Below are 57,671 nucleotides of genomic sequence, written 5' to 3' on the forward strand. Positions count from 1 at the left end.
AACAATTGTGGGAGCGGGCTTGCTCGCGAAGAGGGCGTGTCAGCCGACATTCATGTAGCTGACACACCGCTTTCGCGAGCAAGCCCGCTCCCACAGGGAATGTGCCTGGCTCCGACCCAGGTAACGGCGCAAGGCGTTGTAGCCGTTTATGACGTAACACCGAGTGTCGTTAAACACCCGCCGTTAAACATGTGTAAGGGGGAAATGGATGGCGGAGCGTGCTCGCTCCTGCAAAGCGGATTGGCCCATGCCCCTCAAAGGGACATGGGCCAGTTTCAGCGGGGGATGGATCAGAACTGCGGGGTGTATTTCACGCTGAACATCACGTTGCGTGGATCGCCGTAGTTGTTATTGCCGTTAAGCTGGTTGTAGGCCGCCGCGAAGTAGGTCTTGTCAAACAGGTTGTTGGCGTTCATTGCCAGCTCGATTTCCGAGGTGAGCTGGTAACCGACGCGGGCATTCCACACGGTGTAACCCGGAACGTTGACGGTGTGGTCGAAACCGACCGTGTGGGTCTGTGCGGTAAAGCCCAGGCCAGTGCTCACACGGCTCCAGTCGCCAGGCATCTGATAGTTGCCCCACACGCGCAGCATGTGCTTAGGCGTCCACCAGCTGAAGATTTTGCCTTCGTTGTCCGGGTCGTCGAGGTACTTGGTGGTGTTGTAGGTGTAGCCGGCAAACAGTTGCAGATTGTCGGTCACTTCGCCGCTGATTTCAGCGTCCAGACCCTGGCTGCGCACTTTGCCCGAGGCCGTCGAGCAGTACCAACCGTCGCAGGTTTGCGGACCTGCCGTATTGAGCACGGCACGGTTTTCCTGGTCGTAACGGAACAGGGCCACGGATGTATTGATCCGGCCATCCATCAACTCGCCCTTGAGACCGATTTCGTAGTTAGTGCCGATGATCGGTTTAAGGACCGAACCGGCAGTATCGCGTTCGGTTTGCGGGGTGAAGACGTCGGCGTAACTGGCGTAGACCGACCATTCACGGCTCAGGTCATAAATGATCCCGGCGTAAGGCGTGACTTCACCAGTTTCGGTGGCGGTGCTGTTGGTATCGTCGGTAATGCTGGTCGGGGTCTCGATCTGAGATTTGTAGCTGTAGTCGTACCAGCTGACCCGCGAGCCGAGCACCAGGGTCAGGTCGTCAACAGGCTTGACCCGCCAGTTGCCGTACAGGCCTTTCTGGCGGATGTCGTATTTGCTCGGGAAGCCACGACCACCGGGGGTATTGACCAAACCGTCGTAGCTGATTTCCGGACGGTCGTGATTAATGTCGAAGATGTTGTCAGAGCTGGCGTTGAAGGTCCGGGCGTATTTGTCGTCCGAGGTGTATTTGGAATAGTTGCCGCCCAGCATGACTTCCTGCTGCATGGACAAGGCTTCGAACTTGCCGGTGACGTTCATGTCCAGCGCGACTTTGGTGGAGTCCAGGTCGGTTACGAAGTCAGCGTACTGGATACCGGTGCCATCGGGGCGGATGCCGGAGCCGGTGGTTTGCGTCCGCTGGTTCTTCGCCTTGTTGGTTTCGGTCATGTGCACGGCGCCGACCTTGAAGGCCCAGTCGTCGTTGAAACGGTGTTCCAGATCGGTGTAGATCGTGGTGACATCGATGTCCGAGTGGTTCCACTTCGCCCCGGTGTAGGTGCTGCGCGACAGGTCGATCGGTTTACCGTCGGAGTAACGCGGGAAGCCACGGACGTTTGCACGCGACTGGCCGTCGGACTGGCTGACCGCCACGCCCACGGTGGTGGCTTCGCTCAGGTCGAAGTCCAGTGCGCCGTACAGCGAGGTGGTTTTGTACCATTCGGAATCGACGAAGGTGTGGGTGTCGTCCTGGTCGGCCACGAAGCGGCCACGGATCGTGCCGTTCTGGTTCAGCGGTCCGCCGGCGTCCAGTTGCAGACCGTAGTGGTCCCACGAGCCGGCCTTGCCGGTCAGGGTCACGGTCGGTACAGCCTGACCGCGTTTGCGCACCAGGTTGACCGAGCCGCCCGGGCTGCCGGTACCTTGCAGCAAGCCCGACGCACCGCGCAGCACTTCCATGCGGTCGAAGAAAATCAGGTCCTGCGTGGCCCAGTTGCCGATCGCGTAAGTGTTACGCGGGATCGGCACACCGTCGTACTGCCAGTCATCGATCTGGAAGCCGCGCGAAGACAGGATCAAGCCCCGGCCCACGCCTTGGGCGCCGACCAGGCCGGTGGTCTTGTTGGCCGCGTCCTTGAGATCGACGATGTCCTGGTCGTCCATTTGCTTGCGGGTCATCACCGTGACCGACTGCGGAATTTCCTTGAGGGTGTGGGTGCCCTTGCCGATGGTTACGACATTCGAGGTGTAGGATTTCGAACCTTCGGTGGTCGCGCTGACCTGTTGCGCATTGATGGTGGTGGCGCCCAGTTCCAGACCTTCGGTCGAACTGCCGCGCACCAGCATCAGCGTGTTGCCTTCAAAGCTGTAATGCACGCCCGTGCCTTTGAGCAACTGGGCAATCGCCGCTTCGCTGCTCAACTTGCCGCTGACGCGCGTACTGCGCAGGCCGGCCATGTCATCGGCGTTGTAGATCACCTGTTGATTGGTCTGCGTGCCAAACGCCTGCAGCGCCTGAGGCAACGGCTGGGCCGGAATGTTGAGGGTAAAGTCTTCGGCGACGACCTGCGCGCTGAGCGGCAGCAGGCACGCCATGCCCAGACTGGCCAGCGAGCGACGCGAGCGCAGGGTTCGGGCGATGACCAACGCCTTGAACAGAGGTTTCAACTCATGAATTGCTGACATCGTGCTCTCTATTATTAGTCGAAATGGATAGGACCCATGGGCAACCGAGTGCCCTGCCGCTGCCTGGACCTGTGAACCGCTTGCGACACCGCAAGTCGATGACCGGCCCCTCCCCGGGCTCGATCGTGTGTCCGGGCAGCGGTAAATAAGGTGTACAGCTGGGAAAAACTGAACCCTGTGGCTACCCTGCCCGGCTCGATTTGTCTGCTTACGTAAGTAAGACGTAGCACCGGGCAAAAACCGGAATGAGTTTATTTATCATTCGCGCAAAAATTGAAAAAAAAGGCCTATGCGTTGGGCATCGGCCATTTTTGCGATCCTGCTCACCCTTGAAGGCACTGAAAATCCCCTTGTGGGAGCGGGCTTGCTCGCGAAGGCGGTCTTCCAGTCACATCGTTATTGGATGCCGATCGTTCCCACGCTCTGCGTGGGAATGCATCCCGTGACGCTCTGCGTCACATTCAGAGGCGGAACGCGGAGCGTCCCTTGCGGCATTCCCACGCAGAGCGTGGGAACGATCAATGCGGCGCCGTCTTCGCGAGCAAGCTTCGCTCCCACAGGGTTACGCCGGGCTCAACCGTTTTGCGCAGCCTTGGCGTTTTGCAGTTGCCGGGCTTTTTCGGTGAGGGCGGCTTTTTCTTCGGGGCTCATGTTGTCCAGACGCAACCGCGCCTGGGCGATTTTCTCCAGTTGACCGGGGCTGCTTTCCCGGGCGCGCAATGCCGCCGCCAGACCAGCCACGGTCGGATGGTCAAACACCACGCCCGGCTGGATTTCGCACTGCAACAGCTTGCGAATGCCGGCCACCAGTTTGATCACCAGCAAGGAATGGCCCCCGGCGGCGAAAAAGTCCCGGTCGATGCCCAGACGCTCAACCCCCAACAATTGCGCCATGCGCGTTACCAGCAATTGCTCAAGCGCATCGCGAGGTTGCAGGCCTTCATCGTCCGCCGAGGTGGACGCCAGTTGCTGCAACGCCTTGCGATCAACCTTGCCGTTGGCCAAGCGCGGGAAGCTCTCGATCAACTGCACATGCTGCGGCAGCATCACGCTCGGCAAACGCAGCGCCAGTTCATCGCGTACGGCCTCCAGCAACGTAGCCGAAGGTGCGTCATGCGGGACGATGAAAGCGAGCATCCCGTCCTGCGCGGACTGACCCGGCAACACCAATGCCTGCGCGACTTGCGGCAAGCGCAGCAACTCGGCTTCGATCTCGGCCAGTTCAATACGGAAACCGCGCACCTTGATCTGCTGATCGCGCCGACCGTGCAACGCAATCGCCAGATCCGGGCGATAGCGCGCCAGATCGCCGGTGCGGTACAGGCGCTGCTGTGGATTGAACGGGCTCTGAATGAACACGTCCGAATCGGCCTCGACATTCACATAGCCACGGCACAACTGCGCGCCACCGAGGTACACCTCGCCCAGCACACCGACCGGCGCCAGTTGCAGGTTATCGTCGAGGACAAACACCTGATTGTTGCCCAACACCTGGGACAGCACGCCGGCGTCCGGCACAGCAGTATCCAATCGCAGCGGATGCACCAGCACACCGACTGTGGCTTCGGTCGGGCCGTAGTGATTGAACACCCGGCAATCGCTGCGCAAACCGGCGATCCGTTGCACCAGTGCCGGAGCAATCGGCTCACCACCCAGAACCAGCGTGCGCGGCAATTGCGCGCGTTCGCTGTCGAGCAGCGCAGCCAGATGCGACGGCACAATCTTCAGGCAATCGATGGCCTGCCGTTGCAGGAAATCGGCAAACAAATTGCCGTCCTGCATCTGTTCATCGCTGGCCACATGCAGTGCCGCACCGTTGAACAACGCACCGAACAGCGCGGTGTTGCCCAGGTCCGCCGCCACCGTGGAGGTGAAGCCGAACTGCCGGCACTGCTCCAGCCCCAGGGCCTGGCGGACGTGAGCGGTGTAGTTGAGCAACTGTTGATGCTCGATCACCACGCCTTTTGGCACGCCGGTGGAACCGGAGGTGAACAGCACGTAGGCTGCCTGATCGCCCTGAGTGTCAAACGTGATCGCCGACGTGACCGCCGGAGCCGATCGCAGCACGCGATCCACGGTCGCCAGGGGCAACGGATGATCGTGCCATTGCGCGATGTGTGCAGCGTCGACCAGCAGCAGCGCGGCACCGGCCTGTTCCAGCATCAAGGCCTGACGGGCCTGCGGCCATTGCGGGTCCAGCGGCAGGTACGCCGCGCCGATGCGCCACGCCGCGAGCATCGCAACCACCAACTCCGCCGAACGCGGCAAAGCCAGCGCGACGATTGCACCCGGTGCCAGGCCCTGGGCTTTCAATGCCTGGGCCAGCGCTTCAACGTTCACCTGCAACTGCGCATAACTCAGGCGTTGATCGCCGTCAGTCAGGGCGATGGCGTCCGGTGTGGTCCGGGCAAAATCGGCAATCCGCTGCGGCAGGAATCGAGCATCGGCCAACGCCTGCACGGGCGGGTTGATCGACAGCAGACGCTGCTGTTCAGCGGCACCCAACACGCTCAGTTGTCCGAGTTCGGCGTGGGCATTGGCGACAATGTTTTCCAGCAATACCCGCAACTGTGCCAGTAACCCTTCAATCGCCTGAGCCGAGTAGCGGGACGCGTCGTAATGCAAGTGCAAGGCGTGGGCACTGTCCGCCTCGTCCGTTTCCAGTTCAAGCATCAATTCAAACAGCGCTTCGCGTACGGTCGAACGGGGCGCCCATTGCAAACCACCGGATGTCGCGGCCTGCGTGGCTCGGCGAGCGACAAAACCATACGCCGGACGAGCCGCCGTCGGTACCAGTTCCGGCGACCAGTATTCCTGCCACGTACGATGCTCATCCAGACGCGCCGCCAGTTCCGCCACCCACGTGCTGAACGCTGCATTCGCGGTCAGCGACAGGTTCAGCGGCAGGGTTTTCTCGAACACCCCTACGGCATCGCTGAAGTATTCGTAATCTTCGCGGCTGTCATGCCGCACACCGACCAGCACCTGTTCATGGCCACTGAGCCGACCCAGCAACACCCACCACGCCGCTTGCAGCACCACGCTTGGCGATTGCTCCAACGTTCCGACGACCTGCTGCAAACCACTGCGCAGATCAGGTTCGAAGGTCAGCGATTCCGTCGCCGATGAAGCAGCAGAACCCGGATTGCGATACGCCAACCACGGCGTACTCAGATCAGGGTCCGCACCTTGCAAATGGTCCTGCCAGTAAACACGCGCACCCGCCGCGTCTTCGTCGAGCACCACTTCACTGCGCCAGTCCAGGTACTGGGTGAATTCACCGGTCTCTTCATCGTCCGCCGCCGTGTCTTGCCCATAGGCCTGCACCAACTGCTGATACAACAACCGCACGCCATTTTCATCGAGGCTGTGTCGGGCCAGGCCCAACACCAGTTTCCATTGAGCATCGGCCAGGCGATACAGCACCGCTTGCGCGCCCTCGGACTCACCGACGACAAAAGAACGTTCCGCCCATTCGGCAAGCTGCGCCTGAATCCCCGCCGGGGTTTCGACCCGCGCCTGCACGGTCAGCGGGAAGCGCTCGGCGCCCCCGACAAACTGACGCAAACCATGGAAACCCGGCGCCTTGCCCAGCCGCGCCACCAGCATCGGCTGCTGCGCGAGCACGCTGTCCAGTGCGCTTTGCAGCCGCTGCGAATCGAGTACGCCGTTGATCTCGACCTCCAGGAAACGCAGCGCATCACCGCAGGCCGGGGCCTTGGGCAACTGTTCCAGCAAGCGTTGCTGTTCAGGCGTCAAGGCGAAACCCAGGTCCTGCTGGTCCATCGATACCTCGTTCATGCTCCGGTTTCCTCGGTGTTCATTACGCGCTCAAGGGCGCTGCGGTCGAACATGTCGCCCATGGCCACGACAATCTTGCGCGGGCCTTCGAACGGATCACGGGCGTGGGCCACCAGCATGTTGTCGAGCAGGATGGCGTCGCCTTTTTGCCAGTCGAAACGCACCGCGCACTCTTCGTACAAGTCACCGATGCGCTGCATCGCTTCGTCTTCGATCGACGTGCCGTCGCCGTAGAACACGTGGCGCGGCATGCGATCGAGGCCGAACATCGACAGCAGGTCTTCACGCACATCCGGCTCCAGCCAGTAGATGTGGTGCAGTTGCACCTGGTTGAAGAACGATTTGGCGCCGGTCACCGGGTGCGTGATGATCGCCGGGCCCGGGGTACGGGTTTGCAGTTCATTGTTGTCGAGCCAGCGCCATTCGATGCCGCCGGCCCGGCAACGGGCCTCGACTTCGGCACGGTCTTCAGTCTTGAAGAAGTGCTGCCAGGACACGTCGAGGTTGTCGGTGAAAGTGCGCACGTAAAGCAGGCCCTTCTCCTCGAACTTGTCCCGCAGGTCCGCCGGCAGTTTTTCGTACATCAAGCGGCAATCCACCACTGGAGTCGCTCCACCGACGGGCGCGGCTTGCTCGCAATAGAACATCTGCTTGCGCGGCCAGCGGTCCTGATGGGAGCTCTCGTTGTGGAACAAAATCATCTTGCGCTCCGGGTACGGCGTGGAGCGGTAGGTGTTCTTGCCGCCCTCTTTCTTCGGCAAGTCGCCGTACTGGCCGTAAAGCCCCGGCTGGATTGCTTCGGCAAACGCCTCGAAACCCTGGATGCCATCCAGTTCGAAACCACGGAACAGAATGCCGGCATGGGTCGCCAGCTTGGCTTCGATCAGCGGCCGGTTGTTATTGATCCACTCGATCAAGTCCAGGTGTGGCTCGTTCGGCTCCAGCAGCAGCGGGAACGGCTGCGGCGCGGCGATCAGCGATTCGCGGATCGGTGCAGGCCGGGCCTTGGCTGCCGGGGCGGCACCGCGCTTGAGGAACTTGCCGAGTTTGTCGGCCTTGGGTCCGGGGACGGCAGGCTTGGCGGCCACCGCTAAATTGTCGACTGGCATGCTGATAGCTCCCAATTGAATGTCCTGATCAGCGACGATCTGTTCCAACAGGGCTATCCAGGCCTTGACCAGGTGCTGAATGCGCTCGTGTCCGAACAAGGTTGTGGCGAATTGCCAATTACCCAGCAATTGCCCTTCTTCATCGTCAACGAACAACGCCATGTCGAATTTAGAATGGGTCTCCAGCGCCGGCAGCGATTCCACGCTCAAACCACCCATGGACTGGGTGCGTCCCGGCAGGTTATTCATCACGAACAACACCTGCACCAACGGGTTCATGCCCTTGTGGCGCGGCACGTCCGAGGCGTCGACGATCATGTCGAACGGCAGGTCCTGATGCTCCATGGCGCTCAGCAGGTTTTCCTGGGTCTGGGCCAGGAATCCGGCGAACGGCGTGGCGCCATCGAACTGCGAACGCAACGGCAGGACGTTGACGAAGAAGCCGATCAAGCGCTCCAGTTCCGGTTGTTCACGCCCGGCCACGTCGGCACCGACCAGCACATCCGCAGCGCCACTGACCTGGTGCAACAACACCTGGAACGACGCCAGTAAAGTGCTGTACAGCGTGACGCCCGCGTCCATCGACACCTTGCGCAACGCCGCGCTGAGCGACGGGGTGAGCTGGAACTGCACCGCGTCGCCCTCGTAGGACGGCGTCAAGCCACGCGGGTTATCCGCTGGCAATTTCAGTTGCCCGTTGTAGCCGGCCAGCCGGGTTTTCCAGTACTCGGCCTGACGCGCGAGCACGCCTTGCTGTTCCAGTTCCTGTTGCCACAGCGCGAAGTCGGAATACTGCACATCCAGCGGCGGCAGCGGGTTCAGGTCACCGGCCTTGGTGCGCTCGTAAATCTGCACCAGTTCGTTGACCAGCAAGCCCATCGACCAACCGTCGGAAATGATGTGGTGCATCGCATACAGCATCACGTGCTCGGTCGGCCCCAGGTGCAGGATCCTCCCGCGCAACAGCGGCGCGTGCTCCATATCAATCGGCGTGCGCGCGTTTTCCAGGGCCGCTTGCGCGACCAGTTCTTCCTGGGCGCTGCGGGACAGGCCGGACAAATCGATCACCGGGAAATCCACGTCGACCTGCTCGGCGATCACCGCAATCGGATCGCCTTCATCGTCCTGGGTGTACGCGGTGCGCAGCACTTCGTGACGGCGCACCACCTCGGCGAAACTGCCGATCAGCCTTTCCACCGACAACTCGCCGCGCAAACGCAGGGCCATCGGCATGCCATAAGCGGCAGTGCCGCCGGACAGTTGCTCGGCGATCCACAACCGGCGCTGCACCAGCGACAACGGTGCGCTGTGCCGGATGCCGTTGGCCTTGAGCACCACACCGTGGCCGCTAGGTTCCGGTGTGCCTTGCTGCTGCGCGATCCACGCCGCCAGGTCCTTGAGTCGCGGATGGCTGAACAGATCACGCAGGCTCAGGGTGCACGCGGTGAGTTTGCGCAGGCGCGAGACGGCTTGCGTCGCGAGCAGGGAATGCCCGCCCAGTTCGAAGAAGTGATCGTCGCGGCCGACTTGATCCAGTTCCAGCACGTCCTGCCAGACCGAGGCGATCTGCTGTTCTAGCTCGCCTTGCGGCGCAACAAAGTCCAACGCCACCAGACTCGCATCGATGCCCGGCAAGGCCTTGCGATTGATCTTGCCATTCGGGCTCAGGGGCAAGCCTTCAAGGAACAGCACGTGGGCCGGCACCATGTAATCCGGCAGGCTCGCTTTCAAGCGTGCCTTGATGTCATCGCGCAACGCCGCCAGCGTGGACGCATCGCCGCTGATGTGCGCCGGATCGTCGAACACCACGTACGCCACCAATTGCTGACCGATGGCGCCCGGTTGCGCGACCACCAAGGCCTGACGCACTGCTGGCACCTGTAACAGATGGCTTTCGATTTCACCGAGTTCGATGCGGAAACCGCGAATCTTCACTTGATGATCCAGACGCCCGACGTACTCGATCACACCGTCGGCGCGATAACGCGCAAGGTCGCCGGTGCGGTACACGCGGCCACCGCCGACTGGATCGAACGGATCAGGAATGAAGCGCTCGGCGGTCAGTTCCGGGCGCTGGAAGTAGCCGCGCGCCAGCAGCTCACCGCCGATCACCAGTTCACCGACCACGCCGACCGGCGCCGGTTGACCCTGGGTGTCGAGCACATGAATCCCCCGACCGCCCAACGCCCGGCCAATCGGCATGCTCACCGGCAACGGGAGGCGGCCGGAGACGTAGTCACTGCAATCGAGCACCGTGGCGCTGACCGTGGCTTCGGTCGGGCCATAGGTGTTCAGCAGGCGCACATGGCCGAGGCCGGCCTGGCCCCACGTGGCAACGCCTTCCGGTGGCATGGCTTCGCCACCGACGATCATCTGGCGCAGCACGCCATAGTCGCGGTGACCCGCCGCCGCGAGGTCCTTGGCCAACATGTTCCAGTAGGCGGTGGTCAGGTCGCTGACGCTGAACTGTTTGTCGAGCAATTCGCGATACCAGGTTTCGCTGTCCCAAATGTCCTGACCGCGCAGCACCACCGAGGCACCGCAAATCAAAGCTGGGTAAAGCTGCTCGACAAAGGCATCGAAGTTGAACGTGGCGAATTGCAGTGAACGGTCCTGCGGCGTGAGGCCGAGGACGTCGAGAGCGACCTGGGTGTGACGGGTCAGCGCCGATTGAGTGATGCCGACGCCTTTCGGGCGCCCGGTGGAGCCCGAGGTGAACATCACATACGCGAGGTTTTGCGGGCCGCTGCGCTCGGGCAGGTTGTCGGTCTGAGTCGGATAATCCAGTTGATCCAGACTCAGGACGCTCACGCCCGCCGAGGTTGGCAACGTCGCCGCGAGGTGGCTTTGGGTCAACAGCACGCGCAGACCGCTGTCCTCGATCATCGCGCCCAGACGCTCGGCCGGGTATTCAGGGTCCAGCGGCACATACGCGCCACCGGCCTTGAGCACCGCCAACAGGCTGATGATCATCTGGGTCGAACGCTCGACCGCAATCCCCACCAGCACTTCCGGGCCGACGCCGTGTTGCAGCAGCACGCGGGCCAATTGGTTGGCCTGGGCATTCAGTTGCGTATAGCTCAGGCGTTGCTCGTCGAAAATCAGCGCCAAGGCGTCCGGCGTGCGTTCGGCTTGCAGCTCAAACAAGCGCTGCACGCCCACACCATCGGCCGGCAGCGCCAGCGGCTCGCGCACCGCGTTCGGGACCAGGGCCAGATCGCCCACGGCACTGGCGGCAGGTGCCTCGACCATCTGCAACAGCAGGTGCGCGAGGTGCCCGGCGAGTTGCTCGATCGCCGCCTCATCGAACTGTTGACGGTCGAAACTTAGCTGGAACGACAGCTCGGCGCCGAGGTTGACCGCCAGGGTCAGCGGGTAGTTGGTTTGCTCGAAGTTGCCCACTTCACCGAAGCGCAGGTCTTGCGGCGCGCCCCGTTGCAGGGCTTCGGAGATCGGGTAGTTCTCGAACACCAGAATGTTGTCGAACAGGGCTTCACCGCCCTGCCCGGCCCAACGCTGGATGTCGAACAGCGCGGTGTGTTCCTGCTCACGCAACGCCAGGTTCTGCGCCTGCACCTGTTGCAACCATTGCGCCAGCGGCTGTTCGGCCCGTGGGCTGGCGACCACCGGCAACGTGTTGATGAACAGACCGATCTGCTGCTCGACCCCTGCCAGTTGCGCCGGCCGCCCGGACACCGTGGCGCCGAAGCTGACCGTGTCCAGCCCGGTGTAGCGCTGCAACAGCAGCAGCCAGGCGGCTTGCACCATGGTGTTGAGGGTGACTTTCTGTTCCCGGGCAAAGGCATTCAGCCCGGCAGTCTGCGTCAGGTCCAGGGTCAGGAAGTGTTCGCCCTGGGCGGTGTTGGCGGCTTCGCTGCCGGTCCACACCAGCGCTTTGGCCAAGCGGGTTGGCTCATCGAATCCGGCTAATTGGCCTTTCCAGAAACCTTCGGTGACCTGCGCGTCCTGCTGGGTCAGCCATTCGATGTAATCGCGATAACGCCCCGCCGTGTTCGCCGGCACCTGGCCGCTGTAGCGTTGCAGCACTTCGCCGAGCAGCTGCGAATTGCTCCAGCCGTCCATCAGGATGTGATGGCTGGTGTAGATCAGGTGATAACGCGCGGTGTCGAGACGCACCACGGTCAGGTTCAGCAACGGTGCGCTCGCAAGGTCGAAGCCCTGCTGGCGCTGTGCAGCCGCCAGTTCGCTGAGCGCCAGGGCCACATCGCTGTGGGCGCGCCAGTCGTGCAAGGTGAACGGCACGGCCAGTTGTTTGTGAATCACCTGCAACGGACGTTTGAACTCACCGTCCCAGACAAAACTGCTGCGCAGCACATCGTGGGCGTCCACTGCCGCTTGCCAGGCCTCGCGGAAACGCTCGACATCCAGGCCTTCGACATCCACGCACATCTGGTTGATGTAGTCGCCGGCCTGTTGCTCGTAGAGGGTGTGGAACAACATGCCCTGCTGCATCGGCGACAACGGATAGATGTCGGCGATTTGCTGCGGCGCGACGGGCACGCTGTCGAGTTGCGCCTGGGTCAGGCCGGCCAACGGGAAGTCCGAAGGCGTCAGGCCCTGCACGCCCGGGGTTACGCAATGGGCGATCAGCGCCGCCAATTCTTCGGCGTACTCCTCGGCCAGGCGTTCAATGGTGGCGGTGTCGAAACGCTCACGGCTGAAACTCCAGCCAACGCTCAACTCGCCGCCATACACCTGACCGTTGAGGGTCAGCCAGTTGCCCATCGGCGCTTCAAGGCTTTGATCCAGACCGGCGTTGTCTTGCGCCGGGGTGAACAGCGCCGCGTCGTCGCCCTCAAAACTGCCGTCGAACTGGCCGAGGTAGTTGAAGGTGATGCGTGGGCTCGGCAGTGCGCGCAGGGATTGCTGCGCCTGCTCGTCACCCAGGTGTCGTAGAGCGCCAAAACCGATGCCCTTGTTCGGGATCGAGCGCAGTTGTTCCTTGATTTGTTTGATCGCTGCACCGGGCTCACTGGCCGGGGTCAGGCGCACCGGGAACAGGCTGGTGAACCAACCCACGGTGCGGGTCAGGTCAACCCCGTCGAACAACTCTTCGCGACCATGGCCTTCGAGCTGAATCAGCGTCGATGGTTGGCCAGTCCAACGGCCGATCACGCGCGCCAGTGCGGTCAGCAACAGGTCGTTGACCTGGGTCCGATAGGCCGCCGGGGCTTCTTGCAGCAATTTCCGGGTCAGGCTCTGATTCAGACGCGTCTGAACGTTGACCCGCAGATGATTCTGCTGGCCGGCATCGTCGCGCAGGCACGGCAAACCGGTGTTCACGTCACTCAGGCAGGCTTGCCAGTAGGCCAGTTCCTGTTGCAACGCCGGGCTGTTGGCGTAGCGCTGCAAATGCTCGCTCCAATCCTTGAAGGCACTGGTCTTGGCCGGCAGCTTCAACGGCTGGCCGTCGAGCAATTGCTGATAGCCGTTTTGCAGGTCTTCCAGCAGGATCCGCCACGACACGCCATCCACCGCCAGGTGATGGATCACCAGCAACAGACGTTGACTGCCATCGGCCAGGGTCGCCAGCACCGCGCGCAGCAACGGACCTTGTTGCAGGTCGAGGCTGCGCTGGGCGCGGTTGCCCAAGGCTTCAAGTGCGGCGGCATCGGTAACCGACTCCTGCCATAGCAATGGATGTTGCAGTTGTTCAATCGACTGATGCTCTGCCGCCCAACCATCGTTGTGCTGGGTGAAGCTCAGGCGCAACGCATCGTGATGCGCCACCAGTCCGCGCAGGACCTGCTCGATCTTTTCAGCGTCGAGCGCCACTCGCGGCTTGAGCAACACCGACTGGTTCCAGTGATGACGCTCGGGGATTTGATCGTCAAAGAACTGCTGCTGGATCGGCAACAGCAACGCCTCGCCGCTCACCGCTTGTTGATCGATGCCGGACTCGCTGTCACCGACCTGGGCCACCAGCGCCAGACGTTGCACGGTCTGGTGCTGGAACAGGTCTTTGGGGCTCAGGCGAATCCCCAGTTGACGGGCGCGGCTGACCACCTGGATCGAGATGATCGAATCGCCGCCGAGTTCGAAGAAGTTGTCGTTGAGCCCGACTTGCGGCAGCTTCAACACGTCTTGCCAGATCGCCGCAATGCGCTGTTCCAGCTCGCTTTGCGGGGCCTGATAAGCCTGCAGCGCCTGGCTCGCGTCCGGCGACGGCAAGGCGTTGCGGTTGAGTTTGCCGTTGCCGGTCAATGGCAATTGCGCCAGCAGCAACAGGTGCGCCGGGATCATGTGGTCCGGCAGGTTTTCCTTCAGCGCGGCACGCACGCTGTCGCGCCATTGGCCTTGTTCGGTCGGGTCGGCGTCGAGCAATGCGGCGTCGGACGGCACCAGCCAGGCAACCAATTGCTGGCCACTGAGGCCCGGTTGCGCCAACACCACCGCTTGACTCACGGCAGGCTGTTCCAGCAGTTGCGCTTCGATTTCGCCGAGTTCGATGCGGAAGCCGCGAATCTTCACTTGATGGTCGATGCGCCCGATGTACTCGATCACGCCGTCAGCGCGATACCGCGCCAGGTCGCCAGTGCGGTACAGGCGACCGCCGTCAGCGGCGAACGGGTCCGGGATAAAGCGCAGGCAGGTCAGGTCGGCGCGGTTCAGATACCCACGGGCCAGGCCGGCGCGACCGACGTACAACTCGCCGATGCAACCTTTGGCCACCGGGTTCAAATCGCCGTCGAGCAAGTACCAGGACAGGTCCGGGATCGGCTCGCCAATCGGGCTGCTCGCGTCACGTTGCAAATCCGCCAGGGTCAACGGCCGGTAGGTCACGTGGACCGTGGTTTCGGTGATGCCGTACATGTTGATCAGTTGCGGAGCCTGGTCGCCAAAACGCTCGAACCACGGGCGCAGGCTCTTGACCTCCAGCGCCTCGCCACCGAACACCACGTAGCGCAGGGACGATTGCAGCGCCGCGTGTTCCGGCGCGCAAGCCACTTGCATCAACTGCTTGAACGCCGACGGCGTCTGGTTAAGCACGGTGACGCGCTCGCGGCACAGCAACCCGTAGAAATCTTCCGGCGAACGGCTGACTTCGTAGGGGACCACCACCAGTTTGCCGCCGTACAGCAGTGCGCCGAAAATTTCCCAGACCGAGAAATCGAAGGCGTAGGAGTGGAACAAACTCCACACATCCTGCGGGCCGAAACTGAACCAGTCCTCGGTCGCTTCGAACAGGCGCAGCACGTTGTGATGGGCGAGCAAAGTGCCCTTCGGCTGGCCGGTGGAACCGGAGGTGTAGATCACGTAAGCCAGGTTGTCCGGGCTCATGACCACTTGCGGATTCGCATCGCTGTAGCCTTCGAGGCCGTCATGATCCTGATCCAGCATCAGGCTGCGCACCGAGTCCGGCACCGGCAGGCGACCGAGCAAATGGCTTTGGGTCAGCAGCAGGCGAATGCCGCTGTCACTGATCATGTAGGTCAGGCGCTCTTCCGGATACGTCGGGTCCAGCGGCACATAGGCACCGCCAGCCTTGAGGATCGCCAGCAGGCCGACCAGCATGTCCAGGCTGCGCTCGACCGCGAGGCCGACGCGCACGTCCGGGCCGACACCGCTTTCAATCAGTTTGTGCGCCAGCGGGTTGGCCCGCGCATTCAGCTCGGCGTAGCTCAGGCTTTGCTCGCCACAGGTCACGGCAATCGCTTCGGGCGCACGCAGGGCCTGGGCTTCGATCAGTTCATGCAGACACTGTTGGCTTGGGAAATCCGCCACGACCGGGTTCCACTGCAACAGCGTGGCCTCGCGTTCGGCGCGGTCCTGCAACGGCAACTCGGCAATGCGCTGGTCGCAATCGGCGACGATGGCCTTCAGCAGATTCGTCCAATGCTGCGCCATGCGCGCCATGGTTGAAGCGTCGAACAGGTCGGTGGCGTAGGTCAGTTCGGCCCAGACATTGTCGACGGATTCAAAGGTGTCGAGGGTCAGGTCGAACTTGGCGGTGTGCGAGGCCCAGGTCAGCCCTTCGATCTCGATCTGCGGCAGACGCGCCGCGCCACGTGCTTCGCGGGCCTGGCTCTGGTGGTTGTGCATCACCTGGAACAACGGACTGTGGCTGAGGCTGCGTTCCGGTTGCAGGGCGTCCACCAGTTGCTCGAACGGCAGGTCCTGATGGGCCTGGGCGCCGAGCACGGTGTTTTTGACCTGTTGCAGCAGACCACGGAAAGTCTGCTGGCTGTCGATCTCGGCCTTCAGAACTTGGGTATTGACGAAGAAGCCGATCAGGCCTTCGGTTTCGAGGCGGTTGCGATTGGCCACCGGCACGCCGACCCGAATGTCGGCCTGGCCGCTGTAGCGGTGCAACAAGGTCTGGAACGAGGCCAGCAACAGGGCAAACAGGGTGACGTTTTCCCGTTGCGCGACTTGCTTCAGGGCAGCGGCCAGTTCGGCGTTCAGCGGAATGTCCTGGCGCGCCCCGCGATAGCTTTGCTCGGCCGGACGCGGACGGTCCGCCGGCAATTCCAGCAAGGGCTGATCGCCGCCCAGCTGCGCGGTCCAGTAACCCAGTTGGCGCTCCCGCTCACCGGCCTCCATCCACTGCCGTTGCCACACCGCATAGTCGGCGTATTGCACCGCCAGCGCCGGCAATTGACGCGGCTGCCCCACGCTGTAACCGGCGTAGAGTTCGATCAATTCATCTACCATGACCTGCATCGACCAGCCATCGGAGACGATGTGATGCAGGGTCAGGACCAGGACGTGATCGTCGGCGGCCAGCTTCAGCAACTTGACCCGCAGCAGCGGACCTTGTTGCAGGTCGAACAGCGCCAGGGTTTCCTCGGCCACCAGTGCCTTGAGGCGTTCGTCGTCGAGTTCGCCATCCAGTGTTTGCACCCTGAGGGCCAGGGGCGACGGTGCGTCGATCTGCTGCCAGGCCTGTTCGTCTTGTTGAATGAAGCGAGTGCGCAGGGATTCGTGGCGGGTGATCAGCGTGTCGAAGCTGTTCTGTAACGCCGCCAGGTCCAGGCTGCCGCGCAGGCGCAATGCCGCTGGCACATGGTAAGCGCTGCTGGTCGGCTCCAGTTGCCAGAGGAACCACTGGCGTTCCTGAGCATAGGACAACGCCATCGGTTGCTGGCGTGGCAGCGCGACAATGGCGGGCTCAGCGTGGGCCGGTTCTACGCCGAGCGCCGCAACGAAATCCTGCAACGTGCTGTGCTCAAACAACGTGCGCAACGGCACCTGAACATTCAGCGCTTGGCGCACGCGAGAAATCACTTGGGTGACCAGCAACGAGTGGCCGCCCAGTTCGAAGAAGTTGTCGCTTAAACCGACTTGCTCAAGCTTGAGCACCGCTTGCCAGATCTCAGCCACTTTGTGCTGAGTCGCGGTTTGCGGTGCGACGTAAGTGGATTGCAGCAGGCTGGCATCCGGCGACGGCAATGCCTTGCGGTCGACCTTGCCGTTCGGGGTCAGGGGCAATTGCGCGAGGAACAACAGGTGCGCAGGCACCATGTACTCCGGCAACTCGGCCTTGAGGCTGGCCTTGAGTTCGGCGCGCAACGCAGCCTCATCCTCGACAGCTGTCGCCGCGACCACGTAGCCCACCAGTTGTGCACCGGTCGGGCCATCCTGCGCCACCACCACGGTTTCACGCACGCTATCGAGGGCCAGCAGGCGCGCTTCGATCTCGCCGAGTTCGATGCGGAAGCCACGGATTTTCACTTGATGGTCGATGCGGCCGATGTACTCGATCACGCCCTCGGCGCGATAACGGGTCAAGTCGCCGGTGCGGTACAGGCGCTCGCCGCTGGACGAAAACGGGTCCGGCACGAAGCGTTCGGCGGTCAGCGATGGACGCTCGAAATAACCGCGAGCCAGGCCGTCGCCGCCGATCAGCAGTTCACCCGGTGCGCCGATCGGGTTGAGTTCCAGATCGCTGCCGAGGATGTACAGCGCGGTGTTGTCGATTGGTTTGCCGAGGTACGGCTTGGCGTTTTCGCGCGTCAATGGGTGCAGCGCCGACCAGATCGTGGTTTCGGTCGGGCCGTAGAGGTTCCAGACTTTTGGCGACAGCGTGAGCATGCGCTCGGCGAGTTCCTGCGGCAGCGCTTCACCACCACACAGGAAAGTACGGCCGGTCAGGATCGAGGCCTGTTCGTGGTCGAGCAACATGCGCCAGGTCGATGGCGTGGCTTGCAACACGCTCACGCCGTGACGTTCGATCAATTCGAGCACCGCTTGCGGGTCTTGGTGCACGTCTTTGCCGGTCAGCACCACACGGGCGCCGGCCAGCAATGGGCCGTAGATTTCCAGACCGAAAATATCGAACGAGAAGGTGGTCAACGACAGCATGCGGTCCTGCGCATTCAGGCCCGGCTGATCGACCATGCTTTCGACGAAGTTGCACAGGGCGGCGTGGCGCACCATCACGCCTTTCGGCTTGCCTGTGGAGCCGGAGGTGTAGATCACGTAGGCGAGATGTTCGCCATTCAGCGCCACCGTTGGGCAAGTCTGTGGATACGCCGCCAGCCACTCTGGTGGCTGATCCAGCAACAAGGTGTTGAGCCCCGCCGGAATAGGCAGTCGTGCTTGCAGATGAGACTGAGTCAGCAGCAGTTCAAGACCGCTGTCCTCGATCATGTAGGCCAGGCGATCTTCGGGATACGCCGGGTCGAGTGGCACATAAGCGCCGCCAGCCTTGAGGATCGACAGCAAGCCGACAATCATTTCCACACTGCGCTCGACGGCAATGCCCACCAGTCGATCCGGGCCGACACCCGCTTCGATCAGCTTATGCGCGAGCTGGTTGGCGCGGGCGTCCAATTGCGCGTAGGTCAGGCTGTGTTCGCCGATGATCAGCGCGACGGCATCCGGCGTCTGTTCCGCCTGAGCCGCGATGCGCTGCTGCACGCACGGTGCTTGCGCGGAGTGCTCGACCACGCGGCGCCAATCCTGCAACAGCACGCCTTGCTCATCGCTATCCAGCAGCGGCAGTTCGCCGATCCGCTGACAGCAACCGTCAACGATGCCTTGCAGCAGGTTTTGCCAATGCCGCGCCAAACGCTCGATGGTCGCCGGTTCGAACAAATCCGTGGCGTAGGTCAGCTCGGCCGACACGCCATCGTTCGATTCATAAGTCCCCAGGGTCAAATCGAACTGCGCGGTGCGCCCTTCCCAGACAATGCTTTCGACGCTCAACTGTGGCAGTTGCACCCGGCTCTGTTGCTGGGTCTGGTCATTCAGCGCCTGGTGGTTGTACATCACCTGGAACACCGGGCTGTGGCTCAGGCTGCGTTCCGGTTGCAGCGCTTCGATCAGTTGTTCGAATGGCAAGTCCTGATGCGCCTGGGCGGCCATCGCCGACTGTTTGACCTGGGCCAGCAATTGATTGAACGGCAACTGCCCGTGGACTTGGGCATTCAGCACTTGGGTGTTGACGAAGAAGCCGATCAGACCTTCGGTTTCCACGCGGTTGCGGTTGGCCACCGGCACGCCGACGCGGATGTCGGGCTGGCCGCTGTAGCGATGCAACAAGGCCTGGAAGGAGGCCAGCAACACCATGAACAGGCTGGCGCCTTCGCGCTGGGCCAGTTGCTTGAGCGAAGTGGCCAGGGCTGGAGAAAGGTTCAGGTCCAGGCGCGCGCCGCGAAAGCTTTGCAGGGCCGGACGCGGATGATCGATCGGCAACTCCAGCACGGTTTGCTCACCGCCCAGCGTCGTCGTCCAGTACGCCAGTTGGCGCTCGCGCTCCCCGGCTTCGAGCCAGTGGCGCTGCCAGATCGCGTAGTCAGCGTATTGCACGCTCAGCTCAGGCAGGGTCGACGGCTGACCCGAGGTCTGGGCGACATAGTGCTGGATCAATTCCTTGACCATCACTTGCATCGACCAGCCATCGGAGATGATGTGGTGCTGGATCAACGCCAGGACGTGATCGTCGTCGGCGACCTTGAGCAGCGACACCCGCAGCAGCGGCCCATGTTGCAAATCGAAAGGCCGGTGGGTTTCCTGCTCGACAAATGCCTTGATCCGCTCGTCCAGCAGCGCCGGGACCAGGTCAACGTCGAGGGCTTGAATATCGATGCTGATCGGCATCTGCCCATGGATCACCTGGACGGTTTTTTCGTCCTGCTCGATGAACGTCGTGCGCAGGCTGTCATGGCGCTGCACCAGCGCATTGAAGCTGCGTTCCAGCGCCGGCACATTAAGTTCGCCCTTGAGGCGCAAGGCGTTGGGGATGTGATACGCGGTGCTGTGGGGGTCCATCTGCCAGAGAAACCATTGGCGTTCCTGGGCGTAAGACAACGGGATCGATTCAAACCCGGACTTGACCTCGGGAATCGGCAAGTTCGCCGGGGACACGCCCTCTTCGAGCATCTTCTCCAGGTACAACTTACGCTTGTCCAGCGGCAGAGTGATAAAGCGCTTGGCAATCCTCAAAGCAACACTCTTGTCCATTAGACTTCCTCCATTTCGTCAAGCAGGCTTTCCAGCTTGTTCAGTTTCTGTTCGTTGATGGCCCCGCCGTCGGTGTCGAGTTGCGCGACGAAATCCCTGAGGACGGGGTGCTGGAATAGCAATTGCGGGGTCAGGGTGAGGCCCAGTTCGAGGGCGACCCGCGAGACCACGTTGACGGCCAGCAGCGAGTGGCCGCCGAGCTCGAAGAAGTGGTCGTTCAAACCGATGCGCTCGACGGTCAACACGTGCTGCCAGATCGCGGCGACCTGCTGCTCAAGCTCGCTGCCTGGCGCCACATAGCTGGCCTGCAACTGGCTCGCATCCACCGTCGGCAATGACTTGCGGTCGAGCTTGCCGTTCGGCGTCAACGGCAGTTGTTCGATGAACAGCAGATGCGCCGGGACCATGTAGTCCGGCAGGCTGGTCTTGAGCCCGGCCTTGAGCTCATCGCGCAATTGACGCTGGGCGTCAGCGGCGTTCAGGTCCAGTTGCGGCACGACCACATAGGCCACCAATTGCTGGCCGCCCTGGGCTTCCTGGGCGAGTACCGCCGCCTCGTGAACCCCCGGTTGTTGCAGCAACCGCGCTTCGATTTCACTCAGCTCGATGCGGAAACCGCGGATCTTCACTTGATGGTCGATGCGGCCGCGATACTCGAGCACGCCGTCAGCCTGATAGCGGCACAGGTCACCGGTGCGGTACAGGCGTTCGCCGGTGTTGGAGAACGGGTTCGGCACGTACTTCTCGGCGGTCATGCCCGGACGTGCCAGGTAACCGCGAGTGATACCGGCGCCGGCCAGGTACAACTCGGCCGACACACCGACCGGCACCGGTTGCAGATCGGCATCCAGCAAGTAGCTGGCGGTGTGTTTCAGCGCACGGCCAATGTTCGCCTTGCCGCCCGCCTCGCGCCGGGTCCAGGTGGAATAGGTGGTGTCTTCCGACGGGCCATACAGGTCGAAGACATGCTCGACCGTTGCTTGCCCGTAGAGCGCATCCACCAGGGATTGCTTGAGGGGTTCACCGGCGAGATTGATGATGCGCACGCTCGGCGGAATCTGATCGGCGCCCAGCAGTGCATTGATCGCCGACGGCACGGTGTTGATCAGGCGCACCTGATCCCGCGCCGGCAGTTGCGCCAGTTCCAGCGCGTTACGGGCGATGATCAGCGAGCCGCCGTTGGCCAGGGTGACAAACAGCTCCCACACCGACAGGTCGAAGCACACCGAGGTCGAGGCCAGCACGCCTTGAATATCGTCGCGGCTGTAGACCGATTGCGACCAGTCGATCAGCGCCAGCACGTTGCGATGAGCAATGGACACGCCTTTCGGTTTGCCGGTGGAACCGGAGGTGTAGATCACGTAGGCCAGGTTATCCGGCGTGACACGGGTGACCGGCGCGGTGTGCGGATAAGCCGCCAGTTGCGCCTCGACCTGATCGATCCACAGCACTTGGGTATTGGCGTTCACCGACAGAGTGGCGGCGATGGCTTGTTCGGTCAGCAGCACCAAAGCACGGCTGTCTTCGAGCATGTAGGCGACCCGCTCGGCCGGGTAATCCGGGTCCAGCGGCACATAAGCGCCACCGGCCTTGAGCACCGCGAGCAATGCCACCAACAGACTGTCGGAACGCTGCATCGCGACGCCGACCCGCACTTCCGGGCCGACACCCAATTCGATCAACTTGTGCGCCAGGCGATTGGCCCGGGCATCGAGTTCGGCATAAGTCAGTTGCTTGTTGGCAAAAGTCACCGCCAACGCATTCGGTTGCGCAGCCACTTGTTGATCGATCAACTGGTGAATGCACAAGTCCTGGGCGAACGCTTCGTCAACCGGATTCCAGTCCAGCAACACCTGACGTTGTTCAGCGTCGTCCAGCAAGACCAGATCACCGAGGCAACGTTCCGGCGCGGTCATCTGGCTCAGCAGATGTTGCAAATGCGCCGCCAGTTGCTCGATGGTCGCCTGGGCAAAACTGCCGCGCTGGTAGCTCATGTGCACCGACAATTGACGGTCCAGGCTCACCAGCAATGTCAGCGGATAGTTGGTCTGTTCGTGATTCGCCACTGGGCCAAAGCGCAGTCCCTGCGGCGCGCCCTGCTCCAGGGCCTGGGAAATCGGGTAGTTCTCGAACACCATGATGCTGTCGAACAGGGCTTCGCCGCCCTGCCCGGCCCAGCGCTGGATATCGAACAGTGCGGTGTGTTCGAACTCGCGCAGCGCCAGGTTCTGCGCCTGCACCGCTTGCAACCAACTGCCGAGCGACTGCTGCGCACTCGGACTGGCGATCACCGGCAAGGTGTTGATGAACAGACCGACCTGTTGCTCGACACCCGGCAGGTCCGCAGGCCGCCCGGCCACGGTGGCGCCGAAGGCCACGGTGTTTTTGCCGGTGTAGCGTTGCAGCAACAGCAGCCACGCCGCTTGCACCAGGGTGTTGACTGTGACTTTCGAGGCGCGGGCGAACTCGCTCAGACGCAAGGTCTGTTCGGCGTCCAGCACTTCGAAGTGATCGGCATAACCCTGATCGTCGGCGTCCGCTGGCCGGGCCACGGCTTGGGCCAGGCGGGTCGGCTCGTCGAGGTTGCGCAGCGCTGGCAGCCAGAAAGCTTCGCTGGCGGCGGCGTCCTGGCGTTGCAGCCAGTTGATGTAATCGCGATAACGTCCGCCATGGGTCGCCTGGAACTGACCGCTGTAGCGTTGCAGCACTTCGCCGAGCAACTGCGAGTTGCTCCAGCCGTCCATCAGGATGTGATGGTTGGTGTAGATCAGGTGATGACGATTGTCGTCGACCCGCGCAATCACCAGGCGCAGCAAGGTCGATGCGCTCAGGTCCAGGCGTTGGCGTTCGATGTCGGCAAGGGTCTGCAACGCCTGTTCAAGGTGCGGCTCGGCGCGCAGGTCATGCAGGCTGTAAGGCATTTGCACATGTTTGCTGACCACTTGCACCGGCGCGTCCAATTCGCCCTGCCAGACGAAACGGGTGCGCAGGATGTCGTGGGCCTCCACCGCCGCTTGCCACGCTTGATGGAAACGCTCGGGGTCGAGCCCTTCGACGTCGAGGCGCATCTGGTTGATGTAGTCGCCCGTGGCTTCTTCGTACACCGCGTGGAACAGCATGCCCTGCTGCATCGGCGACAGCGGATAAAGGTCTTCGATCAACTGTGGCGCCAACGGCAAGCCGTCCAGTTGCGCCTGGTTCAAACGCGCCAGCGGGAAGTCCGACGGCGTGACGCCGTGTTGCCCGGCCTGGCAGCAATGGGCGATCAGCGCTTGCAGCTCCTGCGCATAATCGTCAGCCAGTTGTTGGATGGTCGCCTCGTTGAACATCTCGCGGCTGAAGGTCCAGCCCAGGTTCAATTCACCGCCGTACACCTGACCGTTGAGGGCCAGGTGGTTGGCCAGTGGTGCGCCGTCGTCGAGTTCATCGCCGGCCGCTTCGCTGGACGGCACGAACAGCGCGCCGTCGGCTTCGGTGAAACTGCCGTCAAACTGCCCCAAGTAGTTGAACGTCAGGCGCGGCACCGGCAATTGACCCAGCGCCTCACGCGCAGCGTCGTCGCCCAAATGCGCCAGCGCACCAAAACCGATGCCTTTGTTCGGGATGCCGCGCAGTTGTTCCTTGATCTGTTTCAGCGAGCCGCCGAGGTCGGCGGTCGGCGTCAGTTTGGCCGGGTACAGGCTGGTGAACCAACCCACGGTGCGGGTCAGGTCTACGCCGTCGAACAGCTCTTCGCGGCCATGGCCTTCGAGCTGGATCAACGTGCTGTCGGCGCCGGTCCAGCGCACCATGACCCGAGCCAGTGCGGTCAGCAGCAAGTCGTTGACCTGGGTGCGGTAGGCCGCCGGGGCGTCTTGCAGCAGTTGCCGGGTCAGTGTTTTGTTCAGTTGCGTGCGCACGGTCAGCGCATGGCGGTTCTGTTGGCTGCCCTCGGGGTTGTCACACGGCAGGGCGACGTCGGCGCCTTGCAACTGTTGTTGCCAGTAGGCCAATTCCTGTTGCAACGGCGCACTGCGTGCATAGGTTTGCAGCTGTTCGGCCCAGGCTTTGGCGGCACTGGTCTTGGCTGGCAATTGCAGCGGTTCACCCGCCGACAATTGGCGATAGGCAGTTTGCAGATCGTCAAACAGAATCCGCCACGACACACCGTCCACCACCAGGTGATGGATCGCCAGCAGCAAGCGCTGGCTGCCGTCGTCGAGGTTGGCCAGCACGGCACGCACCAGCAGCCCGTTTTCAAGGCTCAGACTGCGTTGCGCTTCATTGGCCACGACTTCCAGCCCGGTCGCGTCGGCAACATCGACGGCCCAGACAATCCCGTCTGCCTGCTGATTGATTGCGCGGTACTGCGCCTGCCATCCATCAGCCTGCTCGACAAAGCTCAAGCGCAAGCCGTCGTGATGGTTAATCAACGCACCCAACGCCTGTTCAAGCTCGGTGGCGTCGAGGGTTTGCGTTGGCTTGAGCATCACCGCCTGGTTCCAGTGTTGACGCTCAGGAATGAACTGGGCGAAGAACACTTGCTGCACCGGCAACAACGCCAGTTCGCCGGTGACCGGGCCTTGATCGATAAGTTGAGCCTGTTCGCCTAAGCGCGCCACCGAGGCCAAAGCCTGGATGGTCTGGTGCTGGAACAGGTCTTTCGGCGTAAAGCGAATCCCGGCCTGACGCGCGCGGCTGACCACCTGGATCGAGATGATCGAATCGCCACCCAGCTCGAAGAAGTTGTCGCTCAGACCGACCTGATCGAGCTTCAACACGTCCTGCCAGATCGTCGCCAGTTGCTGCTCCAGCGCGCTTTGCGGCGCCACGTAGGCTTGCTGCAATTGGCTGACATCCGGCTTCGGCAGGTTCTTGCGGTCGAGTTTGCCATTGGGGGTCAGTGGCAGACGCTCAAGCAGCAGCAAATAGGCCGGCACCATGTGCGCCGGCAAGGCAACTTTCAGTTGCTCGCGCAGGCTTTCGGCAAAATCAACCCGAGCCGCGCTCAACGCATCGGCCACCACGTAGGCCACCAGGCGCTTGCCACTGCCAGCGGTGCCTTCCTGGGCGACCACCACCGCTTCGCGTACGCCATCGAGGGCTTGCAGGCGCGCTTCGATTTCGCCGAGTTCGATACGGAAACCACGGATTTTCACCTGATTATCGATGCGATCCAGGTAGTCGAAAGTGCCGTCGGCACGCTGGCGCACCAGGTCGCCGGTGCGGTACAGCAAGCCGCCGACATGGCTGAACGGGTCCGCGACAAAACGCTCCGCGGTCAGGCCCGGACGGTTCAGGTAACCCCGGGCCAGACCGGTGCCACCCAGGTACAACTCACCGGCCATGCCTTGGGGCAGCAGGTTGAGGTCGGCGTCGAGCACGTAGGCGCTACGGTCGCCGATGCGGCTGCCGATGGGCGCGTACGCGGCGCCGCACGGCATCTCGCGTCCGGCCTTCCAGATCAGCGGCGTGACCACGGTTTCGGTGGGTCCGTAGCCGTTGATGATGTAGTCCGGATCGAGGGCGCGCTTGACCCGCTCGAAACTCGCGGCCGGCACCGCATCGCCACCAAAGCAGTAGATGCGCACCTTCGGCGGATGCCCTTCGCGCTCGGCGTGTTCGGCCAGTTGTTGCAGGTACACCGGCGGGAATGCCACGACGGTGACGCCGTGATCGCGCATGGCGTTGTAGGTCTGTTCCGGGGTCCACAGGCTGTCATCGCGGATCAGCAGCGACGCACCGTGAGTCAGGCTGGTCAGCCAGCGTTCATGGGCACCGTCGAAGGCGAACGACATGAAGTGGAATTCGCAGTCGCTGTCGCGCATTTCATAGCGCTCGCCGATCGCCTGGCAATGCATCGCCAACGGACCGTGGGCCACGCTCACGCCTTTCGGGTTACCGGTGGAACCGGAGGTGTAGATCACGTAGGCGAGGTTCTGCGGATCGAGTTGTACCCGCGGCGCATCGAGTGGCTGGCCACTGAGGTCGAGGCGGTCGAGTTCCAGGACTTGAGTGGCCTCGTCGATAGGCAGTTGTGCCGAAACGCGGGAGTCAGTCAGCAGCAGCGCCAACCCGGAATCCTCGATCAAATACGCCAGGCGTTCCCGTGGGTAACTGGTGTCCAGCGGCACATACGCACCACCGGCCTTGAGCACCGCCAACAGCGCGACGATCACCCCTTCACTGCGCGGCAACGCCACGCCGACCCGGGTTTCCGCGCCGACACCGCGAGCGATCAGGGCATGGGCCAGTTGATTGGCGCGCCGATCAATCTCGCCATAGCTGAAGCGCTGGCCGGCAAAAATCACCGCCGTGCGCTCCGGGCCCTGGGCCGCCCATTGGGCGATGCGCTGGTGCACGGCGACGTCCACCGGGTACGGCTGCGGATGGTTGTTGGCCAGTTGCAGCGCCAGTTCCTGCGGACTGGCCAGGGCGATTTCGCCGAGGTTGCGCTCGGCGGACTCGGCAAACTGCTCCAGCAGTTGCAGCAACTGCGCACTGATGCGCTCAATGGCATCGCTGGCGAAATGCGCGCGGTCGAAGCTGTAATGCAGCGCCAGCGTCTCGCCGAGGGTCACGGCCACGCTCAACGCATAGTGGGTTTGCTCAAGGCTGGTGACCTCGCCGAACGCCACGCCTTGCTCCGCGCCCTGTTGCAGCGCCTGGGCAATCGGGTAGTTCTCGAACACCAGGATGTTGTCGAACAACGCTTCGCCACCCTGCCCGGCCCAGCGCTGAATATCCGCCAGTGGCGTGTGTTCGAACTCGCGCAGGCTGAGGTTTTGCGCCTGCACGGTTTGCAGCCAGGCACCGACGCTCTGGTCCGGGCGCGGCGTGCCGATGACCGGCAAGGTGTTGATGAACAGGCCGACCTGTTGCTCGATACCCGGCAAGTCCGCCGGACGCCCGGCCACCGTGGCGCCGAAGGCCACGGTTTCGTGACCGGTGTAGCGTTGCAGCAACAGCAGCCACGCCGCTTGCACCAGGGTGTTGAGCGTCACTTTTTGCTGACGGGCAAACGCCTCCAGCCCTTGAGTACCAGTGGATGGCACGGTCTGGAAATGATCGCCGTGACCGCTCAGGGCTTCGTTGCCCGGCACCACCCGCGCCAACCGGGTTGGCTCTTGCAAGGACGCCAGTTGCTCGCCCCAGAAGTTTTCGCTCAGTTGCCCGTCCTGGCGTTGCAGCCAGCCGATGTAATCGCGATAACGCCCGGCTGCCGCCAGCGGTGCCCGACCGCGATAACGTTGCAAGACTTCGCCCAGCAGCTGCGAGTTACTCCAGCCATCCATCAGGATGTGGTGATGGGTATAAATGAGGTGCCATTGATCGGCGGCGGTTTGTACCAGCACCAGGCGCAGCAACGGCGCCTGGGTCAGGTCGAAACCTTGTTGGCGCTCAACATCGGCCAAGCCATCGAGGGCGGCGGCATCATCGCCACGGGCGCGCCAGTCGAGCACGCTGAACGGCAACTGCACTTGCTTGTGCACGATTTGCAGCGGCTGTTCCAGTTCACCCTGCCAGACAAAACCGCTGCGCAGGATGTCCTGGGCATCGACGGTGGCTTGCCACGCGGCACGGAAACGCTCGGGATCAATTCCTTGAACGTCAACCCGCAACTGATTGATGTACTCGCCTGCCGCTTGTTCGTAGAGGGTGTGAAACAGCAGGCCCTGTTGCATAGGCGACAGCGGGTACAGGTCGTCGAGTTGGCCGACGGACACCGGCAGCGCATCGAGTTGCGCCTGGGTGATGCGCGCCAACGGGAAGTCCGACGGCGTGGCTTGCGGCGTTTCCAGCGCAGCGCAATGCTCGATCAGCGCACGGAGTTCGGCGCCATAGCTGTCGACCAATTGCTGGATGGTGGCCGCGTCGAACATCTCGTGGCTGAAGCCCCAGCTCATGGACAACTCGCCGCCGTAGACCTGCCCTTCGACGGTCAGCCAGTTGGCCAACGGCGCCGAAGGATCCTGAGCCACGCCACTGCCGTCGGTGGACGGCACAAACAGTGCGGTTTCGTCGAACTGGCGGTCGAACTGCCCCAGGTAGTTGAAGGTGATCCGTGGCGGCGCCAGGGCCGCCAGTTGTGCGCGTTGCGCCGGCTCGCCGAGGTAACGCAACACGCCATAACCCAGGCCCTTGCCCGGAACGGCCCGCAGTTGTTCCTTGACCGTTTTGATCGAGTCCGCCAGCGTCGCCGCCGGTTGCAGACTGACTGGGAACAGGCTGGTGAACCAACCCACGCTACGGGTCAGGTCGAGTTCGTCGAACAGGTCTTCACGACCGTGGCCTTCAAGCTGAATCAACGCCGTTTGCTGGCCGCTCCAGCGGCAGATGACCCGCGCCAGTGCGGTCAGGAGCAAATCGTTGACCTGGGTGCGGTAAGCCGCCGGCGCGCTTTGCAGCAATTGGCGGGTCAGTTCGCTGTCGAGGCGACATTCGATTTTTTGACCGAAGCGATTGTCCAGGCGACCTTCGGGACGGTCACACGGCAAGGCCTGTGCGCTGGTTTGCTGCTGCCAGTACGCCAGCTCTTCGCTCAGCGCCGGCGCGTGCTGTTGCAGGCGCTCGGCCCAGGCTTGATAGGCGCTGGTCTTGCTCGGCAGGACAATCGCCCCGCCGCTTTCCAGTTGCGTGTAAGCCTGCTGCAAATCTTCCAGCAAGACGCGCCACGACACGCCGTCCACCGCCAAGTGATGGATCACCAGCAACAGACGCTGAGCGCCATCGGCCAAGGTCACCAGCATCGCCCGCAGCAGCGGACCGTTTTGCAAATCGAGGCTGCGCTGGGCTTCATCGCACAACGCCGCCAACGCTTCAGCGCTGTCGGCCTGGCGTTGCCACAACCCGGACTCGGTCACTTCGCTGGCATAGCTTTGCTGCCAGCCCTGGGCGTCTTCGACAAAGCGCAAACGCAGGGCATCGTGATGATTGATCAAGCGCGTCAGCGCACTTTCCAGCCATTGGGCTTGCAACGTTTCACGCGATGCCAGCAGCAACGACTGGTTCCAGTGCCCACGCTCCGTCATCGGTTGCTCGAAGAAATAATGCTGCACCGGCGTCAGCAGCACGGCACCGCTGGCCAGGCCTTGATCGACAGTGCTCAGGTGATCGACCGTCGCCACCAGCGCCAGGCTGCGCACGGTCTGGTACTGGAACAGGTCGCGCGGACTGAGGCGAATGCCGGCCTGACGGGCACGACTGACCACTTGGATCGAGATGATCGAATCGCCGCCCAGTTCGAAGAAGTTGTCTTCCAGGCCAATGCGCTCGACACCGAGCACGTCCTGCCAGATCGCCGCGAGGGCTTTTTGCAGTTCGTCCTGGGGTTCGACGAAGGCTTGCTGCACGGCGGCTTCCGGCTCGGGCAAGGCTTTGCGGTCGAGTTTGCCATTGGCGGTCACCGGCAGTTTGGCCAGTGGCATCAGGTACGTCGGCACCATGTATTCCGGCAAGCAGCCGAGCAACCAGGCCTTGAGGGTTTGCTGCCACTGCGCTTCAGGTTCGGCGCTTTCCAGGACCAGATAGCCGACCAGATGCTTGCCGCCCTGCACCAGCACCACCGCTTCACGCACCAGTGGGTGTTGCATCAAGCGAGTTTCGATCTCGCCCAACTCGATGCGCAAGCCGCGCAGTTTGACTTGATGATCGAGACGCCCGAGATACTCGATAACCCCGTCCGCACGCTGGCGCACGCGGTCGCCGGTGCGATACAGGCGCGCACCGTCATGGAACGGGCAAGGCACAAAGCGCTCGGCGGTCAGCCCCGGACGACGGTGGTAACTGCGCGCCAGACCGGCGCCACCGAGGTACAACTCACCGGCCACGCCCGCCGGCACCGGCAGCAACTGCGCGTCGAGAACATGGGTGCGCAGGTTGGCAATCGGCTGGCCGATCGGCACGCTGTCGGCGCCTTCATCGACACAGGTCCAGTGGGTGACGTCGATGGCCGCTTCGGTCGGGCCGTACAAGTTGTACAGCCCGGCCTTTGGCAATTTGCTGAACACTTGCAGTTGCGCATCCAGCGGCAGCGCTTCACCGCTGCACACGATGCGCTTGAGGCTGCTGCAAACCTCAACGCCCGGCTCGTGAATGAACGCCTGGAGCATCGACGGTACAAAGTGCAGCGTGCTGATTTGATGCCGGCCGATGGTCTCGATCAAGCGTGCCGGCTCACGGTGTTCACCCGGTGCGGCGACCACCAGACGGGCGCCGGTCATCAACGGCCAGAAAAACTCCCAGACGGATACGTCAAAGCTGAACGGGGTTTTCTGCAACACCGCGTCGCTGCCATCGAGGCCGTACGCCTGTTGCATCCAGCACAAACGGTTGACCAGCGCCGCGTGGCTGTTGCCAGCACCCTTGGGTTTGCCGGTGGAGCCGGAGGTGTAGATCACGTAGGCCAGGTTCAGGCTGTGCATCGCCACGGGAACGCGGGCAGCGCTGTAGCGGTCCAGCCAATCGGATGGCTGGTCGAGGGTGATCACATTCACGCCCTCGGTCGGCAGGCGCGGCAGCAGAGAAGTTTGGGTCAGCAACAGCGCAATCGCACTGTCTTCGATCATGTAGGCCAGGCGCTCCTGGGGGTATTCCGGGTCCAGCGGCACATAGGCGCCACCGGCCTTGAGAATCGCCACCAGCCCGACGACCATTTCAATCGACCGCTCAACGGCGATCCCCACCAGCACATCCGGGCCAACGCCCTGTTCGCGCAGCAGTTGCGCCAATTGGTTGGCCCGGGCGTCCAGTTGCCCATAGCTCAGCACCACATCGCCGGACACCAGCGCGACGTTATCTGGCGTGCGCGTAGCCTGCGCTTCGATCAACTGATGGATGCACTGCTCGGTCGGATAGCGTTGTGCGGTGTGGTTCCAGTCGTGGACCAAAGTTTGGTGTTCGCTGGCATCCAGCAACGGCAGTTCACCGATGCGCTGGGTGACATCGCCGACCATGGCGTGCAACAGGCGCGTCCAGTGCTGGGCCATGCGCGCGATGGTTTCGGCGTCGAACAGGTCATTGGCGTAGGTCAGCGCGGCGTGCAATTTGCCGGCCTTTTCGTAGGTGTCCAGGGTCAGGTCGAACTGGGTGGTGCGCCCTTCCCAGTCGATCATGCCCAGTTCCAGGCCCGAGGCCGTGGTCACCGTGGTGATGTCCGCGACTTGCGGCTGATGGTTGTACATCACCTGGAACAACGGCGTGTGGCTCAGGCTGCGCTCCAGCTTCAAGGCTTCTACCAGACGCTCGAACGGCAAGTCCTGATGGGCCTGGGCGCCGAGGGCGGTTTCCTTGATGCGGGCGAGCAGATCGACCACGCGGGTCTGGCCATCGAGCTGGGTGCGCAGCACTTGGGTGTTGACGAAGAAACCGATCAGGCCTTCGATTTCGCCACGGTTACGATTGGCGATGGGTACGCCGACGCGGACGTCGGTCTGCCCGGTGTAGCGATGCAGCAGCGCATTGAAGGCGCCGAGCAGCAGCATAAACAGGGTGATGTTGTGCTTTTGCGCCGTGGCGCGCAGTTGCTCGGCCAGTTGCGCGTCTACCGCGAACTCATGGCGCGTGCCGCGATAGCTTGGCATCGCCGGGCGCGGGTGATCGATCGGCAACTCGAGCACCGGATGCTCGTCGCCCAATTGCGCCTGCCAGTATTCGAGCTGACGCGCCTGCTCCCCCGCTTCCAGCCAGCGGCGCTGCCACAGGGCGTAGTCGCTGTACTGGATCGGCAGCGGCGTGAGTTGCGGTTGCGCGCCCGCGTCATGGGCGTCGTAGCAACGGATGAACTCGTCGATCAACACGTTCATCGACCAGCCATCGGAAACGATGTGGTGCAGCGTCAGCAGCAACACGTGTTCCTGTTCGGCGAGCTTGAGCAACTTGACCCGCAGCAGCGGGCCGACCGCCAGGTCGAACGGCAACAACGATTGTTGCTGGGCTGCCTGGGCGACTGCGTGCTCACGCTCGGTCACCGGCAATTCACTGAAATCGACCTGCTCGATCACCAGCGGCGCACTGGCCGGCACTTGTTGCAGGCTGTCGTCCGGCTGGCGCTGGAACACCGTGCGCAGGGTTTCATGACGCGCCACCAGGCTGGCAAATGCCTGATCCAGCGCCGCCAGGTTCAACCGGCCTTTAAGCCGTACCGCGCCGGGCAAGTTGTAGGCGCCACTTTGCGGGTCCAGTTGCCACAGGAACCACATGCGTTGCTGGGCGTAGGACAGCGCTTGCCGGTCTTCGGCCTCAACCCCTTGGGGGATCGGGAAACGGGCGAAATCCACGCCCTCCTTGTGCAAGGCCGCAAGGAACATCTGGCGCTTTTCCAGGGGCAACCCGATAAACCGGCGAGCAAGTTTCAAGGAGTCTTCAGCATTCATTTCTTAGCATCCGGATCAGTAGGCAGGAAGCACAAAGGCACGTCGTCCCTATAAAACGAATGCAGACCGGAAAAATTAGCGATTGAGAACAAGTATCAGAAAGGAGGTAGTGCGGGGTCTGGAGACTGTCATCAGTCAATGTGGGAGCGGGCTTGCTCGCGAATGCGGTGTATCAGTCACATCTTTACTGAATGACACACCGCTTTCGCGAGCAAGCCCGCTCCCACAGGGGGAAAAGTGGTGGGATAGATCAGGCGCTGACAGCCATCGCATGCCGCCGATGGTGCACGTCCAGTTGATCCTTGATCACCCGCAGCACCTTGGCTTCGTGCTCATGAATGAAGAAGTGCCCGCCCGCCAGCATGTCCACCGAGAAGCTGCCCTGGGTTTCCTTGCTCCAGCCGATCAGTTGTTCGGTGGTGGCTTTGTCGGCCTTGCCGCCGAGCACGTGCACCGGGCATTTGAGCAACGGGCGCTGCACTGGCTGGAAACGCCCGCACAGCAGGAAGTCGGCGCGCAGGATCGGCAGGGTCAGGCTCATCAGCTCTTCATTCGCCAGCACTTCTTCGCTGGTGCCATTGAGGGTGCGCAACTGGTCAATCAGCTCGGCATCGGTCTTGGGCTCGGCGAAACCGCGATCGTAATCGGCGCGCATGGTCGGCGCGGCAGTGCCAGAGGCAAACAGCGCAACCGGTTCCGGGCAACCGAGCGCACGAAAGGCATGGGCCAGTTCGCAAGCCATCAACGCGCCGAGGCTGTGGCCGAACAAGGCATACGGTGCTTTCAACGTCGGGCGCAGTTCCTTGGCCAATTGCATGGCCAGCGCGCGCATATCGGTGTGCAGCGGTTCGTCGAAACGGGCGCCACGGCCTGGCAATTCCACCGGTTGCAGTTGCAGCCACTCCGGCAACTTGCGCCGCCAGCGGCTGTAGACCATGGCGCTGGCGCCGGAATACGGCAGGCACAGCAGAGTCAGCTTGGTCACCGCGGGTTCCTCAAAAAGATGTCTGTACTAAGGAACGCTCCAGCGCCCGCGCAAATTAGTCGCGACGGGTTAAATTTCCCGCGCGAGTGCTCGTTATTTCTTCAGACCAAAACCAACAAGAGTGAACGTCGTGGACCTGCAGACCATCCTGGGCAAACTGTTCGCCAATGCCGGCGCCGTCGGCATCGAAGGGGTTTTTCAATTCGTCTTCGGCCCGCACCAGGCGTACTGGTCCGAGGTCAAGGCCAGCAGCCGCACCGAAGCCGGACACCACGCCAGCCCCGACGTGACCATTGAAGTGGCGGAGAAAGACTTTCTCGGGATCATGGGCGGCGTGGCCAACGTCGAGGAACTGTTCGCCAGCGGTCGCTTGAAGATCGGCGGCAACATGGGCCTGGCGACGATGCTGCCGCAGATCATCGACCACGCCCGGCATGGCGCGGCGGTGGTGGAAAAGGTCGATATGAACAAGCGCTACCCAACCCCGCCGCGCTTCAGTGAACGCCTCACCGCCAGCCTGCCGACCCAGTGCACGGTAGAACGGCGGCCGCGCAGTGAACTGTCGAAGCACGAATTCGATACGCAATACCTGCCCAACGGCATCCCGCTGGTCATCAGCGATGCCTTGCAGGACTGGCCGCTGTTCAAGCTCAGCCGCGAAGAATCGCTGGTGCATTTCGCCGAACTGCAGGGCATCACCCGCCATGGCGATTATGTGAAGAAGACTTTCTCCACGGAACGGGATTTTCGCTCCACGTCCATGGCCGAATTCATTGCCTCGCTGGACAGCCCGGCGGTCAAAGGCGCGAACGGCGACCCGCCGGCGTACATGGGCAACAACATCCTGCCCGCGCAGTTGATGCAGCAGATCAAATACCCGCCGTACTTCGATCAGTCGCTGTTCATCCCGCCACGGATCTGGATCGGCCCCAAAGGTACCCTGACCCCGCTGCATCGCGACGACACCGATAACCTGTTCGCCCAGGTCTGGGGCCAGAAAACCTTCACCCTCGCCGCGCCCCATCACCGCGACGCGCTCGGTACCTGGTCCACCGCGCCCAAGGGCGGGTTGGACGGTTGCGACTTCAACCCGGATGCGCCGGATTATCAGCGCTTTCCCCAGGCGCGGGATGTGACCTTTATGCGGGTGACATTAGAAGCTGGGGATTTGCTGTTTTTGCCGGAGGGCTGGTTCCACCAGGTGGAATCGGTGTCGACGTCGTTGTCGGTGAATTTCTGGGTTAACTCGGGAAGAGGCTGGTAACCCCCAATCCCCCCTGTGGGAGCGGGCTTGCTCGCGAATGCGGTGTGTCATTCAGCATTGATGGAGACTGACACACCGCATTCGCGAGCAAGCCCGCTCCCACAGGGGGTTATTTATTTCAAATGACGGAAGCTTTGGATCGCCGACCCCAACACCACCGCCCCCGCCGCAATCGCTACCCAAAACCCGCTACGCGCCCCGAACGCATCCACCAGCCACCCGGAACTCGCCGCGCCAATCGCCACGCCGATGCTCAACCCGGTGATCAGCCACGTCAGGCCTTCGGTCAGTTTGGCCGGCGTGACGATGCGCTCCACCAATGCCATCGCCACAATCAGCGTCGGCGCGAAGAACAATCCGGCCACAAACACCGCCAGCGCCAGGCCGAAAATGTTCGTCGCCAACAGCAACGGCAACGTGGTCACCGCCGTCATCACACCGCCATACAGGAACAGTCGCGGCAACGGCAATTTCGAACGCAACGCGCCAAACACCAACCCGGCCAGGCATGAACCGATGGCGTACACCGACAGCACGATGCTCGCCGCCGCCGGTTGCCCCTGCTGCTGGGCGAAGGCGACGCTGACCACATCCACCACGCCGACAATCACGCCCATGGCGGTCATCAACAGCATCAGCAGGCGGATTTCACCAGACCGAATGATCGAACCCTGATGCTGGACTTCGTGCGGGTGCACCGGCGGTTCGGTGCCACGTTGCAAGACAAACGCCGTGACCCCGATCGCCAGCATCAGCAACGCCGCCAACGGCCCGGCCTCGGGGAACGCGACCACGCACAACCCCACCGACAGCGGCGGCCCGACGATAAAGCAGACCTCGTCCAGCACCGATTCCAGGGCATACGCGGTTTGCAGTTGCGGCTGGCCGCGATAGAGCTCGGTCCAGCGCGCCCGGACCATCGCCGACATGCTCGGCATGCACCCGGCCAGGGCGGCGAACGCGAACAGCGTCCAGTGCGGCGCCTGCAATCGGGTGCAGAGCAACAGCATCAAAAGTGCGCCGCCGCCGAGCAGCGCCGACGCCGGCAGGATCCGGCCCTGCCCGTAGCGATCCACCAAGCGCGACACCTGTGGTGCACAGAATGCCGTGGCCAGGGCGAAGGTTGCCGCCACCGCGCCGGCCAGTCCGTAGCCACCCTTTAGCTGCGAGAGCATGGTGATCAGGCCAATACCGGTCATGGAAATCGGCATGCGCGCGATCATCCCGGCCAGCACGAAGGCCCCGGCGCCGGGGGCTTTGAACAGTTCGCGGTAGGGGTTTGCCATGGGTCGGCCTCATTCAGGGCCTGCAAGTTGCCATAAAGGCTCGTTTGGGGGAAAGCGGGGAATTGTTGGTTGAATGTGAAGGCCCCTTCGCGAGCCAGCCCGCTCCCACAAGGGTCTCTGTGTATGGCGCAAATAACATGAACACCACTGATCAAATGTGGGAGCGAGCTGGCTCGCGAAGAGGCCCGTCCAGTCATCCACAAATGAACTCTCTGCCCCGTAAGCAAGTCAGCTAATTAGGCCCTCCCTTCAAGGCGCTAACCTGCATGCAGATTTCCCTCAAGCAACAAGTTGCCCTGGTCACCGGCGCCAGTTCCGGCATCGGTGCCGGCGCCGCCAAGGCCCTGGCCGCCGCCGGTGCTGCGGTGGTGATCAACTACAACTCCCAGGCCGAACCCGCCGAAGCACTGGCCCGGCAGATCAATGACGGCGGCGGTCGCGCCATCGCCATCGGCGCCGATGTTTCGAAAGAAGCTGACGTCGAACGGCTGTTCGCCCAGACCCTCGACGCCTTCGGTTTCCTCGACATTCTGGTGGCCAATTCCGGGATGCAAAAAGACGCGAAAGCCGTGGACATGAGCCTCGCCGACTGGAACCAGGTGATCGGTGTCAACCTCACCGGCCAGTTCCTCTGCGCCCGCGCCGCCCTGCGGATTTTCACCCAGCAAGGCATTCGCGAAGGCGTGTCCAAGGCTGCCGGCAAGATCATCCACATGAGTTCGGTGCACCAACGCATTCCGTGGGCCGGTCATGTGAATTACGCCGCGTCAAAGGGCGGTGTCGACATGCTGATGCAGACCCTGGCCCAGGAAGTCAGCCAGCAGAAAATCCGCATCAACGGCATCGCGCCGGGGGCGATTCGCACGGCGATCAACCGTGCCGCCACCGAGGGCGACGCCGCGCAAGAGCTGCTCAAACTCATCCCTTACGGCCGCATCGGTGATGTCGAAGACGTTGCCAACGCGGTGGTGTTTCTCGCTTCCGATGCCTCCGACTACATCGTCGGCACCACCCTGTTTATCGACGGCGGCATGAGCCTCTATCCGGAGTTCCGTGGCAATGGCTGATCATCATCCCGAACGACAAAGTGCCATCGACGCCCACGGCATCATTGGCGACATGCGCAGTGCAGCGCTGGTCAACGACAAGGGCAGCGTGGATTTCTTCTGCTGGCCGGAGTTCGACAGTCCGTCGATCTTCTGTTCGCTGCTGGACACGCCCGAGGCAGGGATCTTCCAGTTGGCCCCGGACCTTCCCGACGCCCGCCGCGAGCAAATCTACCTGCCGGACACCAACGTGCTGCAAACCCGCTGGCTGAGCGACCGCGCCGTGGTCGAAGTCACCGACCTGCTGCCCATTGGCGACAGCGAAGATGACCTGCCGATGCTGATGCGCCGGGTGCGGGTGGTCAGCGGCACCGCGACGATGCGCATGCGTTGCGCGGTGCGGCATGACTACGCCCGGGCCAAGACCCGCGCGCGCCTGGAGGAAAAAGATGTGGCCTTCGAGGCGGCGGACCAGCCGTCCCTGCGCCTGTCTTCGGATCAGGCACTGAGCCTCGATGGCAACGCCGCCGTCGCCGAATTCACCCTCAAACAAGGTGAAAGCGCGGCGTTTCTGCTGGGCGCGATTGACGACCCGCGCTTCAAGGAAGGCGCCGCCGAACTGTGCATGGAACGCACTCTGAAGTTCTGGCGCGACTGGATCGGCCAGTCCAACTATCGCGGGCGCTGGCGGGAAATGGTCAACCGCTCGGCCCTGGCCTTGAAGCTGCTGACCTCGCGCAAACACGGTGCAATCCTCGCCGCCGCGACCTTCGGCCTGCCGGAAACCCCCGGCGGCGAACGTAACTGGGATTACCGCTACACCTGGATCCGCGACGCCTCGTTCACCGTGTATGCCTTTATGCGCCTGGGCTTTGTCGAAGAAGCCAACGCCTACATGAAATGGATGCGCCATCGGGTCAGCGATTGCCACGGCCAGTCGATGAAAATCAACATCCTCTACGCCATCGACGGTCGCCAGGAACTGCCGGAAACCGAACTCACGCACCTGGCGGGCCACGGCGGCGCGAAACCGGTGCGCATCGGCAATGGCGCGTACAACCAGATCCAGCTCGATATCTTTGGCGAGCTGATGGACGCGGTTTATCTCGTCAACAAGTACGGCGAGGCGATTTCCCATGAAGGCTGGAAGCACGTCGTGGAAGTGGTCGATCAGGTCTGCGAAACCTGGCAGACCGAAGACGTCGGCATCTGGGAAATGCGCGGCGAGCAGCATCACTTTTTGCACTCGCGATTGATGTGTTGGGTCGCCGTGGACCGCGCGATTCGCCTGGCATCGAAGCGCTCCCTGCCCGCCCCGTTCGCCCGCTGGGACCAGACGCGCCAGGCCATTTACGCCGACATCTGGGAAAACTTCTGGAACGAAGAACGCGGGCATTTCGTGCAGCACATCGGCGGCACCGCCCTCGATGGCTCGATGCTGCTGATGCCGCTGGTGCGCTTCGTCAGCGCCAAGGACCCGCGCTGGCTCTCGACCCTGGAAGCGATCCAGAAAACCCTGGTGCGCGACGGCATGGTTTATCGCTATCGCAACGAAGACACCGAGATCGACGGCTTGCCCGGCACCGAAGGCGCCTTCGCCGCGTGCTCGTTCTGGTACGTCGAATGCCTGGCCCGGGCGGGTCAGGTTGAGAAAGCGCATCTGGAGTTTGAGCAGTTGCTGAGGTATGCCAATCCTTTGGGGTTATACGCCGAGGAATTCGACAGCCATGCGCGGCATTTGGGCAATACGCCACAAGCGTTGACGCATCTGGCGTTGATCAGTGCGGCGAGTTTTCTCGATCGGAAATTGAGTGGGGAGAAGAATTACTGGCAGCCGTGAGACCGCGTCGCCTGCATTCGCGAGCAAGCCCGCTCCCACAGGGGACCGCATTCCAAATGTGGGAGCGGCGGTGCGACGATTCGACTTGCTCGCGAAGAGGCCATCCGCCAAAACGCAAAACCAGCGACCTGAACCCCGTCATCCAAAACCGACAGATCTCGTCAGAAATTTCCCCTTTCCAGCACAGTTATTAAACAAAACGCGCCCTTACTGAACACCACACATCCCCTGTGGCGAGGGGGCTTGCCCCCGTTGGGTCGCGCAGCGGCCCCGTCTAACCAGTCACCTAATCGCGCCAGAAGTACCGCATTTGCTGGTTCTACGGCTGCTGCGCAGCCGAACGGGGTCAAGCCCCCTCGCCACAGACGTGTGTAGGCCTGGGACCTACGACAGCCAAACAAAACTCATCGACTAACCTTCCCGCACATGTTTCCTACAGCCGAAAATACCTTGTTGCCAGCTGTTACATCCGCCCCTACCATCCACCGTCAACGGGTACAGCGGAGCTGTCCAATAAAACCCGAATTCAAGGAACAAGAATGACCCAGCGCATCCACCGCACCATCAACGCCCCACTGCGCTCCGGCCTGAACCGGGATGAACTGTGGGAGGCTCACGACAAGGGCCTGATCAAATGCTGGGAAATCGGCCGCCAACGCGCCACCCGATTCCCCGACCTCGCCCAACAGTGCCTCGCCGGCGAACTGCCGGTGCTGGGCTGGAAAGGTGGCGTGAGCCGCAGCCTGAAAAAACTCGAAAAGTACGGATCCCTCAAATACCTGGCGCAATGGCAGGGATTGCGCGGGGAAGATCTGGATATTGATTTGGCTGCGGAACGGGCGTTGACCTGTTCGCGGACGAAGATGGTGGTGACGTTTACACCGGATCGGACGAAGTATTTTAATCAGGTGGCGGAAGTGGAATCCTCGGACTGACACACATCCTGTGGCGAGGGAGCTTGCTCCCGCTGGAGCGCGAAGCGGTCCCCGGCGTTTCCCGGAAAATCCGGTTCTCAGACTTTACGACTGCTTCGCAGTCGAACGGGAGCAAGCTCCCTCGCCACAGAAAGCCCCCTCGCCACAGGTTCAGCGCTCGGCTTCAAGTTTCCAGCGTCCTCGAATGCCAATGCTCAGGAGTTCTCCCGTGACCCAGTCGCCAGTCGTTCAGTTCAGTGAAACCCCAACCCTGAAAATCGCCTACGAACACCACGGCCCCACCACCGGCGCGCCGGTGATCCTGCTTCACGGCTTCCCCTACTCCCCCCGCGGCTACGACGAAATCGCTCCGGCCCTCGCCGCACAGGGCTATCGCGTTATCGTCCCGTACTTGCGCGGCTACGGCCCGACCCGTTTCAACAGCCCCGATACCCTGCGTTCCGGCCAGCAGGCCGCGCTCGCCCAGGATCTGCTGGACCTGATGGACGCCCTCGCCATCCCGCAAGCCACGCTCTGCGGTTATGACTGGGGCGGTCGGGCGGCGTGTATTGTGGCGGCGTTGTGGCCAGCGCGGGTTCGCGGCCTGGTTACCGGCGATGGCTACAACTTGCAGAACATTCCCGGCTCGATCCAGCCTCTGGACCCGCAGACCGAGCATCGTCTCTGGTATCAGTACTACTTCCATACACCGCGCGGTGTTGAGGGTTTGACTCAGAATCGCCGTGCTTTTTGCGAATTGCTCTGGCGTCTGTGGTCACCGACCTGGGCCAGGAACGCCGAGCGTTATCCGTTGAGCGCACCAGCCTTCGATAACCCGGATTTCGTCGAGGTGGTGATTCACTCGTATCGACATCGATTCATGTACACCCCCGGCGATCCGGCGCTGGAGTGGATGGAAGAAGCCCTGGCCAAACAACCGCCGATCAGCGTACCGACGATTTCCCTGTGCGGGGCCGATGATGGTGTGGGACCGGCCACTGAAACCGACGATGACGCCGAGCATTTCACCGGCCGTTACGAGCGCCGCGTGCTGGCGGACGTTGGGCATAACATTCCCGAAGAGGCGCCTGAAGCAACGATCAAGGCACTGCTGGATCTACTGAAAGCGGATCTACTGAAAGGCTGACGCTGAAACGTTCGCGATAGGCCTGGGGCGTCACGCCCATGGCGCGCAGGAAAGTGCGGCGCAGGGTTTCCTCGCTGCCGAAGCCGCATTGCACCGCGACCCGTTTGATCGGGACGCCGGTGTCGCTGAGCAGGCGCCGCGCGGTTTCGACCCGAATCAGTTCGATGGCCCGGGCCGGGGTCTGGCCGGTGTCGGTGCGGTAGTGGCGGATGAAGCTGCGTTCGCTCATCCCGGCTTGCAGGGCGAGGGTCGGGACGCCGAGGTCTTTGGTGAGATTTTCACTGATCCAGGCGTGAAGTTCGTCGAAGCGGTTACCTTCCTGTTGCAGGGACAAGGTCACGCTGAACTGCGATTGACCGCCCGGCCGTTTGAGAAACACCACCAGTTGCCGCGCAACATCCAGGGCCATGGCGCGGCCGAGGTCCTCTTCGACCATGGCCAATGCCAGGTCGATGCCAGCAGTGACGCCCGCCGAGGTCCAGACCGGGCCGTCGTTGATGAAGATCGGGTTGGGTTCGACTTGCAGGCGCGGGTGCTTTTGCGCCAATTCCTCGCAACGGGTCCAGTGGGTCACCACACGCCGACCGTCGAGCCAGCCACTGGCTGCGAGCAAAAATGCGCCAGTACACACCGAAGACACCCGTCGGCAACCCGCCCCGTGTTCGCGCACCCATTCCACCAGTTGCGTGTCCTCCGCCGCCGAGTAAACACCCCAACCGCCAGCGATGATCAACGTGTCGCTGCCGCCCGAGGGCAACGGCTCGGCCAACAGCGCCAGGCCCGCCGACGACATCACCGCCCCGCCACCGCTGGCAATTACCGACGGCGCATAGGGCGCCGGCAAACCCTGTTGCCGGGCGATGTCGTTGGCCGAGGCGAAGACCTGCAACGGCCCGGTGACGTCCAGCACCTGGACGTTGGCAAACGCGAGCACATGAACGGATTTCGGCATGATTGGCGTAATTCGTGGGGTAATTGGCGGATACGCCAAATCCTACGAGCCTACAGTGAAGCCGTCCACCCCCATCCAGGAGATAAACACCATGACGTTGCAGATCGGTTTTCTGTTGTTTCCACAAGTTCAGCAACTGGACCTGACCGGCCCTTATGACGTGCTGGCTTCGCTGCCGGACGTGAAGGTGCATCTGATCTGGAAGGACCTGGTGCCAGTCACTGCCAGCACTGGCCTGGTGTTGAAACCGACCACCACTTTCGATGATTGCCCGGCGCTGGATGTGATTTGCATCCCGGGTGGCGCTGGTGTCGGGCCGTTGATGGAAGATGAACAAACCCTGACCTTCATCAAGGCGCAGGCGGCCAATGCCCGCTATGTCACCTCGGTTTGCACCGGCGCCCTGGTGCTCGGTGCGGCGGGCCTGCTCAAAGGCAAACGCGCCACCACTCACTGGGCTTATCACGATTTGCTCGGGACGTTGGGCGCGATCCCGGTGAAAGATCGGGTGGTGCGCGACGGCAATCTGTTTACCGGTGGCGGGATCACCGCAGGCATCGACTTCGCCCTGACCCTGGCCGCCGAGCTGTTCGGCAAGGACACCGCGCAAGTGGTGCAACTGCAACTGGAATACGCGCCAGCGCCACCGTTCCAGGCCGGCAGCCCTGAAACCGCGCCGCAGGACATTGTGGAAGAAGCACAACGGCGGGCGGCGCCCTCGTACGTGCAGCGCAAGCTGATCACCGAGCGGGCGGCGGCCAGGTTGAACCTGCGTTAAGTGATCGTGGCGGCGAGGGCGAGGGCCAATGCCCTTGCCGTCACAGGATCAGCACGGACTTTTCCTCGCCCATAAAAAAACCCGCCGAAGCGGGTTCTCAAGACCATTGCGACATCCTGTCGGCAGCCATCCTGGCTAATGGTCGATCATCCGTGATCCTGAGCACTTCCTGTGCTTCAGTTGATGGATCCAGAATATGCGCATCGCCGAAGCATAAACAGACGACATACCCGCGAGTGCGTGTAAGCGATTGACCATTCGAGGGCAAAAACCCGCCCCCACAGGGGATTTCGGTTCGGCGCGATATTCGGGTATGGCTGGGATCAATTGTGGGAGCGAGCCTGCTCGCGAAGACGGCGGTACATCCAGCATCGATGTCACTGACAGACCGCTTTCGCGAGCAGGCTCGCTCCCACAGGGGATTTCGGTTCGGCGCGATATTCAGGTGTGGCTGGGCTCAATTGTGGGAGCGGGCTTGCTCGCGAAGACGGCGGTACATCCAGCATCGATGTCACTGACAGACTGCTTTCGCGAGCAGGCTCGCTCCCACACGGGGTCTGGGTTCGGCGCGGTATTTGTGAATGGCTGGGCTCAATTGTGGGAGCGGGCTTGCTCGCGAAGACGGTGGCATATCCGGCATCGATGTCACTGACAGACCGCTTTCGCGAGCAAGCCCGCTCCCACAGGGGATTTCGGTTCGGCGCGGTATTTGGGTATGGCTCACTTCCACAAATCCAGCCGACTTTTCGACAGACGAAAAAAAACCCGCCGAAGCGGGTTTTTCCCAAGACCATGTCGACTCCCTGTCGGCAGCGAATCCTTGCTTATGGTCGATCATCCGTGATCCTGAGCACTTCCTGTGCTTCAGTTGATAAGGCTAGATTACACTTCGGATCCAATGTGCAATAGACGACATAGCTACCATCGCGTGTAAGACATTCGCTATACCACCCCTTCCGAAAACCCTTAGATGCCTCAGGCATCCAGCATGGAAGCCGCGAGTTTAGCGACTTGCAGCTGACCTTCCGCCGCCAGGGTGGCGTCATCCTCCAGAAACCAGGCCGCCGACAATCCGGCAAACGCCAACACCCATTGCAGCAAGCGCCGACGCTCAAGCCCTGCCGCTTTCGCCACGACCTTGAGTTGTCGCGCAAAGCGCAGTGGATCCGTCGCCGTGGGCAGTTCGGGGTTGCAGATCAGGTTGGCGTAATCGAAACCGCGCTCACCCATCACCCGCTTGGGATCGATGGCCAGCCAGCCTCGCGGGCCGAAATCGAGGATATTGTCGTGGTGGATGTCGCCGTGCAGCACGACCACGTCCTGTGGCGTGGCCAGCAATTCTTCAGCAGTGACCAGACTGAGGGAATACAGGCCGCCGTGTTGTGCGGCTGCCAGCTGTAACGATGTGAACCATTGCGCCAATGGCACCAGCGGTGGCAAGGGCGACGGGCGCGGCGCATGCAACCGCGCCACCGCTGCGCACATAATCTGACTGGCTTCGTCGTCTTGCCCATTGAGCGCCATGTTCATCAGTGAACGCCGGCCCATGGCACGCTCCATCAACAACCCGTCACCATGATGGGCAAACACCTGGGCGGCGCCCTCGCCGTCCCACCAGGTCATCAGCAGATTGCCGAATTTCTCCTCGGCATCCACCGCGATCTTCAACATCGCCGGTACCTCACCCATCCGTACCGGCAACAAGCGACTGCCGGGCGTGATGATCGGCTCGCCGTCCGGCACCAGCGCCCAGCGCTTCAACCAGGGTTCGAACATTCACTCACCCTGATGTTCGCGAGCCTTTTCGCTGACTTTCAGAAACTCTTCGATATTACTCATCTGCTCATCCCAGCCGCGACTGTCCATGCGGAACGCCTTGAGCCGACGGGTTTGGGGAATGTGATCGAAACCGGATTCGACAACCGTCAACAACGTGCCTTCGTCCATGTCCTGAAGCTCGAATTTCACCAGGGTGGTGGGCTCCTGGGAGTAATCGACATCCGGCTCCACGGCATACGGATGCCAGCGAAACGAAAACACCCGCTCCGGCTCGACCCGCTCCACCAGCACATTCCACAGCAAGTGCTCATAACCGGGGTAAGTAATCTGCCCCTGGGTCCATTCACCGGCAACAAAGCGCTTGCCCTCAAGCGCCACGCCAAACCACTGGCCAAACGCCTCGGCATTGGCCAACACGCGCCAGACGTGCGAACGCGGCGCCTTGAGCAAAATCTTTCTTTCGATGCGATCTGATGCTGGATTCATAAGTCACCTCCTGTACTGAACAGTAGGCCTGTAAGACCACAAGACCAACCCTAAAGTTGTATCAAGCCAGTGCGACCATCAACATAGTCTGAAATATTAGGCGGTATTTCAGACCCTGGGTTCTGGCATGTCCCTGTGGGAGCGGGCTTGCTCGCGAATGCGGTGTGCCAGGCAACATAGATTTCGACTGGCACACCGCTTTCGCGAGCAAGCCCGCTCCCACAGGGGTAGTGGTGAGTCGAGGATTCGCTACACTACCCCCCAACTTTCCAATGTCACCGTGAGAATCCTTTATGCACCCACGCTTTCTCCTGGCGCTGATGCCGCTGTTGTTCACCACCGTCGCGCATGCCGTGGATTGTGACAATGCTACTACCCAGGGCGATATGAATCAGTGCGCCGCCGAGCAGAACAAGGCTGCGGATAAGGAGCTGAATGCGCTGTATCAGCAGATCACCCAACGGCTGAAGGACAGCCCCGATGCCAAGAAGCTGCTGGTCAGCGCTCAGCGCAGTTGGGTGGCTTTCCGGGATGCGGAGTGCAAGTTCTCGGCTTCCGGGGTGGAGGGTGGCAGTGTGTATCCGCTGATTTACAGCAACTGCACCACCGGGCTGACCAAGGCGCGGATCGAGGCGTTCAAGACTTACTTGAAATGTGAGGAAGGGGATTTGAGTTGCCCGGTGCCTGGGGCTTGATGCTGCGGTGTCAGTGAGGGCCTCTTCGCGAGCAAGCCCGCTCCCACAAAGGAACGCATTCCAATGTGGGAGCGGGCTTGCCCGCGAAGGCGTCCGCTCAGACGCCGCCGCTACCGGACAAACACCTGCGCCGTGGTAATCGCCATATCCCCACCCGGCAACTTGATACTCCCCACCTGTTTCATACTCTCGGCGTCAAAAATCGCCACGTCATTAAACGTCCCGGCCAGGTAGATCTTGCTGCCGTCCTTGTTGAACGAAATGCAGTAGTAAGAATGATCCAGCGTCGCCGCCTGGAGCATTTTCTTCTGCTTGATGTCGTACTTGGCCAAGCGGTTGAGCACGCCGAACATCAGGTTCGGGTCCTTGGGCGAACGCATGCCGCTGAAGTAGATTTCCGTCAACGGGCCGAAGTCGGTGGTTTCGGTCTTGCCGGTTTTCAGGTCGATGCTGAACAGCCCATAGAGGTACTCGGCGGTCAATGGATCCTGCTTCTTGTCCTTGAATTTCGCCGCGGTGTAGAGCAGCGAGAAGTCGTGCCGATAGGTCTGCTGGTTCCACACATAGAGCACGTCCGGCGCGCTGTAGTTCTCGCGTTTCCAGTGACGGCTGGGGATCAGCACATCGAACTTGCCGGTCTTCACATCCACCTTGTAGACGTCCGCCCCCGCCACATACAACGTGCCGTCGTCGCCGCTCTGCATGATGGTCAGTTGCCGGGGCGCCGGGAAACTGCGCACCGGTTTGGCGTCCATGCCGGCGTCGGTCGGGTACACATCCAGCCGTGGCTGCTGCACTTCATAGCGGTCGTTGAGCATCAATGTCGGGTTGGCGATGGCGAACAATTCCTTGCCGTCATGGCTCAGGGTGAAAGCGAACATCGACTTGGCTTTCTCCCCCGGTTTCTGGGTGAGGCTGGCGTGAAACACCTGTTTGCAGCTGTCGAGTTCGACGCCGTAGATGTCCGCGTAGTGATTGTTCAACACATACGCAGTCTTGCGATCCGGCGACAGTTGCACGGTGCCCGGGCCGAAAGCGTCCGGCATCTTGCAGGTCTTGAACAAGGTGTCGGTGGCCAGGTCGATCACGTGCAGGTTGTTTGGGTAATTGGTGGTCAACATGTACTCGTGACCGTCTTGCAACGCCGTATTTTCATCGGCCAGAACAGTGAGCGAACTGGCGCTCAGGACGGCGAACGCGGCCAGGCCGCAGGCTTTGATGCTACGCATGCTGGAATCCTTTTGAGGTCCGATCACTTGTCTTTTGGAAAGACAGTCCCGAGGTTGCGCCAGTTGTCGTTGGAGGCCTGCGCGTCCTTGTTCCAGTCCGGGTAGGTGCTCATCATGTCGGGCACCTGGGCCGGCCACCAGCAAGGGTCGGAGCAGCCATACAAGTCGGCTTCCATCGGTTGGCACAGCGACGACACACCACCAAACGCGTCGATTTCCCAGCCCGGGTCGGTGGTCGAGGCGCAGCCGGCGACGGAGCTCATCGCCACCACTTCTTCGATGCGGTTTTCCTCCGCGGCCTTGTCCATTTTCAGCGCTTTGTTATTGATTGCCTTGAGATGTTTCATATCAGTGAGCCTTGCGCGGAGTGATGTAGCTGCTGATAAACGCAGGGTTGTGGGCCATGATCCGGGTGTAGACCTCGATGCCGAAGTCGACCCAGTCACGCATCAGTTCGCAGTAGTGATAGGTCGGGTGTGTCGGGTCGCCGTAGCGGGCATAGCTTTCGTGGTAGCAGCCGCCGGAGCACAGGTTGCGGATCTGACAGTCCTCGCACCCGGTGTTGGTGCGGTCCAGGCGTTGGGACAGGAAGTCGTTTAACTCGACCTGTTTCACACCGCTGTGGACGTTGCCGAAGGTCGGCAATGAAGAACCGGTAAAGCGATGGCACAGGTTCAATCCACCCTTGTGATCCACCGCCAGCATCTTCAGGCCCGCGCCGCATGGCAGGGCTTTTTTGTGGCCTTCGTGGATGTCGGTGATCAACTGGTGCAGGTTGGAAAAACCGATATTGCGGTGCTCCAGCGCCGCTTCCAGATAGCGCCGACCGAGCTTTTTCATGTTGGCGAAGACTTCGATCAACTCGTCGCTGGACAGGTTGAAGGTGCTGATATCGCCCGACGTCACCGGGGCGAAACCCACCTCGGCAAACCCCAGTTCGTTGAACAGGTGATCCCAGATGGTTTCGACATCGGTGACGCCAGTGGTCAAGGTCACCCGTGCACCCACCGGACGGCTGTTGTAACGCGACAGCAGCATCTCGGCCTTGCGCCGCACCACGTCATACGTGCCCTGCCCGCCCACGGTGATGCGGTTGCGGTCGTGCACGGTTTTTGGCCCGTCGATACTCACCGAGAGCCCAAAACGGTGGGCGTTGAGGTAGTCCACGGTGTCTTCGGTGAGCAGCGTCGCGTTGGTGGTCATGACGAATTCGACAAACTTGCCCGCCTCGGCAAACCGCTTTTCACAGTAGTCGACCATGTACTCGATCAGCTTGCGGTTGCTCAGCGGCTCGCCACCGAAAAACACCACGGTGAAACGCTCTTCATCCGGGGATTCGCGCAGCAGCATTTCCACCGAAGCGACCGCCGTTTCGACGTCCATTTTCTTGCCCGCCGACGGCTTGTCGAGGTCTTCCTTGTAGCAGTAGGTGCAACTCAGGTTGCAACCGGTGTTGACGTTAAGCACCACGGTGTTGATCGCCGTGCGCTCGACCCGTTTGGTGCCGATGTCCGGGGTCAGTGGCGAACCGTCGCTGACCAGTTCCAGGGCCATCAACTCGCGCAGGGTTTCGGTGATTTCCTCGCCGTTGAAGCGCGCGGCCAGGCGCTGGATCAGGTCGTCCGAGGAGCAACCGGGCCCGCGCAAGGTGTCGATGATGGTGCCCGTCAGTTCATCGCTGGCGAACAGCGAACTGCTGGGAATGTGAAACAGCATGCGGTCGGCATCGACGTGCACTTCGTGCAGATTCCGTTCGACCAGATTCAAAATAGCGCCCATTGCAACCTCCTGTGCAAACCCCGTTTTACGGGGCCTGCGATCATTCCGAAAAGTGTCTGAAACCGTGAGAGATCAGCCAACTCATGGAATGGGTGGATTGTTCCAGCGTTGCACGGTGACGATCATGTGGCCTTCGCCGGTCAGGGATTTCCCTGCGTCGTCGACGGCGGCAATCACCTTGAGGTTGCCGGCATTGTTGGTGGACATTTTGCGTTGCGGGTTCGGCCCGGCATCGCCCGGCGTGAACACGCCGCTGTCGGCCTGCATGGTGCCGGCGAACTTGACGTCTTCGTCTTCCTTGGCGTGGTCGTCGAAGGCTTCGACCTTCCACTGCGCCGGGAACACGCCGATGCGATACGGCTTGCCATCGGCGCCCTTGCCCCAGGCTTCGGCGTCGAAGCGGCCCTGGACTTTCGGCGTCGAACCACCGCCCTCGCCAATCCGCGCCACGGAGAATTCCGGCACGACTTTGACCGACGCGATTTTGCTGTAGACCGACAGGGTCGGGCCTTTAAGCGTGCCGACGGTGACGTTGCGCAGACCCGGTTGGGCATTCGCCCCGGCCTTGAGTTTGACCCTGATCCGCTCAGGACTTTGCTCGACAACGGCAACCACTTCCACGCCTTTGCCGAAGTTCGGTTTACCGGTGAGACCGCTGCCGACCAACGTCACCTCAGTTTCAACACCCGCCTTCAGGTAACCCGGCTGCACCGCCAGCAAACGGCTGCTGCCCTGCTTCGCCGCCACGAAATCCAGACCCCGTTCATCGTGCTCGGCCTCAAACATCCGGCCTTGCATCGCGTTACCCTGGGCGGCGAACACTTGGCGCATGGTCACGCCATCAACGGTCACGTTGCCGCGCCATTCGTAGCCGCTGTAGAGAATCGCGCTGCCGTCGCCGTTGAACGGGCTGCCATCGGCGTATTGGCCTTTGACGCTGACTTTGAAGGTGTCGCTGCCATCGGCGGTGACGCTCATCACGCCAGCCAATTCACCTTTACCCGGCAAGTGACCGCTGAAGCTCCAGTCGCCGACCAGTGCGTCGCTTTTCGGCGCGGCGCCCAGCCATTTTTTCCAGGCCGGGTTGTCCAGCGGATAACGCTTGGCGAGCAGTGGCACCATGTCTTTGCGGGCGATATCGAACCAGTCGCGATCCCGGGCCAAGGCCTGGTATTCGAGGGACGGCCATTGGCCGAGGTGAAAGTTGACCAGGCGTTCCCATTCCTGGGCCGGACGCCGTTGCAGGGCGACCCGCGCGCCGGAGTGGCAGCGGCCGCACATCTGGCTGGTCTGGTCGTCGAACTTTTCGACGGTGTTCAGGCGACGCTCCAGTGCATAGCGCACGCCGTCGGTTTCACTCGGCGCCAGGCCTTGGGTGTCGGCCAGGTATTTGACCAGGGTGCGGCGGTCGTCATCGCTGATCTGCAAACCGTGCATGGTCTGCATCCGGGCGATGCTCATCAGCCAGCCTTCCGGGGTCTTGCGCTGGTGGCTGATGCGGCTCAAGGCGTTATCGGCTTCGGGGGTGTGACAGCCCTGGCAGGTTTCCTTGAGGATGGTCTGGGCGTCGCGGGCTGCCAGGCTGTAAGGCGAATGCAGCGCCACACAAGCGGCCACGGCCAGCAGGCCGGCGCTCATGCCTGATCGGAGTCTTCTCTTCATCAACGTCGAACCTCGCACGGTGCTTTCTTATTGTTGTGGCTTATCGTTTTTATGGTTTCTGCCGCCGGCGGCGCACCGCTGACGGAGGCAAGAGAAACGTCTGCGATGAGCAATACACGGAGCGTGCCAGCTTACCGATATCCTTTTTTATCAATCAGTTGCGTGAAGAAGACGGCCTAAAGTCCGGTCTGGACGCGATCACCTGCGTCTAATATCGCGACAGCTGTTGCAGTCTGAGACAAGCGTAGCTGCCTCGATGCTGTCGCTGGGGTCGTGCGGAAAATAGCGGTCTTGGTGTTCGGCGTCATGCCGCCCCGGCGCTCAGAGGCGGCATGTCGTCTATTCAGATGTAAAAGGTGGGGTGAACGCCTTTGTGAACCTCGATTTCCTGCCGCATGTCCGCCACCAGCGAGGCGATGGCGTGGGGACTGTCCAGCGTCCAGAGGGGGACGTGGGTCGCCACCATGTCGACTTTGCCGGTCATGCAGTCGCAGACCCGAATCGTCAGGGACTGATCGGCCTCCATGTTGCAGGTGCAAACCGACGGCAGAAAGCTGCGTTCAATGATGTTTTGAATTTCCAGGGTTGAAAGGAACATCGTGACCTCCCTTACGCCAGGTGTGTGACCGGGCAAAGGCTCCCTCATTTCGCCCGTCGAGCCTGAAAATTCTAGTCCTCAACCGGCAGTGTCTCAAGGGCGCAACACGGTTGCTCGTCGTCTCAGCGCCTGTCGCAATTTGCGAAAAAATCCCGGGCATCGCCATCTTCAATATCCTGTGAAACCCCGTCGATAAAGGGCCATCCAGCCCTTCCAGACACTTGGCACAGCCATTGCGAAAGCCCTGATCTCACGAACAACAAGAGATCTCGCCATGTCCCTTCCTTATCTGCTTCCCGCCACTTCGGCGTTTATCCAGCGCGCGCCGCGCATGTTGATCGGCGGTGACTGGGTCGAGGCCGCCGACGGCCAGACCATGCCCCTGCACAACCCGGCCACTGGTGACGTGCTGTGCGTGGTGCCACGGGCCACGCCCGAAGATATGGACCGCGCCGTACTCGCCGCGCGTCGGGCCTTCGACGATTCGCCCTGGACCCGAACCCGCCCCCGTGAGCGGCAGAACCTGTTGTGGAAACTCGCCGACCTGATGGAGCGCGATGCCGAGCTGCTGGCGCAACTGGAATGCCTGAACAACGGCAAAAGCGCCGCGGTGGCCCAGGTGATGGACGTGCAGCTGTCCATCGACTTTCTGCGCTACATGGCGGGTTGGGCGACCAAGATTGAAGGTTCAAGCGTCGAGGTGTCGTTGCCGCTGATGCCCAACGATCAATTCCACAGCTTTATCCGTCGCGAAGCAGTGGGCGTGGTCGGCGCCATCGTCGCCTGGAACTTCCCGTTGCTGTTGGCCTGCTGGAAACTCGGCCCGGCCCTGGCCACCGGTTGCACCGTAGTGCTCAAACCCGCCGACGAAACCCCGTTGAGCGCGCTGAAACTGGCGGAACTGGTGCTGGAAGCCGGGTATCCCGAAGGCGTGTTCAACGTGGTCACCGGCACCGGCATCACGGCGGGTTCGGCGCTGACTCACAACCCGCTGGTCGACAAGCTGACCTTCACCGGCTCCACCGCCGTGGGCAAGCAGATCGGCAAGATCGCCATGGAATCCATGACCCGGGTGACCCTGGAACTGGGCGGAAAATCGCCGACCATCGTGATGGGCGATGCTGATTTGAAATCCGCCGCAGCCGGTGCCGCGAGCGCGATTTTCTTCAACCAGGGCCAGGTCTGCTGCGCCGGTTCGCGGCTGTATGTGCAGCGCAAGCATTTCGACAATGTGGTGGCGGACATCGCCGACATCGCCAACGCCATGAAACTCGGCAACGGCATGGACCCGACGGTCGAGATGGGGCCGTTGATCTCGAAACGTCAGCAGGAGCGGGTTTACGGCTACATCGAACAGGGCCGGGAAAGTGGGGCGACCATTGCGTGTGGTGGCGAGCAGTTCGGGCCAGGGTTCTTCGTCAAACCGACGGTGATTGTGGATGTCGATCAGAAGCATTCATTGGTGCAGGAAGAGATTTTCGGCCCGGTGTTGGTGGCGATTCCGTTTGATGACGAGACCGATGCGTTGCGCATGGCCAATGACAGTCCCTATGGGTTGGGGGCGAGCATTTGGTCGAATGATCTGGCGGCGGTGCACCGGATGATTCCGCGGATCAAGTCAGGGTCGGTGTGGGTCAATTGCCACAGTGCGCTGGACCCGGCGCTGCCGTTTGGCGGGTACAAAATGTCCGGGGTTGGACGGGAGATGGGGTATGCGGCGATTGAGCATTACACCGAGTTGAAGTCGGTGTTGATCAAGTTGTAATGAGTCAGTGGGGTGGGTGTGAAATTCAAGAGCCAGCCCTCTCCCCAAAGGGGAGAGGGGGAAAGGGAGCCGATCTCCATGGTTTTCCATACCTGAGTTCGACTCAGGAATTTCAGGTCGCAGTACATCGCACAATCAACTCGGTCAGTCCCCTCGCCCCTCTGGGGAGAGGGTTAGGGTGAGGGGTCGATATCCCTGACTCAACAACCAACCCCGAACCACCCGCCCCTGCTCCGAGGTCAACCCCGCCAACGCCTGCTCCGCTGGTTCACGCCACAACCGCCGCACCAACGGCGCCAACTCAACCCCCTGCACATGCCAGATCCCCAGCGGCTGATCCGCCGTGATCACCACCTCGGCCTCATCCACAAACCCATCCCGCAACACCGGTGCCCGCTCAATTCGCAACGACGCAAAATCCGCCTCAGCATGCGCCACTTCCGCATCCGGCCATTGCCGCCGCGCCTGCCAGAACGGCTGTTCCCGCCAGCGCTGTTCATCCGCATAAAAATCCCGGCCGATCCGGGCGAAACGCAAAAACAACTGCTCCACCCGCTGCTGATGAAAACGCTGGGCCAACGCCGCCCGCTCGGGTTTGCGCAAGAGAGTGTTGATCACCGTGGGCGCCTGTAACGCCGAGGACAGGGACTGGAAAATCCCGTTGCCCGACAACGGGTCCACCGCCATCGCCGCATCGCCCACCCGAATCCAGTTATCGCCACACACCTGCGGGCTCAAGATCGCGGTGCTGCTGCGGGCGTGAAGTTGCAGATCGGTTTCCGGTCCATCACCAAAAAACGCTCGGGCCACTGCGGAATCCAGGCGCCGCTGACGACAGTAATCGAGCAACATCGCCTTGCCCGGTAACGCAGCGCTGGCCACGTCCACCGTCCATTGCCAATAACACTGACCGTCCGCCCGGCGCGCCATCCACGCCCAGCCGTCCTCCAGGCTTTCCACGGCGCTGGCGGTGTCGCCCGGCGCTGTCTGCCAGCGGTTGAGCAGGCTGACCGTCTCCGGCCCGCGCAGGCCTTTGCCGAGGGCAGGCGCTGAACGCCCGCGAGCCTCCACCAGGAAATCCGCAACCAGCGTTTCGCGCCCTTCGATCTCGACCCGATGCCCCGCCGCTGAGGACTGCACCGTCAGCACCCGCCCCTCGATCAACTCGACCCCAGCCGCACGCAAATCCTCGCGCAGGCCTCGATCAAAGCTCGGACGATCCAGCAAAAATTCGATGTTCTGCGCATGCTGCTGACCGTTCCACGACACTTGCCGCTGGGAGGGCAACGCCGCGTCTACCAAGGCGTGGTTCAAGCCCGCGCCACGCAAGGCATCGAGCACCCGCACGGAAACCCCTTCCAGTGCGGCAAAGCGTCGCCATTCACAGACCAGCGTCACCGGGTAACCGAGCCGACGCAGCCCCAAAGCCACTGCCGCGCCCGCAGGTCCGGCGCCAAGAATCAGGATCACGGGCCGAAGCGCCGTTCAGGGCCGCGATACCGGGCGTGATCCCGCAGCCATTCGATGACATGTTGATTGCTCGCCTCCGGATGCGCGACGAGGAAACCGGCAATGTGCCCGCTCAACGCCGCGCAGCCCAGACTGGCGCCAGACTGGCCCGGATACGTCCCGTGCACACACGCCGCGAAATCCGCCTGGGCGCTGTTGAGCCACGACCATTCGTTTTCCGCGCAACGTGCATCGCCAGTGACCCGCAGCACCTGTGGATAATTCGCCGGATACACGCCCTCGCCCTGGGCCGGACTCGACGCGCAAAGCAACACACCCCGCGCCACCGCCGCCGCACAGGCTTCGCGTAACAGGCTGCGATCCTGGCGCAAGCCGAGGCTCAAATTGATCAGCCGCACGTCCTGGGTCACCAGCCAGTCAATCGCCGTGGCAATCTGCAACGCACTGGTGACGCCACGCTGATCGAACACTTGCGCCACGCAAAACACCGCCGCCGGTGCGCGCCGGCCGATGGCCTCGATCACCGCACTGCCGTGGCCGAGTGGATCGTCGCGCAAGTCACTTTCCGCCAGCCCATCCTCCAACAGAGAAAACCGCCGCCCCGCGACCACCTGCACCCGTTGCGCCGCCGAGTGACCGCTGTCCACCACGCCAACTCGCAGTTCAGGCTTCATGCAGCACCGTTTTCGAAATGAGCACGCCGTTGAGCAATTCGAAGCGCAGATCGGCGTCTGCGAGGGTCGAGGGGCGATGGCTGATCAGGATGCGCGTGCGTCCGGCGAACAGTCGGTCGATGGCTTCGATCACTTCCCGTTCGGTGGCTTCATCCACCGCCGACGTGGCTTCGTCGAGCACCAGGATCAACGGATCCTGCAACAAGGCGCGGGCGATGGCGATCCGCTGTTTCTGCCCGCCGGACAACTGCTGGCCGCGCTCGCCCAACGGACTGTCGAGGCCTTCGGGCAAGGACGCGATCAGACTGTCGAGTTGCGCCAACCGCGCCACTTCGGCAATCGCCTCGCGACTGGCATCCGGCACCGCGTAAGCGAGGTTGTCCGCGAGGCTGCCGCGAAACAGCACGATGTCTTGACTGACAATCGCAATCCGTCGGCGCAGCTCGAACAGGTCCAATTCCCGCAGATCGATCTCACCGAGCAACACCCGGCCGGATTGCGGATCGTGATGCCGTTGCAGCAGGTCGATCAGGGTGGATTTACCCACACCGGAGCCGCCGCTCAGGGCGACTTTCAAGCCGTAAGGAATGCGCGCGTCGATCCCGCTTAACGTACTCGGACGCCCCGGATGGCTGAAATGCACGTCGTCGAAACGCAGCTCGCCGGAGCTTGGCATCGGCTGCGGCGCAACCGGTGTGAGCACGGTGGGTTCTTCGCCGCGCAACTCCATGACGCGCCCGAGACTGACGGTCATTCGCTGGATCGCCACATACAGCCCGAGCAAACTCTGAACCGGCCCCACCGCCATCCCAAGGTAGGTGGAAAACGCGATCAACGCACCGAGTTGCCAAGTGCCCTGCACCACCCAGTAACCGCCGATCAAAAACGCACAGGCCCGGGACAACGACGTCAGCGTGCCCGGCACGGCCTGGGTGAAAAATTCGGTGACTTGCAGGCGCAGCAACTGACTCATATAGCCTTGGCCCAGGCTCTCCAGACGTCGCGCCTCACGCTGTTGCTGACCGGCAGACTGGATGAATTTCATCACCGGCAAGGTCTCGACCATGAACGACGACATGTCCGCCGAACGCTCGCGCAACTGCCGCACATCGCGCTCGACCTTGCGCCGCATCCAGCGCAGCCACAGCACGTCGAGGGGAATCAGCACCAGCGCCAGCAGCGAGAGTTTCCAGGACAGGGTCAACAGCATCGCGATGGAGAAGTCCAGGCCGATTACGCTCGATACCGCCGAGAACAGCGAGTCCACGGCAAAGCGCTGGATCTCCGCGACGTCACCGTCGAGGCGCGACATCAAATCGCCGATGCGCCGCAGGCCGTAGAAGCTCGGCGACAAGGTTTGCAAATGCCGATACAGGTCATCGCGCAGGGCAAACAGAATCCGCCCGGACAAGCGCGTGTGCAGGTAACGGTTGATTCCCGACAGCGCGGTGCCGAGCAGACCGGCGACGATCATTAACCCGGCGATCAGCACCAGCACCGGAAAATTGCGCCCCAATAAGCCATCGTCGATCAGCAGTTTGGTCAGCCAGGGTTGCACCAGCACCAGCAACGACGCGCAGACCGACAACCCGAGCAGCCCGGCAATCGCCAGTCGATGCGGGCGCACGAAGCTGTACAGCCAACGCAACGCCGCTTGCAGGGCTTGCGGGTTCGGGCTGTCGATCAGTCGCACGATCAGGCGCTGCATCACAGGCGCAACTGTTTGAGTTTGCGGTACAGGGTCGCGCGGCTGATGCCGAGGGCGTCGGCGGCGGCCGAGACGTTGCCCTGATGCGCGTCCAGGGATTGGCGGATCAGCTCCAGTTCGTTTTCACGGATGCTGCCGGCCTGGGGGCGCTCGGTGGCGGTCAGGTCGTCGAGCATGCTGTCGGGCAAATGGTCGAGGGTGAGCACGCTGTCGCCCGCCTCGCGCATGGCCAACGCCGTGCGCAACACCATTTCTAACTGACGGATGTTGCCCGGCCAGTGATAGCCGCCGAGCAGTTTGCTCAGGTCGTCATGCAGGGTGACCGTCGGGGCGTCGAGTTTTGCCAGCAAGCGACCGACCAGACCGCTGAAATCCTCACGTTCGCGCAGGGCCGGAAGCATCACGCTGATGCCGTTGACTCGGTAGAACAGGTCTTCGCGAAAGTGTTTGTCTTCCACCAGGCGCTTTAGATCGCGGTGGGTGGCGCAGATCAGCGCGACATCGATGTCCTGCTCTTCGCCGGCACCCAGTGGCGCGACTTTGCGATCCTGCAACACCCGTAACAACCGCGCCTGCAAGGCCAGCGGCATGTCGCCGATTTCATCGAGGAACAAGGTGCCGCCGTGGGCCTGTTGCAGGCGTCCGACCATGCCGCCACGGCGGGAACCGGTGAACGCGCCTTCGCGGTAGCCGAACAGTTCCGACTCGATCAGGCCTTCAGGAATCGCCGCGCAATTCACCGCGACAAAGGGCTTGTCGCAGCGGGTGCCGGCCATGTGCAGGGCGCGGGCGATGACTTCTTTGCCGGTGCCAGTTTCGCCGAGCAGCAACACCGGCAACTCGTTGGCCAGGCCTTGGCGGGCCATGCGCAAGGCGCGGGCATAACGCACGTTGCTGCCGGCCAGGGATTCCAGATCCGGTTGCGGTTTGGCCGGTTTGGCCGTCGGGCGCGGCGTGGTGCCGACGTTGATCGAACGCTGGGGCGCGCGCAGGGTTTTGTAGAAGAATTCACCCTTGGCGGTTTGCAGGCTGCCGACGCCACCCTGTTGTAGTCGCGCCAGCAATTGCAGTCCATCGACGCCCAGAAACTCTTCGCAGCGATGCCCGACCAATGCCGAACGTTCGGCGTGCAGCAACTGACAGGCCTGGGC

The 57,671-nt window shown here is 62.2% G+C and carries 26 protein-coding genes (1 of these 26 running past the window's edge); 8 read left to right on the plus strand and 18 right to left on the minus strand.

The features are described from left to right. Window positions 1-290: 290 nt before the first annotated feature. The 5 genes from ACIQY3_RS32025 to ACIQY3_RS32045 all read right to left on the minus strand — a co-directional run bounded on the left by ACIQY3_RS32025 (window position 291) and on the right by ACIQY3_RS32045 (window position 33,448). The gene (locus tag ACIQY3_RS32025; RefSeq protein WP_403028066.1) at window positions 291-2,771 is read right to left on the minus strand and encodes a TonB-dependent siderophore receptor; all 2,481 of its coding nucleotides are present in this window, start codon (window positions 2,769-2,771) and stop codon (window positions 291-293) included. Between the two features lie 573 nt (window positions 2,772-3,344). Next, entirely contained in the window at window positions 3,345-6,572 is a 3,228-nt protein-coding gene (locus tag ACIQY3_RS32030; protein ID WP_403028069.1) for an amino acid adenylation domain-containing protein, read from the minus strand. Continuing rightward, on the minus strand, window positions 6,569-20,110 hold the full coding sequence (locus ACIQY3_RS32035) for a non-ribosomal peptide synthase/polyketide synthase (RefSeq protein WP_403028072.1): 13,542 nt from the start codon (window positions 20,108-20,110) through the stop codon (window positions 6,569-6,571). Before ACIQY3_RS32035 ends, ACIQY3_RS32030 begins: the two co-directional genes overlap by 4 nt. Then, a complete protein-coding gene (locus tag ACIQY3_RS32040) occupies window positions 20,110-32,463 on the minus strand; it encodes a non-ribosomal peptide synthase/polyketide synthase (RefSeq protein ID WP_403028075.1) in 12,354 nt (4,117 codons plus the stop codon). The genes ACIQY3_RS32035 and ACIQY3_RS32040 overlap by 1 nt, the downstream gene beginning before the upstream one ends. Before the next feature lie 250 nt (window positions 32,464-32,713). After that, entirely contained in the window at window positions 32,714-33,448 is a 735-nt protein-coding gene (locus tag ACIQY3_RS32045) for a thioesterase II family protein (RefSeq protein WP_403028078.1), read from the minus strand. Between the two features lie 130 nt (window positions 33,449-33,578). Here ACIQY3_RS32045 and ACIQY3_RS32050 point away from each other — a divergent pair, with 130 nt between their 5' ends. Next, window positions 33,579-34,712, plus strand: coding sequence for a cupin-like domain-containing protein (locus tag ACIQY3_RS32050; protein ID WP_403028081.1), 1,134 nt, complete (start codon window positions 33,579-33,581; stop codon window positions 34,710-34,712). A 113-nt stretch (window positions 34,713-34,825) separates the two neighbouring features. Here ACIQY3_RS32050 and ACIQY3_RS32055 read toward each other — a convergent pair whose 3' ends face one another. Then, complete coding sequence (locus ACIQY3_RS32055; protein WP_403028084.1) at window positions 34,826-35,998, minus strand: MFS transporter; 1,173 nt, start codon at window positions 35,996-35,998, stop codon at window positions 34,826-34,828. Between the two features lie 266 nt (window positions 35,999-36,264). Between ACIQY3_RS32055 and ACIQY3_RS32060 the strand changes: the two genes are divergently transcribed. From ACIQY3_RS32060 to ACIQY3_RS32075, 4 genes are all read left to right on the plus strand, one after another. After that, window positions 36,265-37,065 (plus strand): glucose 1-dehydrogenase, encoded by an 801-nt coding sequence (locus ACIQY3_RS32060; RefSeq protein WP_403028087.1) that lies wholly within the window; start codon window positions 36,265-36,267, stop codon window positions 37,063-37,065. Continuing rightward, complete coding sequence (locus ACIQY3_RS32065; RefSeq protein ID WP_403028090.1) at window positions 37,058-38,884, plus strand: glycoside hydrolase family 15 protein; 1,827 nt, start codon at window positions 37,058-37,060, stop codon at window positions 38,882-38,884. The genes ACIQY3_RS32060 and ACIQY3_RS32065 overlap by 8 nt, the downstream gene beginning before the upstream one ends. Before the next feature lie 539 nt (window positions 38,885-39,423). Next, on the plus strand, window positions 39,424-39,819 hold the full coding sequence (locus ACIQY3_RS32070) for a hypothetical protein (RefSeq protein WP_403028093.1): 396 nt from the start codon (window positions 39,424-39,426) through the stop codon (window positions 39,817-39,819). A gap of 208 nt (window positions 39,820-40,027) precedes the next feature. Beyond that, entirely contained in the window at window positions 40,028-40,945 is a 918-nt protein-coding gene (locus ACIQY3_RS32075) for an alpha/beta fold hydrolase (RefSeq protein ID WP_403028095.1), read from the plus strand. On the opposite strand, the gene ACIQY3_RS32080 is transcribed toward ACIQY3_RS32075, so the two are convergent. Further along, window positions 40,899-41,897: a GlxA family transcriptional regulator gene (locus ACIQY3_RS32080; RefSeq protein ID WP_403028098.1), complete on the minus strand. Its 999-nt coding sequence runs from the start codon at window positions 41,895-41,897 to the stop codon at window positions 40,899-40,901. The genes ACIQY3_RS32075 and ACIQY3_RS32080 overlap by 47 nt on opposite strands. 91 nt (window positions 41,898-41,988) lie before the next feature. Here ACIQY3_RS32080 and inhA point away from each other — a divergent pair, with 91 nt between their 5' ends. Next, a complete protein-coding gene (gene inhA, locus ACIQY3_RS32085) occupies window positions 41,989-42,675 on the plus strand; it encodes an isonitrile hydratase (RefSeq protein ID WP_403028101.1) in 687 nt (228 codons plus the stop codon). Between the two features lie 975 nt (window positions 42,676-43,650). Here the strand turns inward: inhA and ACIQY3_RS32090 are convergent. Together ACIQY3_RS32090 and ACIQY3_RS32095 are read right to left on the minus strand one after the other, a co-directional pair. After that, the gene (locus ACIQY3_RS32090) at window positions 43,651-44,451 is read right to left on the minus strand and encodes an aminoglycoside phosphotransferase family protein (protein WP_403028104.1); all 801 of its coding nucleotides are present in this window, start codon (window positions 44,449-44,451) and stop codon (window positions 43,651-43,653) included. Further along, window positions 44,452-44,940, minus strand: coding sequence for an SRPBCC family protein (locus ACIQY3_RS32095; RefSeq protein ID WP_403028107.1), 489 nt, complete (start codon window positions 44,938-44,940; stop codon window positions 44,452-44,454). A gap of 293 nt (window positions 44,941-45,233) precedes the next feature. Here ACIQY3_RS32095 and ACIQY3_RS32100 point away from each other — a divergent pair, with 293 nt between their 5' ends. Then, window positions 45,234-45,635: a lysozyme inhibitor LprI family protein gene (locus ACIQY3_RS32100; protein ID WP_403028110.1), complete on the plus strand. Its 402-nt coding sequence runs from the start codon at window positions 45,234-45,236 to the stop codon at window positions 45,633-45,635. Between the two features lie 110 nt (window positions 45,636-45,745). Here ACIQY3_RS32100 and peaD read toward each other — a convergent pair whose 3' ends face one another. The 5 genes from peaD to ACIQY3_RS32125 form a co-directional block, all read right to left on the minus strand. Continuing rightward, complete coding sequence (gene peaD / locus ACIQY3_RS32105; protein WP_403028113.1) at window positions 45,746-46,864, minus strand: quinohemoprotein amine dehydrogenase subunit beta; 1,119 nt, start codon at window positions 46,862-46,864, stop codon at window positions 45,746-45,748. A gap of 23 nt (window positions 46,865-46,887) precedes the next feature. Then, window positions 46,888-47,211 carry a quinohemoprotein amine dehydrogenase subunit gamma gene (gene qhpC, locus ACIQY3_RS32110; protein ID WP_054053439.1) on the minus strand — a complete coding sequence of 108 codons (324 nt, stop codon included), beginning with the start codon at window positions 47,209-47,211 and terminating at the stop codon, window positions 46,888-46,890. A gap of 1 nt (window position 47,212) precedes the next feature. Then, window positions 47,213-48,643, minus strand: a complete 1,431-nt coding sequence (peaB, locus tag ACIQY3_RS32115; RefSeq protein WP_403028116.1) for a quinohemoprotein amine dehydrogenase maturation protein — start codon at window positions 48,641-48,643, stop codon at window positions 47,213-47,215. Between the two features lie 81 nt (window positions 48,644-48,724). Next, the gene (peaA, locus tag ACIQY3_RS32120; protein WP_403028119.1) at window positions 48,725-50,305 is read right to left on the minus strand and encodes a quinohemoprotein amine dehydrogenase subunit alpha; all 1,581 of its coding nucleotides are present in this window, start codon (window positions 50,303-50,305) and stop codon (window positions 48,725-48,727) included. Between the two features lie 343 nt (window positions 50,306-50,648). Continuing rightward, the gene (locus ACIQY3_RS32125; protein WP_054053445.1) at window positions 50,649-50,903 is read right to left on the minus strand and encodes a DUF1652 domain-containing protein; all 255 of its coding nucleotides are present in this window, start codon (window positions 50,901-50,903) and stop codon (window positions 50,649-50,651) included. Window positions 50,904-51,177: 274 nt separating this feature from the next. On the opposite strand from ACIQY3_RS32125, the gene ACIQY3_RS32130 reads away from it, so the two are divergent. Beyond that, window positions 51,178-52,668: an aldehyde dehydrogenase family protein gene (locus tag ACIQY3_RS32130; protein ID WP_403028122.1), complete on the plus strand. Its 1,491-nt coding sequence runs from the start codon at window positions 51,178-51,180 to the stop codon at window positions 52,666-52,668. A 144-nt stretch (window positions 52,669-52,812) separates the two neighbouring features. Here ACIQY3_RS32130 and ACIQY3_RS32135 read toward each other — a convergent pair whose 3' ends face one another. The 4 genes in view from ACIQY3_RS32135 to ACIQY3_RS32150 are tightly spaced (each overlapping or abutting the next) and all read right to left on the minus strand, a layout consistent with a single transcriptional unit that may run on beyond the window. Next, the gene (locus tag ACIQY3_RS32135; protein ID WP_403028125.1) at window positions 52,813-54,138 is read right to left on the minus strand and encodes a tryptophan 7-halogenase; all 1,326 of its coding nucleotides are present in this window, start codon (window positions 54,136-54,138) and stop codon (window positions 52,813-52,815) included. Next, window positions 54,135-54,812 (minus strand): S8 family serine peptidase, encoded by a 678-nt coding sequence (locus ACIQY3_RS32140; protein WP_403028128.1) that lies wholly within the window; start codon window positions 54,810-54,812, stop codon window positions 54,135-54,137. The genes ACIQY3_RS32135 and ACIQY3_RS32140 overlap by 4 nt, the downstream gene beginning before the upstream one ends. After that, window positions 54,802-56,520 carry an ABC transporter ATP-binding protein gene (locus ACIQY3_RS32145; RefSeq protein WP_403028131.1) on the minus strand — a complete coding sequence of 573 codons (1,719 nt, stop codon included), beginning with the start codon at window positions 56,518-56,520 and terminating at the stop codon, window positions 54,802-54,804. The genes ACIQY3_RS32140 and ACIQY3_RS32145 overlap by 11 nt, the downstream gene beginning before the upstream one ends. Further along, window positions 56,520-57,671: the 3' portion of a sigma-54-dependent Fis family transcriptional regulator gene (locus ACIQY3_RS32150; RefSeq protein ID WP_403028134.1), read on the minus strand. 753 nt of this gene lie beyond the right edge of the window; the window shows 1,152 of its 1,905 coding nt (coding positions 754-1,905); its start codon lies off the right edge, out of view — the gene reads right to left on this strand; its stop codon occupies window positions 56,520-56,522. Before ACIQY3_RS32150 ends, ACIQY3_RS32145 begins: the two co-directional genes overlap by 1 nt.

This window comes from Pseudomonas sp. NPDC096950 (assembly GCF_044762525.1).
Classification (GTDB): Bacteria; Pseudomonadota; Gammaproteobacteria; order Pseudomonadales; family Pseudomonadaceae; genus Aquipseudomonas.

Excerpts from the sequence above, each read along its gene's own strand:
- ACIQY3_RS32025 (WP_403028066.1), bottom strand. The coding sequence starts at position 2,771 with ATGTCAGCAATTCATGAGTTGAAACCTCTGTTCAAGGCGTTGGTCATC.
- ACIQY3_RS32030 (WP_403028069.1), bottom strand. The coding sequence starts at position 6,572 with ATGAACGAGGTATCGATGGACCAGCAGGACCTGGGTTTCGCCTTGACG.
- ACIQY3_RS32035 (WP_403028072.1), bottom strand. The coding sequence starts at position 20,110 with ATGGACAAGAGTGTTGCTTTGAGGATTGCCAAGCGCTTTATCACTCTG.
- ACIQY3_RS32040 (WP_403028075.1), bottom strand. The coding sequence starts at position 32,463 with ATGAATGCTGAAGACTCCTTGAAACTTGCTCGCCGGTTTATCGGGTTG.
- ACIQY3_RS32055 (WP_403028084.1), bottom strand. The coding sequence starts at position 35,998 with ATGGCAAACCCCTACCGCGAACTGTTCAAAGCCCCCGGCGCCGGGGCC.
- ACIQY3_RS32060 (WP_403028087.1), top strand. The coding sequence starts at position 36,265 with ATGCAGATTTCCCTCAAGCAACAAGTTGCCCTGGTCACCGGCGCCAGT.
- ACIQY3_RS32065 (WP_403028090.1), top strand. The coding sequence starts at position 37,058 with ATGGCTGATCATCATCCCGAACGACAAAGTGCCATCGACGCCCACGGC.
- ACIQY3_RS32070 (WP_403028093.1), top strand. The coding sequence starts at position 39,424 with ATGACCCAGCGCATCCACCGCACCATCAACGCCCCACTGCGCTCCGGC.
- ACIQY3_RS32080 (WP_403028098.1), bottom strand. The coding sequence starts at position 41,897 with ATGCCGAAATCCGTTCATGTGCTCGCGTTTGCCAACGTCCAGGTGCTG.
- inhA (WP_403028101.1), top strand. The coding sequence starts at position 41,989 with ATGACGTTGCAGATCGGTTTTCTGTTGTTTCCACAAGTTCAGCAACTG.
- ACIQY3_RS32090 (WP_403028104.1), bottom strand. The coding sequence starts at position 44,451 with ATGTTCGAACCCTGGTTGAAGCGCTGGGCGCTGGTGCCGGACGGCGAG.
- ACIQY3_RS32095 (WP_403028107.1), bottom strand. The coding sequence starts at position 44,940 with ATGAATCCAGCATCAGATCGCATCGAAAGAAAGATTTTGCTCAAGGCG.
- ACIQY3_RS32100 (WP_403028110.1), top strand. The coding sequence starts at position 45,234 with ATGCACCCACGCTTTCTCCTGGCGCTGATGCCGCTGTTGTTCACCACC.
- peaD (WP_403028113.1), bottom strand. The coding sequence starts at position 46,864 with ATGCGTAGCATCAAAGCCTGCGGCCTGGCCGCGTTCGCCGTCCTGAGC.
- qhpC (WP_054053439.1), bottom strand. The coding sequence starts at position 47,211 with ATGAAACATCTCAAGGCAATCAATAACAAAGCGCTGAAAATGGACAAG.
- peaB (WP_403028116.1), bottom strand. The coding sequence starts at position 48,643 with ATGGGCGCTATTTTGAATCTGGTCGAACGGAATCTGCACGAAGTGCAC.
- peaA (WP_403028119.1), bottom strand. The coding sequence starts at position 50,305 with ATGAAGAGAAGACTCCGATCAGGCATGAGCGCCGGCCTGCTGGCCGTG.
- ACIQY3_RS32125 (WP_054053445.1), bottom strand. The coding sequence starts at position 50,903 with ATGTTCCTTTCAACCCTGGAAATTCAAAACATCATTGAACGCAGCTTT.
- ACIQY3_RS32130 (WP_403028122.1), top strand. The coding sequence starts at position 51,178 with ATGTCCCTTCCTTATCTGCTTCCCGCCACTTCGGCGTTTATCCAGCGC.
- ACIQY3_RS32140 (WP_403028128.1), bottom strand. The coding sequence starts at position 54,812 with ATGAAGCCTGAACTGCGAGTTGGCGTGGTGGACAGCGGTCACTCGGCG.
- ACIQY3_RS32145 (WP_403028131.1), bottom strand. The coding sequence starts at position 56,520 with ATGCAGCGCCTGATCGTGCGACTGATCGACAGCCCGAACCCGCAAGCC.